At 65.5% G+C, this 56,881-nt stretch carries 57 protein-coding genes (1 of these 57 running past the window's edge); 41 read left to right on the top strand and 16 right to left on the bottom strand.

Going from position 1 to position 56,881, the window contains the following annotated elements:
- From whiA to E0E39_RS09495, 6 genes are all read left to right on the top strand, one after another.
- On the top strand, positions 1–55 hold the end of the coding sequence (whiA, locus tag E0E39_RS09520) for a DNA-binding protein WhiA (protein WP_130874522.1). 929 nt of this gene lie to the left of the window's left edge; the window shows 55 of its 984 coding nt (coding positions 930–984); the start codon falls outside the window, past its left edge; the stop codon is at positions 53–55.
- Between the two features lie 141 nt (positions 56–196).
- Positions 197–1,192, top strand: coding sequence for a type I glyceraldehyde-3-phosphate dehydrogenase (gene gap / locus E0E39_RS09515; protein ID WP_130874521.1), 996 nt, complete (start codon positions 197–199; stop codon positions 1,190–1,192).
- An 81-nt stretch (positions 1,193–1,273) separates the two neighbouring features.
- The gene (locus E0E39_RS09510) at positions 1,274–2,485 is read left to right on the top strand and encodes a phosphoglycerate kinase (protein ID WP_130874520.1); all 1,212 of its coding nucleotides are present in this window, start codon (positions 1,274–1,276) and stop codon (positions 2,483–2,485) included.
- 1 nt (position 2,486) lies between these two features.
- Positions 2,487–3,260: a triose-phosphate isomerase gene (gene tpiA, locus E0E39_RS09505; RefSeq protein ID WP_130874519.1), complete on the top strand. Its 774-nt coding sequence runs from the start codon at positions 2,487–2,489 to the stop codon at positions 3,258–3,260.
- A 129-nt stretch (positions 3,261–3,389) separates the two neighbouring features.
- Positions 3,390–3,650, top strand: a complete 261-nt coding sequence (gene secG, locus E0E39_RS09500; protein WP_245988269.1) for a preprotein translocase subunit SecG — start codon at positions 3,390–3,392, stop codon at positions 3,648–3,650.
- Positions 3,651–3,683: 33 nt separating this feature from the next.
- Positions 3,684–4,040 (top strand): RNA polymerase-binding protein RbpA, encoded by a 357-nt coding sequence (locus E0E39_RS09495; protein WP_014846133.1) that lies wholly within the window; start codon positions 3,684–3,686, stop codon positions 4,038–4,040.
- 85 nt (positions 4,041–4,125) lie between these two features.
- Here the strand turns inward: E0E39_RS09495 and E0E39_RS09490 are convergent, their stop codons facing one another.
- Together E0E39_RS09490 and E0E39_RS09485 are read right to left on the bottom strand one after the other, a co-directional pair.
- Positions 4,126–5,244 carry an SPFH domain-containing protein gene (locus tag E0E39_RS09490; RefSeq protein WP_244926143.1) on the bottom strand — a complete coding sequence of 373 codons (1,119 nt, stop codon included), beginning with the start codon at positions 5,242–5,244 and terminating at the stop codon, positions 4,126–4,128.
- A 73-nt stretch (positions 5,245–5,317) separates the two neighbouring features.
- Positions 5,318–5,782 carry an NfeD family protein gene (locus tag E0E39_RS09485; RefSeq protein ID WP_126377252.1) on the bottom strand — a complete coding sequence of 155 codons (465 nt, stop codon included), beginning with the start codon at positions 5,780–5,782 and terminating at the stop codon, positions 5,318–5,320.
- A gap of 153 nt (positions 5,783–5,935) precedes the next feature.
- On the opposite strand from E0E39_RS09485, the gene E0E39_RS09480 reads away from it, so the two are divergent.
- Positions 5,936–7,039, top strand: coding sequence for a GNAT family N-acetyltransferase (locus E0E39_RS09480; protein WP_130874518.1), 1,104 nt, complete (start codon positions 5,936–5,938; stop codon positions 7,037–7,039).
- Here the strand turns inward: E0E39_RS09480 and pgl are convergent.
- From pgl to zwf, 3 genes are read right to left on the bottom strand one after another with little or no spacing between them, the layout of a single operon-like run.
- Positions 7,021–7,752, bottom strand: coding sequence for a 6-phosphogluconolactonase (gene pgl, locus E0E39_RS09475; RefSeq protein WP_130875685.1), 732 nt, complete (start codon positions 7,750–7,752; stop codon positions 7,021–7,023). The genes E0E39_RS09480 and pgl overlap by 19 nt on opposite strands.
- Entirely contained in the window at positions 7,752–8,654 is a 903-nt protein-coding gene (locus E0E39_RS09470; protein WP_130874517.1) for a glucose-6-phosphate dehydrogenase assembly protein OpcA, read from the bottom strand. Before E0E39_RS09470 ends, pgl begins: the two co-directional genes overlap by 1 nt.
- Positions 8,655–8,665: 11 nt before the next feature.
- Positions 8,666–10,204, bottom strand: a complete 1,539-nt coding sequence (gene zwf, locus E0E39_RS09465) for a glucose-6-phosphate dehydrogenase (RefSeq protein WP_130874516.1) — start codon at positions 10,202–10,204, stop codon at positions 8,666–8,668.
- A 104-nt stretch (positions 10,205–10,308) separates the two neighbouring features.
- Here zwf and E0E39_RS09460 point away from each other — a divergent pair, with 104 nt between their 5' ends.
- The 11 genes from E0E39_RS09460 (at position 10,309) to E0E39_RS09410 (ending at position 20,091) form a co-directional block, all read left to right on the top strand.
- The gene (locus E0E39_RS09460; protein WP_207302466.1) at positions 10,309–11,673 is read left to right on the top strand and encodes a DUF4921 family protein; all 1,365 of its coding nucleotides are present in this window, start codon (positions 10,309–10,311) and stop codon (positions 11,671–11,673) included.
- A gap of 235 nt (positions 11,674–11,908) precedes the next feature.
- Positions 11,909–12,577 carry a helix-turn-helix transcriptional regulator gene (locus E0E39_RS09455; protein ID WP_130874515.1) on the top strand — a complete coding sequence of 223 codons (669 nt, stop codon included), beginning with the start codon at positions 11,909–11,911 and terminating at the stop codon, positions 12,575–12,577.
- 4 nt (positions 12,578–12,581) lie between these two features.
- A complete protein-coding gene (gene sufB, locus E0E39_RS09450; RefSeq protein ID WP_130874514.1) occupies positions 12,582–14,021 on the top strand; it encodes a Fe-S cluster assembly protein SufB in 1,440 nt (479 codons plus the stop codon).
- Positions 14,021–15,229 (top strand): SufB/SufD family protein, encoded by a 1,209-nt coding sequence (locus E0E39_RS09445; RefSeq protein ID WP_073969960.1) that lies wholly within the window; start codon positions 14,021–14,023, stop codon positions 15,227–15,229. Before sufB ends, E0E39_RS09445 begins: the two co-directional genes overlap by 1 nt.
- Positions 15,226–15,555, top strand: coding sequence for a non-heme iron oxygenase ferredoxin subunit (locus E0E39_RS09440; protein ID WP_130874513.1), 330 nt, complete (start codon positions 15,226–15,228; stop codon positions 15,553–15,555). Before E0E39_RS09445 ends, E0E39_RS09440 begins: the two co-directional genes overlap by 4 nt.
- Before the next feature lie 5 nt (positions 15,556–15,560).
- Entirely contained in the window at positions 15,561–16,328 is a 768-nt protein-coding gene (gene sufC / locus E0E39_RS09435) for a Fe-S cluster assembly ATPase SufC (protein WP_130874512.1), read from the top strand.
- 48 nt (positions 16,329–16,376) lie between these two features.
- Positions 16,377–17,612: a cysteine desulfurase gene (locus tag E0E39_RS09430; protein WP_130874511.1), complete on the top strand. Its 1,236-nt coding sequence runs from the start codon at positions 16,377–16,379 to the stop codon at positions 17,610–17,612.
- The gene (gene sufU / locus E0E39_RS09425) at positions 17,609–18,052 is read left to right on the top strand and encodes a Fe-S cluster assembly sulfur transfer protein SufU (RefSeq protein ID WP_130874510.1); all 444 of its coding nucleotides are present in this window, start codon (positions 17,609–17,611) and stop codon (positions 18,050–18,052) included. Before E0E39_RS09430 ends, sufU begins: the two co-directional genes overlap by 4 nt.
- Positions 18,052–18,432, top strand: a complete 381-nt coding sequence (locus E0E39_RS09420; RefSeq protein WP_014846148.1) for a metal-sulfur cluster assembly factor — start codon at positions 18,052–18,054, stop codon at positions 18,430–18,432. Before sufU ends, E0E39_RS09420 begins: the two co-directional genes overlap by 1 nt.
- 114 nt (positions 18,433–18,546) lie before the next feature.
- Positions 18,547–19,167, top strand: coding sequence for a DUF1269 domain-containing protein (locus tag E0E39_RS09415; protein WP_130874509.1), 621 nt, complete (start codon positions 18,547–18,549; stop codon positions 19,165–19,167).
- 102 nt (positions 19,168–19,269) lie between these two features.
- A complete protein-coding gene (locus E0E39_RS09410) occupies positions 19,270–20,091 on the top strand; it encodes an alpha/beta fold hydrolase (RefSeq protein ID WP_130874508.1) in 822 nt (273 codons plus the stop codon).
- A gap of 10 nt (positions 20,092–20,101) precedes the next feature.
- Here the strand turns inward: E0E39_RS09410 and E0E39_RS09405 are convergent, their stop codons facing one another.
- The 3 genes from E0E39_RS09405 to E0E39_RS09395 all read right to left on the bottom strand — a co-directional run bounded on the left by E0E39_RS09405 (position 20,102) and on the right by E0E39_RS09395 (position 23,064).
- Positions 20,102–20,383 (bottom strand): hypothetical protein, encoded by a 282-nt coding sequence (locus tag E0E39_RS09405; protein ID WP_130874507.1) that lies wholly within the window; start codon positions 20,381–20,383, stop codon positions 20,102–20,104.
- 11 nt (positions 20,384–20,394) lie between these two features.
- Entirely contained in the window at positions 20,395–21,606 is a 1,212-nt protein-coding gene (locus E0E39_RS09400; RefSeq protein WP_130874506.1) for a TFIIB-type zinc ribbon-containing protein, read from the bottom strand.
- Positions 21,607–21,876: 270 nt separating this feature from the next.
- Positions 21,877–23,064 carry an SHOCT domain-containing protein gene (locus E0E39_RS09395; protein ID WP_130874505.1) on the bottom strand — a complete coding sequence of 396 codons (1,188 nt, stop codon included), beginning with the start codon at positions 23,062–23,064 and terminating at the stop codon, positions 21,877–21,879.
- A gap of 134 nt (positions 23,065–23,198) precedes the next feature.
- Here E0E39_RS09395 and E0E39_RS09390 point away from each other — a divergent pair, with 134 nt between their 5' ends.
- From E0E39_RS09390 to E0E39_RS09380, 3 genes are all read left to right on the top strand, one after another.
- The gene (locus E0E39_RS09390) at positions 23,199–24,797 is read left to right on the top strand and encodes an ABC-F family ATP-binding cassette domain-containing protein (protein WP_130875683.1); all 1,599 of its coding nucleotides are present in this window, start codon (positions 23,199–23,201) and stop codon (positions 24,795–24,797) included.
- Positions 24,798–24,928: 131 nt separating this feature from the next.
- Entirely contained in the window at positions 24,929–26,356 is a 1,428-nt protein-coding gene (locus tag E0E39_RS09385) for a phosphoglucomutase/phosphomannomutase family protein (RefSeq protein WP_130875682.1), read from the top strand.
- 69 nt (positions 26,357–26,425) lie between these two features.
- Entirely contained in the window at positions 26,426–27,403 is a 978-nt protein-coding gene (locus E0E39_RS09380) for a YveK family protein (protein ID WP_130874504.1), read from the top strand.
- Here E0E39_RS09380 and E0E39_RS09375 read toward each other — a convergent pair.
- Both E0E39_RS09375 and E0E39_RS09370 read right to left on the bottom strand, forming a co-directional pair.
- Positions 27,384–28,790: an O-antigen ligase family protein gene (locus E0E39_RS09375; protein ID WP_165444718.1), complete on the bottom strand. Its 1,407-nt coding sequence runs from the start codon at positions 28,788–28,790 to the stop codon at positions 27,384–27,386. The two genes, E0E39_RS09380 and E0E39_RS09375, sit on opposite strands and share 20 nt — an antisense overlap.
- Positions 28,791–28,984: 194 nt before the next feature.
- A complete protein-coding gene (locus E0E39_RS09370; RefSeq protein ID WP_130874502.1) occupies positions 28,985–29,800 on the bottom strand; it encodes a putative RNA methyltransferase in 816 nt (271 codons plus the stop codon).
- Between the two features lie 28 nt (positions 29,801–29,828).
- Here E0E39_RS09370 and fabG point away from each other — a divergent pair, with 28 nt between their 5' ends.
- The 5 genes from fabG (at position 29,829) to E0E39_RS09345 (ending at position 34,620) form a co-directional block, all read left to right on the top strand.
- Positions 29,829–30,536, top strand: a complete 708-nt coding sequence (gene fabG / locus E0E39_RS09365) for a 3-oxoacyl-ACP reductase FabG (RefSeq protein WP_130874501.1) — start codon at positions 29,829–29,831, stop codon at positions 30,534–30,536.
- A 27-nt stretch (positions 30,537–30,563) separates the two neighbouring features.
- On the top strand, positions 30,564–31,337 hold the full coding sequence (fabI, locus tag E0E39_RS09360; protein WP_130874500.1) for an enoyl-ACP reductase FabI: 774 nt from the start codon (positions 30,564–30,566) through the stop codon (positions 31,335–31,337).
- Positions 31,338–31,410: 73 nt separating this feature from the next.
- Positions 31,411–32,211 (top strand): ABC transporter ATP-binding protein, encoded by an 801-nt coding sequence (locus E0E39_RS09355; RefSeq protein WP_130874499.1) that lies wholly within the window; start codon positions 31,411–31,413, stop codon positions 32,209–32,211.
- A 95-nt stretch (positions 32,212–32,306) separates the two neighbouring features.
- Complete coding sequence (fumC, locus tag E0E39_RS09350) at positions 32,307–33,719, top strand: class II fumarate hydratase (RefSeq protein WP_014846161.1); 1,413 nt, start codon at positions 32,307–32,309, stop codon at positions 33,717–33,719.
- 133 nt (positions 33,720–33,852) lie between these two features.
- The gene (locus E0E39_RS09345; protein ID WP_207302465.1) at positions 33,853–34,620 is read left to right on the top strand and encodes a DUF1345 domain-containing protein; all 768 of its coding nucleotides are present in this window, start codon (positions 33,853–33,855) and stop codon (positions 34,618–34,620) included.
- Here E0E39_RS09345 and E0E39_RS09340 read toward each other — a convergent pair.
- From E0E39_RS09340 to E0E39_RS09330, 3 genes are read right to left on the bottom strand one after another with little or no spacing between them, the layout of a single operon-like run.
- Positions 34,556–35,521: a bile acid:sodium symporter family protein gene (locus E0E39_RS09340; protein WP_130875681.1), complete on the bottom strand. Its 966-nt coding sequence runs from the start codon at positions 35,519–35,521 to the stop codon at positions 34,556–34,558. The two genes, E0E39_RS09345 and E0E39_RS09340, sit on opposite strands and share 65 nt — an antisense overlap.
- Before the next feature lie 23 nt (positions 35,522–35,544).
- On the bottom strand, positions 35,545–36,747 hold the full coding sequence (locus E0E39_RS09335; protein WP_130874498.1) for a hypothetical protein: 1,203 nt from the start codon (positions 36,745–36,747) through the stop codon (positions 35,545–35,547).
- 37 nt (positions 36,748–36,784) lie between these two features.
- A complete protein-coding gene (locus E0E39_RS09330) occupies positions 36,785–37,759 on the bottom strand; it encodes an IS630 family transposase (RefSeq protein WP_130873696.1) in 975 nt (324 codons plus the stop codon).
- Between the two features lie 505 nt (positions 37,760–38,264).
- Here E0E39_RS09330 and E0E39_RS09325 point away from each other — a divergent pair.
- The gene (locus E0E39_RS09325; RefSeq protein ID WP_130874497.1) at positions 38,265–38,537 is read left to right on the top strand and encodes a hypothetical protein; all 273 of its coding nucleotides are present in this window, start codon (positions 38,265–38,267) and stop codon (positions 38,535–38,537) included.
- A gap of 1,473 nt (positions 38,538–40,010) precedes the next feature.
- Entirely contained in the window at positions 40,011–40,802 is a 792-nt protein-coding gene (locus E0E39_RS09320; protein WP_130874496.1) for a TrmH family RNA methyltransferase, read from the top strand.
- Here E0E39_RS09320 and E0E39_RS09315 read toward each other — a convergent pair whose 3' ends face one another.
- A complete protein-coding gene (locus tag E0E39_RS09315; RefSeq protein ID WP_165444717.1) occupies positions 40,803–42,650 on the bottom strand; it encodes an ExeM/NucH family extracellular endonuclease in 1,848 nt (615 codons plus the stop codon).
- A 115-nt stretch (positions 42,651–42,765) separates the two neighbouring features.
- Positions 42,766–43,365: a peptide deformylase gene (gene def, locus E0E39_RS09310; RefSeq protein ID WP_130874494.1), complete on the bottom strand. Its 600-nt coding sequence runs from the start codon at positions 43,363–43,365 to the stop codon at positions 42,766–42,768.
- 64 nt (positions 43,366–43,429) lie between these two features.
- On the opposite strand from def, the gene E0E39_RS09305 reads away from it, so the two are divergent.
- Positions 43,430–44,320: a tyrosine recombinase XerC gene (locus tag E0E39_RS09305; RefSeq protein WP_165444716.1), complete on the top strand. Its 891-nt coding sequence runs from the start codon at positions 43,430–43,432 to the stop codon at positions 44,318–44,320.
- Positions 44,321–44,326: 6 nt separating this feature from the next.
- On the opposite strand, the gene E0E39_RS09300 is transcribed toward E0E39_RS09305, so the two are convergent.
- Positions 44,327–45,238: a peptidoglycan DD-metalloendopeptidase family protein gene (locus E0E39_RS09300; RefSeq protein ID WP_165444715.1), complete on the bottom strand. Its 912-nt coding sequence runs from the start codon at positions 45,236–45,238 to the stop codon at positions 44,327–44,329.
- A 302-nt stretch (positions 45,239–45,540) separates the two neighbouring features.
- On the opposite strand from E0E39_RS09300, the gene rpsB reads away from it, so the two are divergent.
- The 12 genes from rpsB to E0E39_RS09240 form a co-directional block, all read left to right on the top strand.
- Positions 45,541–46,365, top strand: a complete 825-nt coding sequence (gene rpsB / locus E0E39_RS09295) for a 30S ribosomal protein S2 (protein ID WP_130874491.1) — start codon at positions 45,541–45,543, stop codon at positions 46,363–46,365.
- Positions 46,366–46,392: 27 nt separating this feature from the next.
- Complete coding sequence (gene tsf, locus E0E39_RS09290; protein WP_130874490.1) at positions 46,393–47,202, top strand: translation elongation factor Ts; 810 nt, start codon at positions 46,393–46,395, stop codon at positions 47,200–47,202.
- A 102-nt stretch (positions 47,203–47,304) separates the two neighbouring features.
- Positions 47,305–48,018 carry a UMP kinase gene (gene pyrH, locus E0E39_RS09285; RefSeq protein WP_130874489.1) on the top strand — a complete coding sequence of 238 codons (714 nt, stop codon included), beginning with the start codon at positions 47,305–47,307 and terminating at the stop codon, positions 48,016–48,018.
- A 28-nt stretch (positions 48,019–48,046) separates the two neighbouring features.
- Positions 48,047–48,604: a ribosome recycling factor gene (gene frr / locus E0E39_RS09280; RefSeq protein ID WP_130874488.1), complete on the top strand. Its 558-nt coding sequence runs from the start codon at positions 48,047–48,049 to the stop codon at positions 48,602–48,604.
- The gene (locus E0E39_RS09275; protein ID WP_425470709.1) at positions 48,601–49,470 is read left to right on the top strand and encodes a phosphatidate cytidylyltransferase; all 870 of its coding nucleotides are present in this window, start codon (positions 48,601–48,603) and stop codon (positions 49,468–49,470) included. Before frr ends, E0E39_RS09275 begins: the two co-directional genes overlap by 4 nt.
- Position 49,471: 1 nt before the next feature.
- Entirely contained in the window at positions 49,472–50,596 is a 1,125-nt protein-coding gene (rlmN, locus tag E0E39_RS09270; RefSeq protein ID WP_130874486.1) for a dual-specificity RNA methyltransferase RlmN, read from the top strand.
- A 90-nt stretch (positions 50,597–50,686) separates the two neighbouring features.
- Positions 50,687–52,024, top strand: a complete 1,338-nt coding sequence (gene gdhA / locus E0E39_RS09265; RefSeq protein ID WP_130874485.1) for an NADP-specific glutamate dehydrogenase — start codon at positions 50,687–50,689, stop codon at positions 52,022–52,024.
- A 95-nt stretch (positions 52,025–52,119) separates the two neighbouring features.
- Positions 52,120–53,295 carry a 1-deoxy-D-xylulose-5-phosphate reductoisomerase gene (gene dxr / locus E0E39_RS09260; RefSeq protein WP_130874484.1) on the top strand — a complete coding sequence of 392 codons (1,176 nt, stop codon included), beginning with the start codon at positions 52,120–52,122 and terminating at the stop codon, positions 53,293–53,295.
- Entirely contained in the window at positions 53,292–54,578 is a 1,287-nt protein-coding gene (locus E0E39_RS09255; RefSeq protein WP_130874483.1) for a M50 family metallopeptidase, read from the top strand. The genes dxr and E0E39_RS09255 overlap by 4 nt, the downstream gene beginning before the upstream one ends.
- Before the next feature lie 89 nt (positions 54,579–54,667).
- On the top strand, positions 54,668–55,738 hold the full coding sequence (gene cobT / locus E0E39_RS09250; RefSeq protein ID WP_130874482.1) for a nicotinate-nucleotide--dimethylbenzimidazole phosphoribosyltransferase: 1,071 nt from the start codon (positions 54,668–54,670) through the stop codon (positions 55,736–55,738).
- The gene (cobU, locus tag E0E39_RS09245) at positions 55,735–56,271 is read left to right on the top strand and encodes a bifunctional adenosylcobinamide kinase/adenosylcobinamide-phosphate guanylyltransferase (RefSeq protein ID WP_130874481.1); all 537 of its coding nucleotides are present in this window, start codon (positions 55,735–55,737) and stop codon (positions 56,269–56,271) included. Before cobT ends, cobU begins: the two co-directional genes overlap by 4 nt.
- Positions 56,271–56,881 (top strand): adenosylcobinamide-GDP ribazoletransferase (locus E0E39_RS09240; protein WP_130875680.1); only part of this gene is annotated, 611 nt, incomplete at its 3' end. The genes cobU and E0E39_RS09240, both read left to right, overlap by 1 nt.

The raw sequence follows: 56,881 nt of genomic DNA, 5'->3' as shown, positions 1-56,881 counted from the left end.
TGGCATTCCCAACACCGAGGCCTCGCTGCCCTCCGACCTGGCTGAGACCCAGTGACGAAGTTCATGCGACTCCACGTGTGCCGAACCCTTCTGGGATCGGGTTTGAATGGCTAGGATGGGGCTGTCCGAAGGGCGTCGGTTGCGCCACCCAGGTGCGGCGGGCTCCCAGGTATCTCGCGAAGGGGATCTATTCGAAATGACCGTCAAGGTTGGAATCAACGGCTTCGGCCGCATTGGACGCAATTACTTCCGCGCGCTCGTCGCATCCGGCGCTGATCTCGAGGTGGTTGCCGTCAACGACCTCACTGACAACAAGACCCTTGCCCATCTCCTGAAGTACGACTCCATCCTCGGACGCTTCCCCGAAGAAGTCTCCTACGACGATGACGCCATCAAGGTCGGTGGCAAGGAGATCAAGGCATTCGCCGAGAAGGATCCGGCGAACCTTCCCTGGGGCGAGCTGGGGGTTGACATCGTCATCGAGTCCACCGGCTTCTTCACCGATGCCACCAAGGCCAAGGCCCACCTGGAAGCAGGCGCGAAGAAGGTCCTGATCTCTGCTCCCGCCAAGAACGAGGACATCACCATCGTCATGGGCGTCAATGACGACAAGTACGATCCGGCCGCCCACAACATCATCTCCAACGCATCCTGCACCACCAACTGCCTGGCTCCCATGGCCAAGGCCCTCAACGACGGCCTCGGCATCGTCAAGGGCTTGATGACCACCATCCACGCCTACACCCAGGACCAGAACCTGCAGGACGGTCCGCACAAGGACCTGCGCCGTGCCCGCGCCGCGGCTCTCAACATCGTGCCGACCACCACGGGTGCTGCGAAGGCGGTGGCTCTCGTGCTGCCCGAGCTGAAGGGCAAACTCGACGGATACGCGCTGCGTGTCCCCACTCCGACCGGTTCCGCAACCGACCTCACCTTCGAGGCCCCCCGCGAGACCAGCGTCGAGGAGATCAACGAGATCGTCAAGAAGGCCGCTGACGGCCGGATCCTCGTCTACACCGACGAGCCCCTCGTCAGCAAGGATATCGAGACCGACTCCGCGTCCTGCACCTTCGACTCCCAGCTGACCAAGGTCATCGGCAACCAGGTCAAGGTCGTCGGCTGGTACGACAACGAGTGGGGCTACTCGAACCGCCTCGTGGACCTCACGGCCCTTGTCGGCAGCAAGCTCTGATCTCACCCAAGAAGTGACGCCTCGGCCCCGTCTGCACTCGTGCTGGCGGGGCCGTCGCGTCCCCACCCGAAAGGATCTTCAATGAAGTCTGTCTCCCAGCTCGGAGACCTCGCCGGTAAGCGTGTGGTCGTCCGCTGCGATTTCAACGTACCCCTGGATGGTGCCAAGAACATCACCGATGACGGCCGGATCCGTGCCGCCCTGCCCACCCTGAACGAGCTGCGCGACGCGGGGGCCCGGATCGTCATCCTGGCCCATCTCGGCCGACCCAAGGGTGAGCCCGACCCCAAGTTCTCCCTCGCCCCCGTAGCGGCCCGCCTAGGCGAGCTGCTCGGCGCCCGGGTGAAGTTCGCCACCGACGTGGTGGGTCCGTCGGCGAAGGCCACCGTCGAATCCCTCGGCAACGGTGAGGTGGCCCTCCTGGAGAATGTCCGTTTCGAGGCCGGGGAGAAGTCCAAGGACGAGGCCGCCCGCAAGGAACTGGCGGAGAAGTATGCCGCCTTCGGGGATTTCTTCGTCTCCAACGGCTTCGGCGTGGTGCACCGCAAGGAGGCCTCCGTCTACGACATCGCGAAGCTGCTGCCGTCGGCGGCCGGTTCGCTCGTGAAGGCGGAGATCGACGTCCTGGAAGGGCTCACCGAGAACCCGAAGCGCCCGTTCGTCGTGGTGCTCGGTGGCGCGAAGGTGGCCGACAAACTGGCCGTCATCGACAATCTCCTCAAGGTGGCCGACACCCTCGTCATCGGCGGCGGCATGGCCTTCACCTTCCTCAAGGCCCAGGGGTTGGGGGTCGGGGAGTCGCTGGTCGATGATGCTTCCATCGAGGCCTGCACCGGTTACCTGAAGGCTGCCGAGGCGGCAGGCAAGCGTATCCTGCTGCCGGTCGACGTGCGTGTCGCATCCGAGGTCGACTTCGGTGCACGCACCGTCGGTCAGGTGGACGTGGTCCCGACCGACGCCATCCCTGCCGACAAGATGGGTCTCGACATCGGTCCCGCCACCGAGAAGCTGTTCGGTGACGCAGTACGCCAGGCCAGGTCGGTGTTCTGGAACGGCCCCATGGGGGTGTTCGAGATTCCCGGGCTGGAATCCGGCACCCGAGCGGTCGCGCAGGCCCTCACCGAGGTTGACGGCATCAGTGTCGTCGGCGGTGGTGATTCGGCCTCCGCGGTGCGGGCCCTCGGATTCGCGGAGGACGCCTTCGGACACATCTCCACTGGTGGCGGTGCATCGCTGGAGCTGATGGAGGGCAAGGTTCTTCCCGGCATCGCTGTTCTGAAGGAAGGCAACTGACATGGCACGCAAGCCCATCATGGCCGGCAACTGGAAGATGAACCTGAACCACGTCGAGGCGACGGGGCTGGTCCAGAAACTGGCCTGGACCCTGGCCGACAAGGAGTACGACGGTAGCTCCGTCGACTGCGTCGTCATTCCACCGTTCACCGACCTGCGCACCGTACAGACCCTCATCGAGGGGGATCGGTTCCCGATCCAGCTCGGTGCGCAGAACGTCTCCGAACACGACTCGGGCGCCTACACGGGCGAGATCAGCGCAGGGATGCTGGCGAAGCTGGGGGTCCGTTACGTGGTGGTCGGGCACTCGGAGCGCCGCGAGTACCACGGCGAGACCGACGCCCTGATCAACGCCAAGGCCCTGAAGGTCCTGGCCGCGGACATGACCCCCATCATCTGTTGCGGTGAAGGCCTGGACGTCCGCAAGGACGGCCGCCACGTGGCGTACACCCTCGAGCAGGTTCGTGGCTGCCTGAAGGGCATTCCCGCCGAGCAGGTGGCCTCGCTGGTCATCGCCTACGAACCGGTGTGGGCGATCGGCACGGGCGAGGTGGCCACACCCGAGGACGCCCAGGAGGTCTGCGGCGCGATCCGTGGCGAGGTCGCGAAACTGTACGACCGGGCCACTGCGGATGCGGTCCGGATCCAGTACGGGGGCTCCGTGAAGGCGTCCAACGTGGCCGAGATCATGGCCCAGCCGGATGTCGATGGCGCCCTCGTCGGCGGCGCCAGCCTGAAGGCCGAGGAGTTCGCCGCGATCGTGCTGTTCTCCTGAGCCGGAATTCCGTGGATGGGGTTGTCACCGGATTTTAACCGGCGGCAATCCCATTTTCGGGACGTGGCGTGAAACGCTTCGGGCCCCCACGATGTGGTGGATTTGAACCCCTCGGTTAAACTACTGCGCGTGATTGTCCCCCTCGTCAGCTGGCCCATAGCCACCCTGTCGGTCATCCTGATCATTCTGAGTGCGTTGCTGGCTCTGTCAGTACTCCTCCACAAGGGCCGCGGTGGCGGCATGTCCGACCTGTTCGGTGGCGGCATGTCCACTTCGATGGGCGGTGTGTCCACCGCTGAGCGGCGATTGGATCGCATCACCCTTGTGTTGACGCTGATCTGGGTGTTGACGATCGTCGGGCTGCTGGTGCTCTACCGCATCGGCGTCTGAGAAGAGAATGTTTCCGAATCCTGAGGAGTAGTTGTGGCAGGTGGCAACGCCATCCGAGGCAGCCGTGTTGGCGCCGGACCAATGGGTGAGGCCGAGAGGGGCGATGCGGCCCCAAGACTTCACGTCTCCTACTACTGTGCCAGCGGGCACGAAACCCGTCCCGCCTTCGCCGCCGACGCGGTGATCCCCGAATCCTGGGATTGTCCCCGCTGCGGGTTGCCCGCCAACACCGATGCGGAGAACCCGCCGCCACCGCCGAAGATCACCCCGTACAAGACCCACCTCGCCTACGTGAAGGAACGCCGCACCGACGCGGAGGCGGCCCAGATCCTGGAGGAAGCGGTGTCCTCGCTGAGGGCCCGCCGGGCAGCCGGCGAAATCCTCTACTGACGAGATGAACAACCCAGTTGTGAGCGAATCCCCGCCCGGACGGAACCGGACGGGGATTCGCTCTTTCTGTTTCCGGGGTTGTGTTTCACTGAGCGTCGTACGGACCGCCGGGGTGCGGCCCCCAGGCCCCCGGGGAATCGGGGTCCTGGTGTTGCGGTTGCGGGGAGGGCTGCCCCAACCGCCGGTTGCCTCCTGTGCCTTCCATGGCCTGGGCGTCGGCTATGGCCTGCTTCACCGTGGCGTCGCTCTGTTCGTGGTCCTTGCGTGCCTGTTCCGCGATCTCGGCGTGCACGTCGACCGGTTCCGGGGCGGAGAAACGCTGGGAGGCCCGCGAGACGTAATCCCGCACGTCGGTGGAGTTCGCCACCTGCCCCAAGCCCTTCAGGGCGTCGCTGAGTTCGCTGGGAACGATCCACATCTTGTTCGAGTCGCCATTGGCCAGGCGGGGCAGCATCTGCATGTACTGGTAGGCCAGCAGGGCCTGGTCCGGTTCCGCGGCGTGGATGGCGCTGAAAACCGTGGTGATGGCCTGGGCCTCACCCTCGGCGCGCAACATCTGGGCCTGCCGGTCGGCCTGGGCGCGGAGAACGGCCGCCTCGCGATCACCCTGGGCACGGAGGATCGCGGCCTCCCGGTCGCCGCCAGCGGAGAGGATCTGGGACTGGCGCTGGCCCTCGGCCAGAAGAATCGAGGCCCGCTTGTCGCGTTCCGCACGGGCACCTTTCTCCATGGCGTCGCGGATGGTCGGCGGCGGCTCGATGGCGCGCAACTCGACCCGGTTGACCTTGATCCCCCATTTGCCGGTCGCCTCGTCCAGCACCGCGCGCAGACGGTTGTTGATCTCCTCACGGGAGGTGAGGGTGGCCTCCAGATCCATGCCGCCGATGATGTTGCGCAGCGTGGTCATGGTCAGCTGCTCGATGGCGGCACGGTAGTTCTGTGCCTCGTAGGCGGCCCGGACCGGATCGACGATCTGGAAGTAGATCACCGAGTCGATCGAAACTATGAGGTTGTCCTCGGTGATGACGCCCTGGGGCGGGAACGGCACCACCTCCTCGCGCATGTCGAGGATGTAGCGGATCCGGTCGAGGAAGGGCACCATGAGGTGCGGCCCGGGATCGAGGACCCTGCGGAACTTGCCCAGGCGTTCGACTATGGCCACCTGCTGTTGGCGGATGATCTTCAGGGTCGCGGCCAGCACCATGACCACCAGAACGGCCAGGATGCAGAGAATCAGGGTGAATACGGGCGGCAATGTTTCTCCTTGCGGTTTCGGATCAGTTGGCGATGGGATAGACGATCAGGGTGATGCCGTCGAGTTTGTAGACCTCGATCCTCTCCCCGGCTTCGATCACGATGGCCTCGTCGTAGCTGCGGGCCTGCCAGATCTGCCCGTCGATCTTGACCTCACCTGAGTTCGAGGTGATCCGGGAGACGACCTCCCCGAACGAGCCGATCAACTTGTCGAGTGAGGAACGGTATCCCGGGGCACGACGGGCCTTCTCCAGAAGCGTGGGGCGCAGCAGGAAGAGCGTCGCCACCGCGGTGGCCAGGGCGACGATCACCTGGAGCCACAGCAGGTGGGGGAACAACAACGCGACCACGCCGCCGGCGAGGGCACCGGCCGCGAGCATCAGCAACGTCAGGTCCAGGGTGAGCAACTCGGCAACTGCCAGCAGCAACGCCAGCACGCCCCACGCCGCCCACGGGTTCTGGCCGAACCAGATCAGGAAATCAGTCATGGCGGCTCCCGGTTCGTCGTCCGAAAGTGAATTGCGGCCCACCAGGCCTCGGGTGCGCATTGAAACCAGTGGTTCTCCACACCGGTTTCATATCCTTCTGCATGAATCAACGCTACCGGAAACGTGGCCAGAACCGGAGGATAGGGTGAGGCCGTGAGCGATTTTGAGATCCGCGAATTCACGCTTCCCGGGAGCGCGAATGAGGAATGGGCTGCCTACTGTCGCATGAACACCGATGACAGCGTCGAGGCGCTCGGCCCCCAAGGGCCTCGGAACAGTCCGGAGGCCGACCTGAGAGCTGCGCATGCCGCCCTTACCGAGAGCCGGGTGCGACGCTGGCTGGCCTGGGTCAAGGACCGGCCCGTCGGTTTTGCCAGGCTGGTGGTGGATCTTGTGGACGAGCCTGAAGGTGCGATGGCGCACGTCTACGTCAGGCCCGGGTACAGGCGGCGGGGAATCGGGCAGGCGCTCGCGGAGGTGGTGCAGTCAGCCCTGGAACCCGGAACCCGTTACGTCAACCTCGAGGTTCCGACCCCGGTGCCGGGCCCGGGCGACGAAGTGTTGCCCAGTCCTGTTGGGGAGGGGGCGCTGTTGGCTTCCAGCCCACGAGCGCGGTTCGCCCTGCGTTACGGCTTCGTCCTGGGGCAGGTGATGTGGTACTCCCGTTACGAATTCGCCGCTCCGGCCGTCGCGCTGAGCGATGTTCTCGCCACGGCCGGGGTCGCGGCCGGGCCGGACTACGAGGTGCACTGCCTGGAGGGGGAGGTACCCCCGGGGTGGGCGGCCGGTGTTGCAGTGCTGAAACAAAGCATGAGCACCGATGCGCCACCCGGTGGGCTGATCATTCCCGAGACGTCCTGGGATGCGGACCGCGTGCACGCGGAGTACGCGCGATTCAGCTCGACGAACCGGCTTTTCCTCGGGATCGTGGTGCACGAACCAACAGGAAGGGTCGTGGCGTTGAATGAGCTGTCCGCATCGCGTGAGTGGCCTGACGGCATGATCCACCAGAGGGACACCATCGTGCTTTCCGAGTATCGCGGCCACCGGTTGGGAACGCTGGTCAAGGCAGCCAACCTGGAGGCGGCGCACGCCGCCCTGCCTAATGCCCCCGCGGTCCATACCTTCAATGCGGCCGAGAACCATCACATGCTGGCCGTCAACGAGAACCTCGGATTCCGCCGGGCCGCCGCGCTCGGAATGTTCCAAGCCGTCAGGGAACCCGTGGAATCTGCCGCTCAGAGCGGGCAGACGTAGCGGGGAGGCAGCTTCGAGGCGGCCGCGTCGTCGATGAACCAGTACGTGGCCTGCTGTCCGTGGGCGTGGGAAGCCGGCAGGGTCTTGTCGCCGCCGAGGGCCCGGAGCAGCGCGTCGGCCTTGCCGGTGCCCGTGACGATGAACCAGATCTCTCCGGATCTGTTGAGGGTCGGGATCGTCAACGAGATGCGTTCCGAGGGTGGTTTCGGGGAATCCGTCACCCCGATCACGCTGCGGGAGGTGGACTCGAAACTCGGATGCCCCGGGAAGATCGAGGCGACGTGACCATCCGGCCCCATGCCCAGGAAAGTCAGGTCGAAGCGGGTTTTCCCCAACTCGGCAGCGTATTCGGATGCGCTGTCGTGTGGGTCAGCGCGACCGTCGCGCGCCGCCATCATGTGGATCCGCGCCGACTGGATGGGCAGGGTGCGTCCCAATCGGCTGATGGCCTGGAGGGAGTTCCTGTCGGGATCCGTGGCGGCCACGAAACGCTCATCCCCCCACCACAGGTGAAGGCGTCCCAGGTCGAGTTTTGCCTCGGCGGACAGGTCCGCGAAACGCTCGTAGACCAGGTCCGCGGTGCCACCACCGGTCAGGCACACGTGCACCTCCTCGCGGCTGCCCAGCAGTTCCGTGGTCTTCTGCATGAACCGGCGGGCGACCACGTCCGCCACCTGCTGCGCCGATTCCAGGCGCACCACCCGGGTGAACATCACTCACCCACCCGCGTGGCGATGTGGCTCACTACCGACTCGAAGACGTCATCGGGATCCATACGTTGCAACTCCTCCGTGAGCAATTCGGTGAGAGGACGTCGTTTCAACGCCACTTTCCGCTCCGGCTGGCCCGGCACGGCGTAGCGGGCGATGGTCTCGGAGCGGCCCCTGTTGATGACGATGTCTCCCTGGTCGGTGGTCAGCCTCGCCTCCGAGATTCCCGGCTGGTCGCTGTCCTCGTGCAGCACCGGGACCCCCAACTGTTGCTCCAGCCATGCCACCAAAAGAGTGGAGCAGGCGTTGTCAGGAGTGGAACGCACCAGGGCGGAGGTGACGTGTTGGGGGAACTGGTCCAGGGCGGCGGCTAGTAGCGTACGCCAACGTGTGATCCGGGTCCAGCACAGGTCCGTGTCACCGGGAGCCAGGTTGCGGGCGCGGATCGCCAGGGCCAGTTGTGGATCTGGTGCCCCCATCGAGTCAGTGATCCGTCGTGTTGCTAGTCGCCCGATCGGATCTTGAGCGGGTGCGTCGGGTGCGTTATGGGGCCACCAGACGATCGTGGGGGAGTCGGGGAGCAATAGGGGCAGCACGACGGAGTCGCCGTGCAACGCCAGTTCGCCGTTCAGCTTGAGGGCGATCAGGTCTCCTGGGAGCCCCTCGCCGACCTGGATCTTCGCGTGAAGGCCCGTCTCCCCGCCGGCTTTGGAGATGACGATGACCCTTGACGGGTGTGCCATCGCCGAGGCGCGAGCAGCCTCGAGTACCTCATCACGGTGATTGTCGTCAGTGATCGCCAGCAGAGTCAGGACCATTCCACTGGTCGGCCCGACCTCTCGGTGGGCCCTGATCAGCGCGGACGTGATGTCCTGGGTCGTGGTGTTGTTGAGTTCGATGATCACGGCTTCCTCCTCTACGGCCTACGCCAGGTGTTGCCGTCACGGGCCAACATCTCGACTGCGCTGGCAGGGCCCCAAGTGCCCGCTGCGTAGGGGTCCGGCTGGGTTGGCAGCGAAGCCCAGTAGTCGAGAACCGGATCCAAGATCTTCCAACCAAGCTCCACCTCCTCGTGCTGCGGAAACAGCGGGGGATCACCCAGCAGCACATCCAGAATTAGGCGCTCGTAGGCCTCCGGGGAGGTCTCGGTGAAAGATCCTCCGTAGACGAAGTCCATGGAGACATCACGGATTTCCATCTGCGTTCCCGGCACCTTGGCGCCGAAACGGAGGGTGACGCCCTCATCGGGTTGAATACGCATCACGAGGGCATTCTGTCCCAGAGCTGCGGTTTCGGTTTTCGGGAAGGGCAGGTGAGGCGCCTGTTTCAACACGAGGGCGACCTCAGTGACCCGCCTCGGCATGCGTTTGGCGGCTCGAAGGTAGAAAGGCACTCCTGCCCAGCGGCGATTGTCCACGTCAACCCGTATTGCCGCGTATGTCTCGGTGCGGGAATCGGGGGAAACGCCATCCTCTTCCAGGTAGCCACGAACCAGGCGACCACCCTGCCACCCGGCGGCGTACTGGCCGCGGGCCGTGTGATCGGCGTAGTTGGGGGAAACCTGGGCGGCCGCCAGCACCTTGGTCTTCTCTGTGCGCAGCTGTGAGGCCTCGAAGCTGGTCGGTTCCTCCATCGCGGTCAGGGCGAGCAGCTGCAATAGATGATTCTGGATGACGTCGCGGGCTGCTCCGATGCCGTCGTAGTAGCCGGCACGGCCACCGATGCCGATGTCCTCGGCCATGGTGATCTCCACGTGGGAGACGTAGTTGCGGTTCCAGAATGGCTCGAACAGCTCGTTGGCAAAACGCATAGCGAGCATGTTTTGAACCGTCTCCTTGCCCAGATAATGATCGATTCGGAACACCTCGTGGGGGGAGAAGAGCTGGCTGACGACGTTGTTCAGTTCACGGGCCGAACGCAAGTCGTGGCCGAAAGGTTTCTCAATCACGACCCGGTTCCAGGTGCCGGTGTCATCACCGGTGATGGCGTTCCGTTTGAGCTGGGAGACCACCTGCTCGAAATACGACGGCGGGATGGACAGGTAGAAGGCGTGGTTGCCGCTGGTGCCGCGGGCCTGGTCGAGTTCCTCGAGGGTGGTGCGGAGCCGCTGGAAGGCCTCGTCGGAGTCGAACGTGCCCGGCACGAACCGGATACCTTCCAGAAGCTGCTCCCAGACCTCCTCCCGGAAACGGGTTCGGGCGTTCTCCTTGACCGCGTCGTGGACCACCTTCGCGAAATCCTGATCGGTCCAGTCGCGGCGGGCGAAACCCACCAGGCCGAAACCGGGGGGAAGCAGGCCACGGTTCGCCAGGTCGTAGACGGCCGGCATCAGTTTCTTCCTGGAAAGATCGCCCGTGACGCCGAAGATCACCAGGACGCAGGGACCCGCGATCCTCGGCAGTCGCCGGTCCCGGGGGTCGCGGAGCGGATTGCTGCTGGTCACAGTTCCGACCATACCGGTTGCCGCTGCACCGGGAGTCCCGTGGAACGGATGGCGACCAGGTTTTGCAGCGGCCCGGCCACCCGCGACCCCACTCGCAGGGTGGAACTTTCCCGGTCGTGGGACATCCGAACCCGGAGATGATCTACGGTGGCGCCATGCAGCCCTACGTCAGGCAACCCGAGTACCTGTCCACCATGGCCGACGGAACGGTGAAACAAGTCGGTCCGCTCACCGGAACCGAGGTGTGGACCGTACCGGGACGGGGCAACCGGCCCCTCGGTCTTCAACGCCCCGAACCCCACCCCATCGATGAGACGGCCCACGGTACCCACTGCGCCTTCTGCGAGCAGCGTTACCTGGAGACCCCGCCGGAAAAGGCCCGCGTGGTGCGCTCCGGAGACGAATGGGAAACGCTGATGGAGCTTCCCGCGGAGAAGCTGTTCACCACGACCGCCGAATTTCGTTGCGTTCCGAACTTGTTCGAGATCCTGAGCTTCGACTACTGGCGCGCCAATTACGGGTTCGAGCTTCCGGAGTCCGCGGCCCGGCATCAACGGGCCTACCTGGCATCCCCCGAGGGACTGGAACACGTGTTGCGGGTGGCCGAGACGAAACTGCGGGCCTCCGGGCACGGCACCGGCCAGGTCGCCGCGATGACCCGGGAACAGCGCCTGGATGCGGCTTCCGGTTTCTTTGGTGGCGGACATGACGTGATAATCGCCAGGCGGCACTTCGTCGACGGAGCGGTCGATGACACGCAGCTCGCCGGTTCCGGGACCCTGACCCCCGAGGAACACGAGAAATTCATCGCCTTCACGATCGACTCGGTGCGCCGCAGCTACGAGAACAACCGGTATGCCCGCTACGTGACCGTTTTTCAGAACTGGCTGAAACCTGCGGGCGCGTCCTTCGACCATCTCCACAAACAGCTCGTCGCCATCGACGAACGAGGCGTCCAGCACGAGGTGGCGCTCGCCCGGCTTCGGCAGGACCCGAACCTGTTCAACGAGGTGGGACCGAACTACGCGGGCTACCACAACCTGATCGTCGCCGAGAACGACCACGCGGTCGCTTTCGCGGGCTTCGGACACCGCTATCCCACCCTGGAGATCTACTCCTGCTCCGAGTTCTCCGATCCCTGGGAGCAGACCGCCGAGGAGGTACGGGGCATGTCGGACCTGATCCATGCAATGCACGCCGCCACCGGGGTCGACGTGGCCTGCAACGAGGAATGGCATTACCGGCCGATCGATGTCGCGCTCCCGATGCCTTGGCGGGTGATGCTCAAGTGGCGGGTCTCCACCCTCGCCGGTTTCGAGGGGGCCACCAAGATCTACCTGAACACCATCTCACCCGTGATGCTGCGCGACAGGGTGGTCGAGAAACTGCTCGCCCTTAGGGAAGCGGGCCGGCTGGCTCCCGGGATCCGGATCGCCACGGAAACCCGGTGCCGCCCCAATCCGCTGCGCTACTCCCGCTGAGGCCACGTGAACCGGGATTCCCGCGCGGGCCTTCGGGTTGCGCCGCGGCGGGCGATGAGTATTGTTGCGGAAAAGGCTTGGAATCCCGGGGACCGGTTTGACCTGGGAGAAGGGCGGAACCCCTCCGACCGCGCCGGGGGTGGCCGTGGGCCGTGATGGTTAGGCTGCCCTAGCTTGATACGCTTGGGAGATTCCGAAAGACTGGCGTGTGCAAATTCGCTGGGAGGAGGGTGTCATGAGCGCAGCCACGCAGGAAACCGACAACTCCACCCGAGAACGGGTGGTTCGCTCCATCCTGGAGCACGGGCCATCCACGGCACGAGAACTCGCCGAACGCTTGAACCTGACCCCCGCCGCCATCCGCCGCCACCTGTCGGCCCTCCTGGAGGAGGGAACCCTGGGTTCGCGTGAGCAGCGGGTCTACGGGGCGCGCGGCCGGGGCCGTCCGTCGAAGGTGTTCTTCCTCACGGACGCGGGACGTTCCGAGTTCCACCAGGCCTACGACGAGCTGGCCATAGTCGCCATCCGGAGGTTGATCGAGGCGGCCGGTCCGCAGGCCATGGTCGACCTGGCCTCGGAACGCGTGGACGAGATCGAGAGCCGCTTCAACGAATTGCGCGAGGCCCATCCCGAACGCACCCCCATCGAGCTGCTCACCGAGGCGCTGGGAGCCACCTACGCCCCCTCGGTCAAGCCGGTCCGTTCGGGCGACCAGCTGTGCCAGCACCACTGCCCGGTGGCGCACGTCGCCGCCGAGTTCCCCCAGCTCTGTGAGGTCGAGACCCAGCTGTTCTCGCGGCTGCTGGGCAGCCACGTCCAGCGGCTCGCAACCATTGCACACGGGGACGGGGTGTGCACCACCCACGTTCCCAACCCAGTCATACCAAGCAAGATCAGGAAGTAACCACATGACGACCACGCCACAGGCCCCCGGAGTGGGAGCCACGCAGGACGAGCACCTGGAAGCCCTCAGCGGCTACCAGTACGGCTGGCACGACTCCGATGCCGCCGGTTCCGCCGCCCAGCGAGGCCTCAACGAGGCCGTGGTCAGACACATCTCCGAGCTGAAGGGCGAACCCGAGTGGATGCGGGACCTGCGCCTGAAGGCCCTCAGGCTGTTCGGCAAGAAACCCATGCCAACCTGGGGCGCGGAACTCGACGAGATCGACTTCGACAACATCAAGTACTTCGTCCGGTCCACAGAGCGTCAGGCGCAGACCTGGGACGACCTGCCCGAGGACATCAAGAACACCTACGACAAACTCGGCATCCCCGAAGCGGAGAAGGCCCGTCTCGTGGCCGGTGTCGCGGCCCAGTACGAGTCCGAGGTGGTCTACCACAACATCAATCAGGAACTGGAACGGCAGGGCGTTATCTTCCTCGACACGGACACCGCCCTCAAGGAACATCCCGAGATCTTCAAGGAACACTTCGCCAGCATCATCCCGGCGGGCGACAACAAATTCGCGGCACTGAACACCGCCGTCTGGTCCGGCGGTTCCTTCGTGTACGTGCCCAAGGGAGTTCACGTCTCCATCCCGCTGCAGGCCTATTTCCGGATCAACACCGAGAACATGGGCCAGTTCGAGCGGACCCTGATCATCGTCGACGAGGACGCCTACGTGCACTACGTCGAGGGCTGCACCGCACCCATCTACTCCTCCGACTCGCTGCACTCGGCGGTGGTGGAAATCTTCATCAAGAAGGGCGCCCGCTGCCGCTACACGACGATCCAGAACTGGTCCAACAACGTCTACAACCTCGTCACCAAGCGCGCCGTCTGCGAGGAGGGCGCCACCATGGAGTGGATCGACGGCAACATCGGTTCCAAGGCGACAATGAAATACCCAGCCGTCTACCTCATGGGGGAACACGCCCGCGGCGAGACCCTGTCAATCGCCTTCGCCGGCGAGGGGCAGCACCAGGACGCGGGCTCCAAGATGGTGCACTGCGCTCCCCACACATCCTCGTCGATCATCTCGAAGTCGGTTGCCCGCGGCGGTGGTCGCGCCTCCTACCGCGGCCTGGTCAAAGTCGATGCGGGAGCTCACCACTCCGCGTCCTCGGTGAAATGCGACGCCCTTCTGGTGGACACCATCTCCCGTTCCGACACCTATCCCTACGTGGACGTTCGCGAGGACGACGTCTCCATGGCCCACGAGGCGACCGTCTCCAAAGTCTCCGATGACCAGCTGTTCTACCTCATGTCCCGGGGCATGGAGGAGGACGAAGCAATGGCCATGATCGTGCGCGGTTTCGTCGAGCCCATCGCCAAGGAACTCCCCATGGAATACGCCTTGGAACTCAACCGGCTCATCGAGCTGCAGATGGAAGGTGCGGTCGGCTGATGTCGGCCCCGGAACGAAACGGACAAGAGGAAAAAAAGTTGAGCACCACTGCTGCAGCGAATGGGATCGGAGCCGTCGAGACCGTCGCATCTCATCTTCATCCCACCCCGTCATGGAACGTCGCCGATCATCCGAAGCCGACAGGTATGGAGGAGATCTGGCGCTTCACCCCGCTGAAACGTCTTGCCGGGCTGTTGACCGAGGGCGACGTGCTTCCCGGACTCGACTGGGAGGGGGAAACTCCTGCTGGCGTGGAGTTCACCGTCATGCCCGTAAGCGCGCTGCGGGACCTCGCTGTCGAACCTCCGGTGGACCGTGTCGCGGCCCTGGCGGTGGCTCGCAGCGCGGAGCTGGCGCTCATGCGTGTCCCAGCAGACACCGAACTCGACCAGGCCAACGTCCACGTCGGGACCGGGAACGGCGTGGAGGCGGCAGAGGTTTTCGTGCTGGAGGTCGGAGCCAACTCCCGCGCCACCATCGTGTTCCACTACAAGGGCAGCGGATCCTACGCCGCGAAGTACGACATTCGGGTCGGTGATGGAGCCGAGGTGAACCTCGTGTACGTCAACGACTGGGATGCCGATGCCATCCACGGCGGCCAGATCAGCCTCGAGGTCGGACGTGACGCCCGGGTCCGCACCGTCCAGGCATCGCTCGGTGGCGCCGTGATCCGGCTCCAGGAGAACGCCCGCTTCGCAGGCCCCGGCGGTGAACTCGAGCAGTACGGTCTCTACTTCGTCGATGCCGGGCAACACATCCAGCACCGTCTCTTCGTCGACCACAACGCCCCGAAGACCAGATCCAACGTGGACTATCGCGGTGCGCTGCAGGGCGAAGGCGCTAACTCGGTGTGGATAGGTGACGTGCTGATCCGGAAGGTCGCCGAGGGCATCGAAACCTACGAGTCCAACAAGAACCTCGTCCTCACCGACGGCTGCCGGGCCGATTCCGTTCCCAACCTGGAAATCGAGACAGGCGAGATCGAAGGAGCCGGTCACAGCTCCACCACCGGCCGGTTCGATGACCTCCAGCTCTTCTACCTGCGCTCCCGCGGCATCCCGGAGGCCGAGGCCAGACGCCTCGTCGTGCACGGTTTCTTCAACGACATCATCCGGCGCATCGGCGTTCCCGAGATCGAGGAGAGGCTGCTGGTCCAGGTGGAGAAGGAACTCGACATGGCGGCCGAGGCCATGAGGGCCGCTCAGTGAGCTTCGTCGCCGTCGCCACCCTCGACGAGCTGATCCCCGAGATCCCGCTCGCCGTCGACGAACACGAGATCGCCATCGTGCTTCACCAGGGCGAGTACTTCGCCATCCACAATCTCTGCAGCCACGGGCACGTTCCCCTGAGCGACGGGGACGTCGAGGACGGTTCGATAGAGTGCTACCTTCACGGCTCCCGTTTTGACCTGCGAAGCGGCCGTGCCCTCTGCCTGCCAGCCACGGAACCCGTCAACGTCTACCCGGTCCAGATCGATGACCAGCAGGTGCTGGTCGATCTCGACCACCCCATCACCGAATTCCAGGAGTCCTGAAAACCATGTCCAATCTCGTCATCTCCGACCTCCACGTCGACGTCCTGACCGAGGAGGGGGCCAAACAGATCCTCAAGGGCGTGGACCTCACCGTGAACTCCGGTGAAGTGCACGCGATCATGGGTCCCAACGGCTCCGGGAAGTCCACTCTCGCCTACGCCATCGCGGGGCATCCCAAGTACGAGATCACGTCCGGTTCCGTGACCCTCGACGGCGTCGAGCTGACCGACCTCACCGTCGACGAACGTGCCAGGCAGGGACTGTTCCTGGCGATGCAGTACCCGGTCGAGGTGCCGGGAGTCTCCGTCGCGAATTTTCTTCGCACGGCCAAGACCGCTCTCGACGGCAAGGCCCCCAAGATCCGCACATGGGTCAAGGACGTCGAGAACGTCCTAAACCGTATGCACCTGGACAGCTCCTTCTCCGCGCGTTCCGTCAACGAGGGTTTCTCGGGTGGAGAGAAGAAACGTCACGAAATCGCCCAGCTGGAGCTGCTCAACCCCAGAGCGGCCATTCTCGACGAGACCGACTCCGGTCTCGACATCGACGCTCTGCGCATCGTCTCCGAAGGAGTCAACCGCTACTCCGCCCAAGGGGACAGGGCCGTGATGCTCATCACCCACTACACCCGCATCCTGCGCTACATCGATCCCACCTTCGTCCACGTCTTCGTCGACGGTCGCGTCGTCGACCAAGGGGGTCGGGAGCTGGCCGACAAACTCGAGGCCGAGGGCTACGAGGCCTACGTCAAGGCGGCGGCCGCCAAGGCCTGAGCGCGCCCGGACCAGGGAGAACGCCAGTCGAGAAGGAAGAGGACCGAAGTGACCTTTGACGTCGAAACGATTCGAAGGGATTTCCCCATCCTGGGGCGCAGGGTGGGGGAGCACCCCTTGGTCTACCTGGACTCGGCCAACACCTCCCAGAAACCCCGGGTGGTCGTTGACGCGATCGCCGAGCACTACCTGCGGCACAACGCCAACGTGGCGCGCGCGATGCACGTGCTCGGTGCCGAGGCCACCGAGGCATACGAGGGGGCCCGGCACCTGGTCGCTTCCTTCATCGGCGCCGCCGCCCCCGAGGAGGTGGTCTTCACCAAGAACGCATCCGAGGCGCTCAACCTGGCGGCCAACACCCTGTCGGCCCGACTGATCCCCGGCGACGAGGTGGTGATCTCCGTGATGGAGCACCACTCGAACATCGTTCCTTGGCAGCTGGTGTGTGAACGAACCGGGGCGGTGCTCCGCTGGTTCGACGTCACCGACGAGGGGCGGCTCGATCTCGAGGCCGCCGAACGTGACGGGCTGATCAACGAACGCACCAGGGTGGTGTCCGTCGCCCACGTGAGCAACGTGCTGGGTACCCGCAACCCGGTGGCCGAGATCGCCGCCAAGGCTCATGCGGTCGGCGCGGTGATGGTGGTCGACGCATCCCAGTCGGCACCCCACCAGAGCATCGACGTCACCGAGCTTGGAGCCGACCTGGTGGCCTTCACCGGACACAAGATGTGCGGCCCTACCGGCATCGGTGTGCTGTGGGGCAGGGGAGAGCTCCTGGAATCCTTGCCGCCCTTCCTCGGCGGGGGGGAGATGATCGAGGTGGTCGAGATGACCCACTCCACCTACGCGGAACCGCCGCATCGCTTCGAGGCCGGCACCCCGCCGATCGCCCAGGCGGCCGGGCTCGCCGCCGCCATCAGGTACCTGCAGGGGATCGGGATGGACGCCATCGCCGCTCACGAACACGAGCTGACCGAGTACATGCTCGCCAAGCTGACCAGCATCGACGGGCTGTTGCTGCTGGGCCCGGCGGAGGCCGTCGAACGCGGATCGGCGTGCTCGTTCAACCTGAAGGGTATCCACCCGCACGACGTCATGCAGGTGCTCGACTCCCGTGGCATCGCAATCCGGGGCGGGCACCACTGCGCCAGGCCGCTGCACAGGAGGCTCGGCCACCAGAGTTCCACCCGGGCATCGGCCCACCTGTACACGACCCGGGAGGAGATCGACGCACTGGCGGATGCGCTGGTGTTCACCCGCGACTACTTCGGAGCACGATGAACCTCGACGAGCTCTATCAGACGATCATCCTCGACCATTACCGCGAGAAGCATCACAGCGGACTGCGGGAACCGTACGAGGCCGAGGTGCATCACGTCAACCCGTCCTGCGGTGACGAGCTGACCCTGCGCGTCCACCTGGACGGCGACACGATCGCCGACATGTCCTACGACGGCGAGGGATGCTCCATCTCGCAGGCATCCACATCCGTCCTGGGCGACCTGGTGATCGGCCGGGACATCGACCACTTCTCCGGGCTCTACGACGACTTCCTGGAGATGATGCACTCCAAGGGGGAGATCACCCCCGACGAGGACCGCTTCGAGGACGCCATCGCTTTCGCCGGCGTCTCGAAATTCCCCGCGCGCGTCAAGTGCGCCCTGCTCGCCTGGTCGGCCCTCCGGGACGCCGTGACCCAGGCCTCAGCGAAGGAGAACTGATGTACACCCCCGACCCGCGCCCCTCGGATCTGGTCAAGGACGAACTGCCCGGCGACGACTCGGCCACACCGATCCCCACCGAGGAGGAGATCGAGGAGGCGATGAAGGACGTCGTCGATCCCGAGCTGATGGTCAACGTCGTCGACCTCGGCCTGCTCTACGGGGTCACCGTGGACGAGGAGGCCAACGTCACCCTCGACATGACCCTCACCTCACCAACCTGCCCGCTGACCGACCGCATCGAGTACGACACGAAATACGCGCTCGACGGCCTCGCGAACTCGGTGACCATCAACTGGGTGTGGTTGCCGCCGTGGACCCTGGAAATGATCACCGAGGACGGCCGCGAACAACTGCGGGCCATCGGCTACAACCTCTGAGGGTCGGCGCGTCCGGGGGGGAGAGGGGCCTTTCCCCGGGTAGCGTGGAAACACCCGTGCGTGGCCGAGATCCGGTTGTTTCGATTCGATCGCGGGTAGTGAACAGGAGGACGCATGTCCGAAAGCATCGTTGTTTTGACCGTTCCCACCCACAGTGGGACCTACGAGGCGTTCAGCAAGCTCAGGAGTGCTCCCGGATTCCAGCTGGGGGCGGCCGTCGTCGTCGAACGTGACGAGAACGGTCAGGTCCGGGTCGCTGACGGGGTGGATCGTGAGGCAGGCGCCGCCACCACCGGCGGATCGCTGGTCGGGATGCTCGTCGGTGTGCTCGGCGGGCCGTTGGGCATGCTTCTCGGCCTGGGAGCCGGGGCGCTGGCGGGTTCATTCGTCGACGCCAGCCGCCTTGAATTCGGCGACGACATCGTCTCCGACTTCGCCAGAACCGTTCCCCCGGGCGGCAACGCGATCCTGGCGCAGGTGACGGAGGACGGCACCGCTGCACTCGACGCGTTCGCGACCAGCGTGGATGGCACCTTGGTGAGGCGGCCCGTCGCCGAGGTGATCAGTGAAATCGAGGCCCAGCAGCAGGCCGCGGAGGCGGCGGCCGAGGCCGCACGGAAAGCCCTGCGGGATCAGAAACGCCAGGAGCGCCAGGAGAAGGTGCAGGAACGCCTCGACAAGGTGCAGGAACGTTTCAGTGCGCTGAGGGCGAAGTTCCGGGATGAGAAGAAGTGATGTCGTGGTGAACCCGCGCCGGCCCCGGTTCCAACCGGGGCCGGCGCCGTTCCGGGGACCCGTCGAGTAGTCTCGAGGGAAGCCGATGATTGGAGGGCGAAGATGCCGAAGCTGACCACCCCGGACCAGGTGAACCTGAACTACACCGACATCGGATCCGGGCGACCCATCGTGATGATCCACGGCTGGCCGCTGTCCGGGGCCGCGTTCGCCGACAACGCCAAGGTGCTCGCCGCCGCCGGATACCGGGTGATCACCTACGACCGGCGCGGGTTCGGGCAGTCCGGGAAACCCCGCGACGGCTACGACTACGACACCTTGGCAGCCGATCTGGACGCCCTGCTGACCGGCCTCGACCTGCACGACGTGGTCCTGCTCGGGTTCTCCATGGGTGGTGGTGAGGTGGCCCGCTACCTGGCGACGCGCGGATCGGAGCGTGTCGGTGCGGCGATCCTGTCCGGGTCCATCTGCCCGGCCCTGTGTATCACGAAGGACAATCCCGACGGCGCCATGCCCCGCGAAGGATTCCAGGAGCTGGCGGATGCCTGCGCCGCCGACCACGCCGGTTTCGTCGACCAGTTCTGCGGCTGGTTCTACAGCAACGACCAGGGGCTCACCGTTCCCGAGGAGGTCCGGCAGCAGGCGGTTGAGATCGCCCGGCAGTCGGCCCCGCACGCCGCGGTTGCAACCATTCTCTCCTGGACCGAGGACCTGCGCGAGGACTGTCGCCGCATCGACGTCCCGCTGCTGGTGATCCACGGCGACGGGGACCAGAACGTCCCGCTGGCCAGGTCCAGTGCCCGCATGCCCGAGTACGCGCCGCAGACGCAGCTGGTCGTGATCGAGGGTGGACCCCACGGGATCAACGTCTCCCACGCGGATCAGTGGAACAGAGCCATCCTCGATTTCCTGACCGACATCTGATGGGCTGTGGTCATTGGGGTCGCAGTCGGTTTCTCGGGTTGCTGGAGTACTCGTGGCCCCTCACGTGCTTGTCCTGGGTGCGGCTGATGGAATCGAAGTAGGTGTCCGACCCCTGGACGTTCTGGAGCTCGATGTGGGTGGTTCTCTCGAACTGGTATGACTTGTCGGCGTTTCTGTACCGCGACATGACATAGCCGTAGAAGGCGATGGCGGCGACCGGCCCCAGTGCCAACAGGGCAAGCCGGATGCTTCCCGAGGACGAGCGCTCCAACAGAACCAGCCAGAAAGACATGTCCGCTCCCATCACAAAGTTGCCACGAACAGCACCAGCCCGATTGCGGTGCCGATGACGAGGACCAGGAAGGTCATCAGGTACAGCATTGTCCGGTTGATGGGCACTGACCCCATCACGTTGCCGTTCTGGCCGTTGACCGCCACGAAATGTTTCAGCCTGCGATCGGGCTGGTAGTAGGAGTACAACCACACCGGCAGGTAGATCGTCACCCAGCGCGAGCCCTGGAGATCGACGTGTTCGGAATCCCAACGAACTCCGCGGTCGTACTTCTCCACCATGCTCTCTCCCTTCGCGCGGGCAATGCTCAGCAGGTGGTCCCGGACGGTGTGATCCATCTCGGTGACGTTCACGTCACGCCGCTCGCTCGTGAATCCACGAAGATAGTTCGGGTTGTAGCGCAGGGCGTCCTTGACGTTGAAGGGCAGGATCGCATTGATGATGTTGTTCGTCTGGGACGGGTCGACCATGTTTCCGCGTTCGCGATTGGACTCCAGCAGCAGGTCGTCGACGCTCATGTCGAAACCTCGCGTCACGTTGTAGACGTCGGCCGAGTAGTAGGTCTCCCAGGAGTCCCCGCGCTTTTCCGTCCAGCTTCTGGTCTGCACCTCGCCCTGCCCTGTCAGATCGGCATGCGCCTGCCCGTCGAAGACGAAATAGGGAAGATAGACGCCGACCACGTTCTCGGGGGCGAATTCCCGTTTGAACCTGGGGTGGGCGTAAAACTTCCGCTTCTCCACGAACCCACGGATGGTCTCGACGGCGTCGTGCTGAAGAATCAGAAACGGAGCCACGGCATCCGGAGCGGCGCCATTGCTGATCCTGGCATTGGGGGAGAGGTAGCTGCGACACCAGTGGCAGCGCACCTGCACGGTTTCGTGCACGTCGATGACCACCTCCGCTCCACAACCATCGCATTTCAACGTGACCATGCTCTGCTCGGCCAGGTTCTGGGAGGAATGTGTCACGGTGGTGCCCTGCAGGTCCCGGATCCCGCCGGTGAGGTCAACCTGATCCTCCAGACGTGGCTCGTTGTGGCGGGATCGGCAGTTTGCGCAGACCAGTGCATGGGCCTCGACGATGTAGCGGATGTCGGTGCCACCGCAGTTGGGGCACTTGATCATCACCCCGGTGCGTTCATTCTCCGGAATGTCGAGCACATGGGGCTCTGGCACGGTGGCCTGGGTCTCCTGCCGGGCCATGGCCTCCGGCTGCGGAGGCACCGGGGGAACCGGAGAGTTTCCCGGGGCGCCGGGGGAAACCGGCTGTGCCGAAAACCTTCCCGGGGCGGCATATGGGTTCTCGCTCAAGGGATTGGGCATCTGCTGTGGCGGGGAATGTCGTGGTGCGGGTTGCTGGGACTGGTGAACCGTGGGAGGACCTCCGGTGTTGCGTTGCTGCGGCTGTTGAGGGTACGGGGACCCGGGCGGCCAGGGGAGCTGAGGTCCTCCCTGGCCGCCGTTTCCGGGGGCTGTCATCGTATCGGTGTCCTCTTACAACCCGAGCAGTCGCTTCTTCAGCGTGTCGAACTCCTCCTGGGAAACCACTCCCGCGTCGAGCAGCTCTTTCATCTGCTTCAGCTTCGCGACGGGATCCTCCTGGGAACCTGCCTGGGAGGTCTGCTGCTCGGGCTGCGTGGGAGCAGGCTGTTGCGCGGGCTGCTGGAAGCCTCCCACCATTCCGCCCATCATCGGAACCCCGATTCCCATGCCAACCAGTCCCTGACCGCCTCCGGTCTCACCTGCGGACTGGATTCCGCGGGCCACGGACTGCTGCATGAAGGATGCGCCGCGGTCCCCGCGCAGCGCATCGGCCTTCTTCACGTCGGAGAGCAGCGCCCGGGTGTCGGCGTCGTACTCGATGGCCGCCAGGGCGACGCGCTCGATGGCCAGGCCTCGTCCGGAACGCCACTGGTAGTTCTCCTCGACGGCCTCGCTGAGGGATTTCGCGAATCCGATGGAATCCTGCTGTAGCCGCGTGATGCGGTTCTCCCGGCTGGGATCGTTGGTGTACTTCGAGAAGGCCGCGCCCAGGCTCGCCACCACCTCGGTGAAGAGCTGATCGGTGACGGGGTTGTCGAGATCGGCGAAATCGAAGACCTGGTTGTTCGCGATCGCGGCACCGGGGATGACCGTGGAGATGAACAGCAGGGGATCAACGATGCGCAGCGTGTAGGTGCCGCGGGTGATCGCTCCCACCTGCGCACCGAGGTAGGCGTCGTCCCAGTAGATCTCGGACTGGGTTCCGAAGCGGTTGTCCGGGATCTCCTTGAGATTGATGAAGAAGGCCTGCTGCATCGCGTTCGGTCGGCCACCGAACTTGATGCGCTCCCATGTGTTGCGGATCACCTGCCCGAACACCCCGTCGCCGGCGAAAACCGACTGGGAGGAGGGGTCCTGGCCGCGGAACTCGAACCCGCCGGGCTCAGCCACGAAGCCAGTGACCTGCCCATCCTGGAAGGTGACGAGTCCGTAGCCATCCGGGACCACGATCTTTGAGCCGTTGCTGATGAGGTTTTCCGAGCCCTTGGTGTTGGAGCCGCGTCCGGCGTTCCTTCCCTCGTGAACGGCGGGAAGGAACGCGGCTGTCGGGTTGATGCCGCGGGGAACCGTGAGGAAATCCAGCCACTGGTCGGCGAAGACACCGCCGAGCGCGCCTGTGAAGGCCTTGATGAAACCCATGTTCTGACTCCTGACTCATCTGGGACGGCCACTCACGATGGCCTCTATCCTTCATGGTGCCAGATTCCTGGTTCCACACGGGGGACGGGCCGTTGACGGGATCAAGGCTCGGGGTGGCGGGCAGAATCGCCGACGTGCTGCAGGTCAAGGAAGTGGAGGTACGCGCCGGGGCGCGACTCCTGTTGTCCCCGGTCAGTTTCCAGATCGCGGCGGGGGACCGCGTCGGGTTGGTCGGCCGCAATGGCGCCGGGAAGACAACCCTGACCCGCATACTCGCCGGGGAGGGACTGCCCGCAGCCGGGACCGTCACCCGCTCCGGACAACTCGGTTACCTGCCGCAGGATCCCCGCTCGGGGGAACCGGAGCAGCTCGCCCGCGACCGGATCCTGGGGGCCCGCGGGCTGGATCAGGTGATGGCGCGTCTCAGACGGGCCGAGCAGGAGATGAGTTCCTCGCAGGGAACCGAACGGGAGAAGGCCATGGCGGCCTACGCCCGCGCCGAGAACGCGCTGCTGTCGGCCGGGGGATACGCCGCCGAGGCCGAGGCGGCCCGGATCGCCGCCAACCTCGGGCTGCCGGACCGCGTCCTCGGGCAGCCGCTCTACACGCTCTCGGGTGGTCAGCGACGTCGGATCGAACTGGCCCGGATCCTGTTCTCCGACGCCGACACCCTCCTGCTGGACGAACCCACAAACCACCTCGACGCGGACTCCACAACGTGGCTGAGGGGCTATCTGCAGAGCTTCGGCGGCGGCCTGGTGGTGATCAGCCACGACGTCGGCCTGCTCGAGGCGGTGGTGAACAAGGTGTTTCACCTGGACGCCAACCGCGCCGAACTGGACCTCTACGCGATGGACTGGAAACGCTATCTGCAGCAGCGGGAGACCGACGAGAAACGCCGCAAACGGGAACGCCTGAACGCGGAACGCAAGGCTTCACAGCTGATGGCCCAGGCCGATCGGATGCGCGCCAAGGCCACCAAGGCCATCGCCGCCCAGAACATGGCCAAACGTGCCGAGAAACTGCTGTCCGGGATCGAGGGGGAACGGGAACACGACAAGGTGGCCCGGATCCGTTTTCCTGAACCGGCCCCCTGCGGCAAAACCCCGCTGATGGCCCGCGATCTCTCGAAGGCCTACGGTTCGCTGGAGGTTTTCACCGCCGTCGATCTCGCCATCGACAAGGGCTCCAAGGTCGTCATCCTTGGACTGAACGGTGCCGGAAAGACCACGATGCTGCGGCTCCTCGCCGGACTGGAGGAGCCGGACGTGGGGCAACGGGTTCTGGGGCACGGGGCCCGGATCGGTTATTACGCGCAGGAACACGAGACCCTCGATACCGGCAGATCGGTGCTGGAGAACATGGTCTCCGCTTCCCCGGACCTGGGTGACGCGGAGGTTCGCAGGTTGCTCGGCTCCTTCCTCTTCACCGGGGATGACGTGGACAAACCAGCGAAGGTTCTCTCCGGCGGAGAGAAAACCCGTCTGGCGCTGGCCATGCTGGTTGTCTCCGCCGCCAACGTGCTGCTGCTCGACGAACCGACGAACAACCTCGACCCGGCCTCCCGGGCGGAGGTGCTCTCCGCTCTGCGGTCCTACGCGGGGGCCGTTGTGCTCGTCACCCACGACCCGGGTGCGGTCCAGGCCCTGGAACCGGACCGGGTGCTGGTTCTGCCCGACGGGGTCGAGGATCTGTGGAGTGATGACTATGCCGAGCTCATCGCCTTGGCGTGAACGATCAATTTTTTGAGCATTTTTCATGATCATGCTGCGCGTTCTGCGCAGAAAATGCGCAAGTTTGAACAGTTTGCTGATCGGGAGTGTCTACTCTGAGTGCAGTCTAGGAGCAAGAAAGGGCCATGGCCATGGCGCGCATCAACTTCGGCACCGGCGGCTGGCGGGCAATCATCGGTGACGAATTCACTCGCAGCAACGTGAGGCTGCTGTGCGGGGCGCTCGCCCAGCGCATAAAGGAGGAGGGGAACCAGGATCAGGGTCTCGTGATCGGTTACGACCGGCGATTCCTGTCCGATGTCGCCGCCACGTGGGCGGCCGAGGTGTTCGCGGGGGAGGGAGTGGCGTGCCGGGTGATCAGGATCGCCCAGGCCCCCACTCCGCTGATCATGTGGACCGTCAAGAACCTGGGCCTGCCCTACGGGTTGGCCGTCACGGCATCCCACAACCCGGCCCTCTACAACGGGATCAAGGTCTTCACCGCGGGCGGCAGGGACGCCGATGAAGTCGTCACGCGTGACCTCGAGGAGCGCATGGCTGGACTTGAGGGTGCCCGTGAAGCCGCGATCGGGCAGGTTCCCTACGACAAGGCCGTCGCGCGGGGACTGATCCGTCAGATCAACCCCTTCAACGGGTACATCGACTCGATCATCGACCAGGTGGACATGGATGCCATTCGCCACGCCAACCTGAAGATCGCACTGGATCCGATGTTCGGGGTCTCCCGCACCTCGTTGCAGACCATCCTCATGACGGCTCGCTGTGAGGTGGACGTCATCCACGACCGCCACGACACCCTGTTCGGGGGACGCATGCCCTCGCCCAACAGTGCCTCCCTGGAATCGCTGAAACGCTACGTGGTGGACAACGGCTGCGCTCTCGGGATAGCGACCGATGGCGACGCCGACCGGCTCGGGGTCATCGACGACAGGGGGAACTTCCTGCACCCGAACCAGCTGCTGGTGATCCTCTACTACTACCTCCTGAAGTACAAGGGGTGGCGGGGTCCCGTGGTCCGCAACGTGGCCACCACGTCGCTGCTCGATGACGTGGCCCACCAGTTCGGGCAGGAATGCCACGAGGTCCCCGTCGGCTTCAAGTGGGTCTCGGGGAAGATGCTCGAAACCGACGCGATCATCGGTGGCGAGTCCTCCGGCGGTCTCACCGTCAGGGGGCACATCTCCGGCAAGGACGGGATCTACGCCGCGACCCTGCTCGTGGAGATGCTGGCAGTGGTGGGCAAGCCCATGAGCGAGATCTACGAGGAGATCACGGGCCAGTTCGCCCCCCACTACATGGCCGAGACCGACGTCACGTTCGATCCGGAACGCAAACCGGAGATCCTGAGGATCCTCATGGAGGACCGTCTGCTGCCGGAGTTCTCGGAGAACGTGCGCGAGGTCTCGTACCGGGATGGCTGCAAGGTCTACTTCGAGGACGGCTGGATCATCGCCAGGTTCTCCGGAACCGAGCCACTTCTGCGCATCTTCTGCGAGATGCCCACCCGGGAACGGGCCGAACGGGCGTGCGCGGAGTTCGGGAAGTTCCTCGGGCTGTAGTCGTCTCGACCGTTTATAACGATCGTCGTTATAATTGCGACGTCCAAACGTCGACGTCCCTGGAGTGACATGAACCTGCGCGATTTCGCGAGTGCCTTGACACGGTCATGGCTGGTGATCGCGGCCGCCACAGTGGTGGGTCTGGCGAGTGGTTGGGCCGTCGGCAACGTCGCCCGTACCGTTTACAGCACCACGTCACGGGTGGTTGTCCTGGCTGCCTCGGCCGCGGGAACCCCCGAGGATGCGCAACGCGTCACATCCATGATCCGTTCTGAGATGTCGCTCTATCAGGTACTCGCGCAGGGAAGCCGCGTCACCGGGAGAGTGGCCACCCTGACAGGAATGACGGCCGAGCAGGTTGCGGGCGCAACGACGGTTGTTGTCTCTGATCAGCTCATGAGCCTCACTGTCACCCTGCCGGATCAGGAGCAGTCGGCAACGGTCGCCAAGGTGTTCGCCGAGGAAATGGTGGCGGAGATCAGGGGGTTGCATCCAAGCGAACCACAGCTGCTCAGGGCAGAAGCGGTCGAAGCGCCCGTGAAAACTGTCACCACCGGCGTCAGCAGGGGGGCTTCGTTGGCCGCAGGTGGGGTTCTGGGGATCGTCGTGGGTTCGGTCATCGTCTGGGGGCTGGCCGCATTGCGACCTCTGGTTGCTTCCGGTGATGGGCTGGCCACCGATGGGCGGCTGGTGCTTCGCGCCGATGCGGACCCGAAGTCCTTCCAACAGTTGGCCGCGGTGCTGTCCCCGCACATGAGGGCTTCCGAGAACGGGGAGGTGGTCCTGGTCGGGACCGGGGAGAGAGTGAACCTGGGTCCGTGGTGCCACGGGCTTGGTGAGCAACTCGGAGCGGAGAGCATCGCGGTGACGGCGGCTCCCGACGGGGCCGATCCCGTGGCGCTTCGAGCCGTTGCAGGAGGTGGTACCACCGTGCTGTTGGCGGATCCGCGGGATTCACTCGGCAGCGTCCGGGAGACCTTGGGTCTCCTGGAGGCGGCAGGGGCGAACCTGGTGGCCTGCCTGGTGGTCAGTGAGCCCCGAGTCTGAGTGCGCGGGATCGTTCGCGCTCGGTCTCGTTCTTCACGCGACGGTGCTCCTCGTCATGGGACTGTTCCCGCGCGTCGAGCATCGTCAGCAATGCGGCAAGGACGGCCCACCAGACAAAGCTGACCGGAAAGTTCTTGATCAGGTAGGTGTCGAAGAAGAAGCTGGGGAGCGTGGCCACGAGTCCGGCAGCCATGGTGCGTTCCACAACCCCTCGGGCCCGCCACCATGCCCAACAGGTGGTGCCGAGGGTGATCAGCAGGAGGCCGAGGCCGATCAACCCCAGTTCGGAGAAAACCGCCACGTAGAGATTGTGCGCGTGGGAGAGCGTGACCCCGAAGGGCATCTGTTTGGTGCCGTGCGCACCGGGTTGTGGCAGTGCCTGTGCCTCGAAGGCGAACCAGGGCCAGAGCACCCCGTAGCCGGTTCCGAAGACCAGGGTTGGCAGTGAGGAGAAAAGCTGGTGCAGGCCGTAGCTCCACGTTTCGACACGTCCCCCGCCGGTGACGTCCACTCCTCGGTTGCCCAGAACATATTTGGCGGTGAACAGAAAACCCGTCAGGGCAACGAGGGCCGTTGCGGCGATGAAGGGCAGACGTGTGGGGCGCCGTTTCACTGAGTTGATGATGGGAGGGAGTGCCACCAGCAGCAGGAACACCCCCAGGGAGATCAGCCCGGCGCGAGCTCCAGAGGCTATGAACCACAGCAGATGAGCGAGCCCCGCCAAGGAGGAGAGGATCCTGCGATGGCCCTGCTGGACGGCGCCCAAGCACACGGAAATTCCCAGCAGGAACACCAAGTGGATGACTGCTGCTCCCCCCAGTCGGGTCTCCAGGCGGCCGAACAGATCCTCGTGAATGGCGTTCCAGATCAGTGCCACGGGAGTGGCTGCCGCACTGATCACGGCGAACCACCACAGGATGCGGAACAACTGGTCGGGAGGGGCCAGGTTCACGGCCAGGACGGCCAGCAGGCAGGTCAACCCGGCTGAGGCCAGAGGACTGGCCAGGTAGACCAGCGGCACGGGGATCGTGGCCGACGGGATGTCGTACTGAACGCTGGCAACATGATTCGTCAGGGGCAACGACAGGGCCGCGAGCAGGAGAAGCGCGAGAAAGGCAAGCGTCGCAACGACCAGCGAGCGGGGTGGACGGCAGCGTGCCGGGTCGCTGTGAATCCTGACGCCGGTGGCGAAGGCGAGAAACGCAACAGCCGGGACCAGGAAAAGCTGCAGGTGGCTGATTCCGGTTTTGCCCACTTCGAGTTCGGTCACCGCCGCCGATGTGAGGATCAGCAGGCAGGCGCACACGATCACGGCCGAGATGGCCCAACGGTCCAGTCGCAGGCGCGCCTTGTCGGCATGCGGGGAACCTGGGACGGGATGCAGCACGATGTCAGTCTAGAGGCTCCGCGGATGGTGGCTGGCTATCTCGGGTCCTTCGGTGGGAGGGCTGGACCGGGTTGCCCTGCCGACCACGCGCACTTCTCCGTGATCCTCGTCGCGCGACGACGTCGGCTCAGGTCATCATGGTGTTTCCTCCGCCATTGTGCGGAACGGTTGGGCATCACCCTGCGGTACATCACTCAGCATCCTTGAAATGTGCTGATCACGAAGGAAGCGGTTGTCCTTGTCGCTCCGGGAACGTCGTGGATGTGAAAGGCGTTCGGGCCCATCGCGACGAGGTCGGTCGCGGCATCGGTGGACAAGTCCAACGGGTGGGTGAGTTCCTGCCGGTCCACGAGGTCGAAACCGGTCATCGAACCGTCCAGCCGTTCCAGTTTCTCCGGATCGAGTCCCAGCAGGCCGAGAGATTCGCGCAGCTCCGTGAGATGATCCCGGCCCGGGGTCACCACCACGAGTCGTCCGCCCGGTTCGAGCACCCGGGCGAATTCGGCGGGGTTGCGGGGGGCGAACACGCAGAGCACGGCGTCCAGGCTTCCCGTGGCGACGGGCAGGCGACGCCAGACATCGGCGACGACGGATCCCAGGCGTGGGTTGCGTCTGGCCGCGCGACGGCATGCCGCGGGTGAGACGTCCACCGCCAGGCCTCTCGCCCCGGGGGTCGCGTCGAGGAAGGCCCCGATGTAGTGGCCGGTTCCTGCTCCTGCCTCGAGCACCCGGTCTGCGCCGGCCAAGGCGGCGACCACCTTCCGGGTCAGCGGTTCATACCAGCCCCCGGACAGGAAACGGTCGCGTGCGGCGAGCATCCTGGGGGTGTCGGCGTTCCTCGGTGCGGCTCTCAGCAACAGGTTGAGGTGTCCTTGGCGGGCTATGTCGAAGCAGTGGCGGTTCTCGCAGCTGAGCGTTCCACCGGTCAGCTGCAAGGGAACGGTGCAGACCGGACAGCTGAGCCAGGTGACCACGCCGAGGAGCCCCTCGGGAACGGGGCGGCTGGCCATCACGCCTCCCAACGATAGTGTGTGGTCCGTGCAAGACAAGCCTGTTGTTCTCGTTACCGGGGCGACGCGCGGCATCGGCCGTGTCATCGCCGAGAAGTTCCGTGACGCGGGGTATCGCGTCGCGGGCACTCACCGCACCGGAGGTGAGGTTCCCGAGGGAGTGCTGCCCGTCGAATGCGACATCACGGATCAGTCCGGGGTGGATGCAGCCTTCGAGAGGGTCGAGGCCGAGCTGGGGAGCGTGGGTGTGCTCGTCGCCAACGCCGGTGTGACGAAGGACACCCTACTGGCGCGGATGTCGGACGCGGACTGGGACGCGGTGATCGGCACCAACCTGACGGGTACCTTCCGTGTCGTGAGGCGGGCGGCTCGCCCCATGACCCGTGCCCGGTTCGGGAGGATCATTCTGATCTCATCGGTGGTCGGGTTGATCGGATCGCCCGGGCAGGTCAACTACGCGGCCTCGAAGTCGGCGCTGATCGGCATGGCTCGCAGCGTTGCCCGCGAACTGGGAAGCCGGAACGTCACCGCCAACGTGATCACCCCCGGATTCATCGACACCGACATGACCGCGGCGCTGGGGGAGAAGGTCGTCAAGGGATACCTGGAAAAGATCCCGGCCGCACGCTTCGGGCAGGCCGAGGACGTCGCGGGGGCGGCGTTGTTCCTGGCGGAGGCGGGATACGTCTCGGGCGCCGTCATCCCGGTTGACGGCGGCCTCGGAATGGGTCACTGAGATAAAAAGAAGACAAGGAGCATCTACATGGGAATCCTCGAAGGCAAGAACATCCTGGTCACCGGAGTGACCATGAACACCTCCATCGCCTACCGCGTCGCCGAGATCGCGCAGGAGGAGGGGGCAAAGGTGGTCGTCAGCAACCTCGGCCGGGCCGTTGGGCTGACGCGGCGCGTCGTCGGGCGGCTCGCGACCGTCCCGCCCGTGCTGGAACTCGACGTCACCGATCCCGAACACCTCGCGGCGCTGCCCGGGCAGCTCCGTGAACACTTCGGCGATCGTCTGGACGGCATCGTCCACTCCATCGCCTTCGCCAATCCTGAGCGGGCCCTCGGTGGGGCCTTCCTGAACACCGAGTGGAAGGACGTCGGGATCTCCCTGAACACCTCCACCTACTCCTACGTTTCTCTGGCGGTGGCCTGCCGGGAGATGCTGCACGCCGGTTCCTCCATCGTCGGGCTCACCTTCGATGCCCGGGTCACCTGGCCGCAGTACGACTGGATGGGGGTGGCCAAGGCCGGGCTCGAGTCGGCCAGCCGCTACCTGGCCCGTTACCTGGGGCCCGAGGGCATCCGGTCCAACCTGGTCGCCGCAGGGCCCATCGACACCATCGCGAAGAAGGCCATTCCCGGGGCGGACGAGTTCAACGACATCTGGGGACAGCGGGCCCCCCTCGGGTGGGATCCCGCCGACACGACGGCCACCGCGAGGGCCGTCGTGGCATTGCTCTCCGACTGGTTCCCCGCCACCACCGGTGAGGTGATCCACGTCGATGGTGGTCTCCACTCCACCGGGGCCTGACGAGGCCGGGAGGGTTTCGCGGGTGGAACAGGTCCTTGCCCGCGAAACTCCCGGTACGAGTAACGTTGACCCCATGGCAATGGTGGCAGCGCTCGAAGATGTGACGGTCAGACGTGGAACCTCGACTCTGTTGGACTCGGTGAACCTGGGCATCGGGGAGGACGAGCGCTGGGTGCTGCTGGGACCCAACGGGGCGGGTAAGACCACGCTGTTGTCCGTACTGTCGGCGAACATGTTCCCGACCTCGGGCACGGTTCGCCTGCTCGACGAGGTGCTGGGCCGGGTCGACGTGTTCGAGCTGCGACCCCGTATCGGATTGACCTCTTCCTCGCTGGCCGAACGTATCCCTGCGGGGGAGCGGGTCCTCGACGTGGTCATCTCGGCCGCCTGGGCGGTGATAGGGCGCTGGCGTGAGGAGTACGACAGTGGCGATGAGGGGCGTGCCCGCGGCCTGCTCTACTCCCTGTACGTGGACCATCTGGCGGACCGCACCTTCGGCACTCTCAGCGAGGGGGAGCGCAAACGTGTGCAGATCGCCCGCGCACTGATGACCGACCCGGAACTGCTGCTCCTCGATGAACCCGCCAGCGGACTCGACCTGGCGGGCCGTGAGGCTCTCGTCACAACCCTGACCGAGCTCTTCCAGGACCCCGGTTCCCCCGCCAGCGTCCTGGTGACCCACCACGTCGAGGAGATCCCCGACGGGGTCACCCACTGCCTGTTGCTCTCCGGGGGGCGGGTGACCGCCGCCGGGCCGTTGGAGGAAACGCTCACCGACGCCAATCTGAGTGCCGCGTTCGGCATGGACCTGGTGGTTTCCCGCACCGATGACGGCAGGTGGAGTGCCCGTTCCCGCCCCGCTCCACGGAGCTGAGAACGAAGGGTGGGACGCGCGCAACACCCGCTGACCCGGGGCCGGTTCGTTGACGATAATCTTGGAGGCGTTGGCGACAGAGCAAAGGAGTTCCAATGGCAACACCGAACACCCGCACCGAATCCGACTCGATGGGCACCATTGAGGTGGCCTCCGATCGGTACTGGGGTGCCCAGACCGAGAGGTCGCTTCACAATTTCGACATCGGGCGCGAGACCTTCGTGTGGGGCCGGCCGATGGTCAAGGCGCTCGGCATCCTGAAGAAGTCCGCGGCGTTGGCGAACGCGGAGCTCGGAGAGCTTCCGCGTGACATCGCCGATCTCATCGCCAAGGCCGGTGACGAGGTCATCGAGGGCAAGCTGGACGACCACTTCCCGCTGGTGGTTTTCCAGACCGGGTCCGGCACCCAGTCCAACATGAACGTCAACGAGGTCATCTCCAACCGCGCCATCGAACTGGCCGGAGGTGAACTCGGCACCAAGACCCCCGTCCACCCCAACGACCACGTCAACCGCGGCCAGTCCTCCAACGACACCTTCCCGACGGCCATGCACATCGCCGTGGTCAACGAACTGGCGGCCATGTACCCGCGGGTCCGGAAGCTGCGCGACACCCTGGATGCGAAGGCCAAGCAGTACGACGACGTGATCATGGTCGGTCGCACCCACCTGCAGGACGCCACCCCGATCCGCCTCGGCCAGGTGTTCTCCGGCTGGGTGGCCCAGATCGACTTCGCCCTGGAGGGCATCGAATACGCCGATTCGCGTGCCCGTGAACTGGCGATCGGCGGCACCGCCGTCGGCACCGGCCTGAACGCCCATCCCAGGTTCGGGGCGCTCACCGCCGAGAAGATCTCCGAGGAGACCGGAATCGAGTTCAAGCAGGCCGCCAACCTCTTCGCGGCGCTGGGCGCCCACGACGCGCTGGTGCTGGTCTCCGGTGCGCTGCGGGTCCTGGGCGACGCCCTGATGAAGATCGCCAATGACGTGCGCTGGTACGCGTCCGGGCCCCGCAACGGCATCGGCGAGCTGCTCATCCCGGAGAACGAACCCGGATCCTCCATCATGCCCGGCAAGGTGAACCCCACCCAGTGCGAGGCCATGACGATGGTGGCGACGAAGGTCTTCGGAAACGACGCCACCGTCGGTTTCGCGGGATCCCAGGGCAACTTCCAGCTCAACGTGTTCAAGCCGGTCATGGCCTGGTGCGTGCTCGAGTCCATCCAGCTGCTCGGCGACGCCTGCGTCTCCTTCGACTCCAACTGCGCCTACGGCATCGAACCGAACAAGGAACGGATCCAGGCCAACCTGGACACCAACCTGATGCAGGTGACCGCCCTCAACCGGCACATCGGTTACGACAAGGCATCGAAGATCGCCAAGAATGCCCACCACAAGGGCCTGTCGCTTCGCGAGTCGGCCCTGGAGCTCGGGTTCCTGACCGATGAGCAGTTCGACCAGTGGGTGGTTCCCGCTGACATGACCCATCCGAGCGCCGCCGACGAGTGAGGTCGTGACGCAGGGAGATCAGCGAGGCCCCTGGAAGGGAATCGATGAATGCGGCTCCCGCCCTCCGGGAACGGAGGGCGGGAGCCGCATTTTTGGGGTGTTCAGGGATTGCGATGTGGCAGACTTGCGCCCCGTGACGCGTTCGAGCACTGTTGGCCTCCTGGTGGAGTTGCTTCTGATTCTGTTGGGGCTGGGGACGATCCTGGGTGGGGACACCAATCTGGCCCTTTGGTTCATGGCGGCCTGGATTCTTCTGGCCTTGGGATACGTGGCTCTCATGCTGTGGGTCGCATGGCGCCACCGGCTGACTCCTGACAAGGAGATCAATCAGGACCCGGTGTTCGCGCTGCCGCCCTGGTTGGTTTTTCTCCTGGGCTGGACCCCAGTGGTCGCCGCTTTCATGGGTCTGCTCGGCGGGCTCATAGGGCTGACAACACCGCAGGATGTCATCGACCAGGTACCTGAACAGCTTGAGATCGATGAACAAACGATGCTGAGGTCTATTCAGATCGTTTTTGGCGTTATGACGGTCCTCATGGCCGTCCTCGGCTGGCTCCTGCTGCACCTCAGCTACGCCCGTCACTACGAGCGTTTGGACCACATGTACGGACCGGCCATCAGGTTTCCGGGAACTGCAGATCCCGTGACCACCGATTACGTCTACTTCGCCCTGACCCTGGGAACCACTTTCGCGACTTCTGATGCGACCGTGACATCACGTCGGCTGCGCTGGACGACGACGGTGCACTCGGTGCTGTCCTTACTTCTACAACGCCATCGTCATGGCCATCGCATTCAAGAATCGTCACGGGCTGACCGATGCCGCCACCGCCCGGTCAGGAATTGTGATCTTGTGACTGGTCTGGTGGGCTATCGGTTGCCGCGTAGCGCTGCGCGATGATGGTGCAGGCGATGAGCTGGAGGGTGTGGAAGATCATCAGTGGAAAGACGATCAGCCCTACGGCCTGGCCCGCGAACAGCACCGTCGCCATCGGTACCCCTGTCGCCAGGGATTTCTTCGTGCCGCAGAAGACGATGGCGATCTCGTCGGCGCGGCCGAATCCGAGGAGCCGGGCGAGCTGCCGGGTGAAGCACAGCATGAACGCCAGGATGACCAGGCACAGCACCAGCATGATCAGCAGCTCCGTGCCGGTGGCGGTGATGCCGTTGCGGCGGAAGTCCCCGAAAGCGCCGTAGACCACCAGGCAGATCACACCTTGGTCCAGCCATTTGAGGTTCTTCCGGTTGCGGGCCATGAAATCCGCGGTCCAGCGGCGTGAGAACTGCCCGAGGAGGAAGGGCAGCAGCAGCTGGACCATCACGGCGCCGAAGGAACCCCACCCGACGGGGGCGGCGCCAGTGGTGGGCAGCAGGGCCATGACGAGCAGCGGTGTCAGGAGCACCCCGAGCAGGTTCGACGTGGTGGCCGAGACGATGGCGCCCGCGATGTTGCCGCCGGCGATGGAGGTGAACGTGATTGACGACTGCACCGTCGACGGCACCAGCGTCAGGAAGGCCAGCCCCAGCGCCAGGCCGGGGGAGTACCAGGGCAGGTGAAGCAGCCCCAGGCCGATGAGTGGGAACACCACGAAGGTGCAGGCGAAGATCGTCAGGTGCAGCCGCCAGTGTTTCAGGCCGGCCCACGCCTCGGCCGTCGACAGGCGCGCCCCGTAGCCGAGGAACAGCAGGAAGATCGCGACCTTCGTCACCCAGTCGAGGGCATCGGTGGTCGTTCCGGAGGTCGGCAGCAGGAACCCGATCAAAGCGGAGAGCAAGATGTAGAGCAGGAACGGGTCCTTCATCTTCGACCACACGAAACCCGAGCCTACAGTTCTTTTGCGGGAAGACCTGCGGATCGTGGCGGGGGTGGTTCGCCGCGGGATTTTCTTCTCCCGAACCACAGAGCTCCGCCTGCGGCGCCGGGAAGGAGCGCCGTCAGCCACATGAGCCACCACCACGGCTGAGGCGCGGGATCGCTGAGTGCGTCCCCGACCGGAACTGACCGCGCCCATGCCACGAAGGCGTCCCCGACGGGTAGGAGACCGAATGCGAAGGCCGTGCCGGAGCCAGTGGGCAGCGGCAGGCCGAGCAGGTCGGCCTCCCGGTCCAGGACCGTGGCGAGTTCGACATCTCCGTGGCGGCGGGCGGCCGCGAGCGTCACCGCGGAGGCGCTGGCCGAGACCCCGTTGATGAGCGGCCCGGAATCGACGTCCCCGGGGGCGTCGATTCCGTGCGCGTGCTCGCGGACCCCTACCAGCCCCAGCGTCGGGGCCAGGAATGCCTGCTTGTAGATCCTCCATTCGTGGGCGGCCCGGTCCGGGTCGATGTCGGGAAGAAAGACCTGGATGAGCGACTGTGACGCACCGCGCGCTCTGGAGGTCCCGCGTTGGTGGACCAGCAGCCCGTTGTCCGGATCCCGGTGCGCCTCCATCGCATCGAACCACCGTTTCGTGACGTCGGCCAGCCCGGGAACCTCGACGAGCCGGTCGGCCCGGTGCGCGGCGGCGAGCGCCACGACGACGTCGCAGGGCCACGCCGCACCGGGATAGGACGACGGCAGGGGATTCTCATCCAGTGCCGCCGCGATGGCCCGGGCCTCGGAGGACACCTCGGCCAGGTGCGTCGCATCCCCGGTCAGGGCGGCACGGTCCACCAGCAGGAGCAGCCGCCACCCGTGGTAGAAGGCCCCGTGTGGCAGCAGATCGTTGGCGCCGAAACGATCGGCTACCACCGGGTTCCCGGTCTCGGCGATCGCCCTTTCCAGGAGCGGGAGGTGGCTCCGGGGATCGTGGCCCGAACGGGCCAGGTTCCCGGCCGCCAGGCCGGTCAACGCCCAGGTGAAGAACTCGCCCTCGGGGAACAAAGCCTGCATCTCGGATGCGGCTGACGGCGCCTTCCCCGCCAACCAGGAGAGCTGGGAGGCGACCACATCCGGGCCGCGCAGCCCGGTCAGGGTGGCGCGGCCCAGGTGGACCAGCGACAGCAGGGACACCAGCGCCAACGCCGCTGCCAGGATTTTTCGCATCACGCACCGAGGGTATAGCAGTCTTGAAACAGGATGTCGTTTATAGGCGGTACGGGAATTTCTTCTTTCGTATGTAGGTTTCGAATGCGTTTCGGGTGTCGGTGAAGTGGGGGCGTTGGGGGTTGCTGATGTGGGTTTTTGCTTCGCCCCAAACATGCTCGATGGGGTTGTGGTCAGGGCAGTAGGGTGGCAGCCACAGGAGGGTGATGTCTGCAAACCTGTTTCCTTTACCGAGGTGTTGTTTCAGTTCCCGGGATTTGTGCCATCCGGCGTTGTCCCACACGATCGTGATCTTCTGGCCGGGATGTTTGTCGACGAGTTGGGTGAGGGCATCGATGATGGTGTGACTGTTCTGCCAGTCCAGCGCTGTGAGTTCCACACTCCCGTCAGCCTGGTTGAGGAACCCGATGTAGGACTGGCAGCGGCGTTGCCGGTCCACTTCCAGCACGGTGGGTACCCCTCGGCGGCACCAGGCTCGTCGGGTGAGTGCTTCGTGTTCGATGCGCACCTCGTCAGCTGCGAACACGAGATACCCTTGCGCACGTGCGTGATCGACCAGGTCGCGGATCTGTTCCACACGGGCTGCCACGACCTCCTCGGCGGGGCGGCGCTGGTCCCGGGCGGCGGGCTGCTTGAACGACAGTCCAGCATGGTGGAGCAGCACCTGGTAGGAGGAGTCCGACGCGAGGACGACCTCGAACTCGGTGGCAATGTAGTCCTTCAACCTTGGCAGACTCCAGAACCCCACCGGCAGCCCGTCAGGGTCGGTGGGAGGGGTTTGCAGTACCCGCATCACCTCGTCATGCTGTGCTTGGGACAGTTTCGCTGCATTCCGGTTCCCGATGTGCCCGGTGTACAAGGAGGCCATCCGTTCATCACGCCATTCAGCGACCCAGCGCTGCAACGACCTCTCGGACTTCCCGACCACCCTGGAAACCTGTTCCACCGGGATCCCGACATGCAGCATCAACAGCCCCATCGCTCGTTTCCGCATCGACGGATACACAGCATTCACCTGATAATCCTGCAAAAGTTCTTCATATCCGGCAGCGAATCCTTCCACAACTCTTATTCAAGCGCTCCGGTAAAAATGATGCAACACGACATGCCGCCCCCGCAGCAAAATCTTGGGTAATACCCCAGAAAACACCAAACACAACGACATCTTGTTAAATGGGAGCTATAGCCCGCTGGAGGGTCGGATGTCCGTGGCCCTCGAAAAGCCGGTTCTCAACTGTGAAACCGGGAATTCGTGCGACCCCTCCGATAGGGCCAGCAGCTTTCAGTATCGGAAGCGGTCAACAGGGAATGAACCGTAGAGTGATAAAGGCTTATTCACAGCCTCTCCGAAGCTGGTTGAGCCGGACCGCGACGAAGCAGCAGTTCCACCTCGAAACCACCAGAGCCAGCAGCAGTTCCCAAGACACGATCACCAGAGGATTGCTCTGGCCGGCACCCCACCTGTGAACAAGCCTCAATATCGGGGCGATCTGTTGATTGCATACGCAGGCTGCGGGATCATGAGCCACAAGAAAGACCAGCCCTACGGATACGACGATGGGATCAAGATGGCGGCTCCCCTCGATGGCTCTTTCTCTGACGGGATCCGATCCCACGGGAGAGGATTCTTCCTCGCCCCCGGATCTCCACCACTTGACACCAAGGTCCCCTATGGCGCCGCCGTTTACTACGAGAAGTATGTGTGCGCTTCCGAGGAGAACGGACTGACCTGCTGGAACACCGAAACCGGCCACGGCGCCTTCATGAATCGTGACGGGGTCACCACTTTCTGACCCGAGCCACCGCGCAGCCGACGGGCGCCACGACAGATCGAAGGAGGACCCTCCCCGACCCCTGTGCGGCATCCGCGCGGGGGAAGGCTACCGGGATGGTTCCGCCCCGACGGGCGCCGTTATGCTTGGGGGTGCCGGGTAGGTTGCCCGACGAGGGGTCCGTGGTGGTGTGAGCCGCTGCGAGACCTCCGGTCGTGTCGTCTCCCCTAGGGAGCGCTCGCAGGGGTTTGACTAGGTGTTTTACTCCCTGACAACTCAAGAGTGGTGTGTTGTGGAGCCCCGCGAGGCGGAGCGCTCGCAGGGGCTGGTAAAGTTCCTTGTCAGGACCGCCTTCCGAGGCGAGCCATTGTTCCGGTCTTCCAGACCGGACTTCATTGAGACCCGGAACCAGGGTCTCGGCCAACGTGGTCACCTATTGTTCCGGTCTTCCAGACCGGACTTCATTGAGACGGTTCTCCGACCCCGAAGAGCGGTGCACTCAACGACGATGCATTGTTCCGGTCTTCCAGACCGGACTTCATTGAGACGCCTTCGTGGCAGGTTCCAACTTCACGCCGGCCGCGGATTGTTCCGGTCTTCCAGACCGGACTTCATTGAGGATTATTCACAGGGTGCGGGCTGGGTCGAGTTGGCCCCGCTTCAGTGGTTTGCTGGCCTTGCCAATGTTTTGCTGGGCTTGTTCACGTTTGCCTGTGCTGTGAGGCCAGCAAACGTGAACAAGCCCAGCAAAACAGGATTAGAGCCAGCAAAACAGCGATAAGGAGGCTTATTCACAGGCGGGGCGCCGGCCAGCGGAGTTCTCTGGTGGTCGTGTCCTGGAATCGCGGCGGGCTCTGGTGGTTTTGACGCGAACTGCTCCTTCGTGGCGGTCCGGTTCAACCAGCTTCAGAAAGGCTGCGAATCAGTCTCGCTGAGACTATTGGACTGGTGATGTAAAACCCCCGCTCATCGGGTGTTGTTCCGGCCTTCCGAACCGGACTTCATTTAGGCTTATTCGCAGGCGACGTGTCGATCACTGAAGCTGCTGGTCAGAGCACGCTTGAGGATGACTGTAAATAAGCCTCATCGGTTCAGTGGTTTGCTGGCCTTCCGGTGTTCTGTCGGCCTACATGACGGGCATGCGTGCCGTGTTGTCGTTGGTTCATGTTCGCATCGCTGGCATGTGACTGCAAGGGCGGTAAGCCATCAGGGAAGAAGGCGAGAAGCGAGGATGTCGGCGCAACCGGGTAAGCGGGTTTGACGGGTCAATCTCCGAGAGATAAGGCAAAGAATTGCGCGCACGACAAGTCCTGTCATAGGTCATTCGTGACATGTCCTGAATGGTTTTCTCGTTTGCTGATGGGCGACCTGCGAATAACTCTCATGGTCTGGTGTGGACAGAAGATCATCCATCATCCAGTGCCGGGCCATGGCGTCAGCTTTTCATCGTGGAATTCGATCTTGGCCAATGAATTTTCCGCTACTCTTGCGCGCATGCGCCTCGACGTTACTGGTCCCGAAGACCCTCGGCTGGGTGACTACGTCTCGTTGCGGGACTCGCAGCTTCGACGCAGCCTTGAGGGGGAGCGGGGAATCTTCATCGCGGAGGGCGACAAGATCATCAGACGGGCTGCCGAGGCCGGGTGCCGCCCCAGATCCTTCCTGCTGGCGGCGAAATGGCTGCCCGGTCTCAGAGATGTGCTTGCGGCCTGGCCTGACGCTCCGTGCCTGGTGGCGGATGACCGGGTGATCGAGCATGTGAGCGGCTTCCACGTGCACCGCGGCGCCCTCGCCAGTTTCGAGCGCCCCGACGAAACACCGTGGGAGGTCATCCTCGGGGCCCATCGCGTCCTGGTCTGCGAGGACCTCGTCGACCACGCGAACGTCGGATCCATCATCCGCGTCGCCGCGGCTCTCGGCTGGGATGCCGTGGTGATCTCCCCGGGCGGGGCCGATCCCCTCTACCGGCGGGCCGTCAAGGCATCCATGGGAACCTGTTTCCAGGTCGGGTGGCGACGCATGACCGACTCCGCCGCGGATCTGGCCCGGCTCCGGGAAGCCGGGTTCGAGCTCGCCGCCACCACCCTCCCACCGGGGGCCAGGCCACTGACCGGCTACCGGGCCCCGGAGAAACTGGCCCTGCTGCTCGGCTCCGAGGGCCACGGGCTCAGCACCGACTGGTTGGACGCCTCGGATGTTCGCCTCGGGATTGAAATGGCGGCGGGAGTCGACTCGCTGAACGTGGCCACCGCCGCGGCCATCTTCGCCCACTGGTTGCGGCGGTGATCACCCACTGGTCTTCGGCAGGCCGGGATGAAGGACGGCTCTCGACGACGTCGGCCCGGCAGGCGGCGGCGATGAAGGCGCCGGGGTCTGGGGTTCCCCGAGCCGGAAGCTCACCACCACCGGGTCGTGGTCGGATGAACGGTACGGGTCGGGGCTGTAGAGCTCCTGCTCAGCCGCTTTCTTGTAGGTCATGTCGTAGTCGAGGATGTCCGCCTCGTCCGCGTTGATGTGCCAGGCCCGGGCATCGACGATGCTGGTTTCCGCGGCCTGGTTCGCGAGCGCGTGATCCAGGTAACCGGACATGCCGTCGAAGACGTAGGAATAGGCCTGCTCGCCGGTGAACTTCTTCTCCACGTCGGCGTAACCACCGTCGACGAGGGTTGTCACCGGATCCTCGTGGTCGTAGGAGTTGAGGTCGCCGATGATCACGGTGCGGGCGGCGCCCTGGCCGGTCGGATCGCCCCGGAGCCAGGAGACGAGCTCCTCCGCCGCCTTCCGGCGGGTCTGGTTGCAGTTGCCCTGACCGTCGCCCGTGTCGGGGTCGCCCTTGCAGGCCGAGCCCTTCGACTTGAAATGGTTGACCGACACGTTGACCAGCTCACTGGAGGCCTTGTGGCGGAAGGTCTGGAGCAGCGAGGGACGGTTCCCGGTGTTGCCGAAACCCAGGGTTTGGAAGGAGCCGGCCGGCTCCACCGTGGCCGGTTTGTAGACGAAGGCCTGGAAGATGGCGTCACCCCCGACCTTCCCCGTCGTCACCGCGGCGTAGGTGCCGTCCCCGGCCCTGGCGTTGAGGGCCGCCACCAGATTCTCGACGGCGGTGCCGTTGTTCTCGATCTCCATCAGCCCGAAGACGTCGGCGTCGAGAGCGGTCATGGCCGCGACGATCTTCGCCTGCTGCCGTTGGAACTCCTCCGGGGTGTCGGCACCCCGGGCCCGCGAGTCATCCGTGGTGAGGGTGGTGAAGTAGTTCAACACGTTGAACGACGCGACCCGCAGGTTCCCCTGTTTCTCCGGAACCGGGGGGCGGGGATTGTCGGCGGTGTGATCGGCTCCCGCGGTCGGCTGCAACCGGTAGGAGCCGAAGTTGTAACCCAGCACACCCGTCAGATTCGCGACCCGGTCGCCGCTGCGGAAGTAGTTGTCTGTGGACATCGGTTTCCCATTCGGGTGGATGGCGGGAGTGGGATTCTGGGAACTGCGCCCGTCGTCGACCGTCAAGCGGTCCGCCTTGTTGCTTGCCAGCAGATCGATGGCGGGTTGTCCAGGATCGACGACGCCGGTCGGGGTCCACTGCCGCTGCGTGCCGTAGGTGAGTTCCCCGTAGCGGTCGAAGTCGTGAGAGTCGAGGATGGTCAGGGCCTGAGGAAACCTGAGCAGCATGCCCTCATGACGTTCCCAGTCGGTAACCGGCAGGTTCAGCTCCAGTGGGGCCACTGAATCACCGCTGCTCAGCTTTGTCACCGCGGTGGGGGTGATCTGGGTCTGGTCCTTGTACTCGCCCACCTTCCCCCTGACCTGCACCCGGTCCCCGACGGCAAGATCGTTCGCGCCCTTGTCGTGGACGAAAATGCCGTCGCTGGTGGTCTCGTCCCCGTCACCCGCGTCCTGGATGAACACACCGCCCAGCTGACCCTCACCCTGGAAATCGCCGGTCACCACTCCCTCGACGACAACGGTGCGCCCCACGTAGGAGCTCGAATCGCCGGGGCCCTGCACCGCGCCGATCGTCAACCGGGGCGGCTCGTTGCGCTCAGGAACCGCCCAGGAGCTCGGGGTGGCGGCCCCGAGGAACGCGGGAAGGAAGATCGTGGTCGAGGCCAGGGCCAGCAGACGGGTTCGGATTCTCATGATTCGCTTTCGACGTTGGGCGGCGCCATCGTGGCTCACCATCAGCGATGATTCTCTCAGCTGATCAGGATGCAACACACGTCGCGTCCCGCATGATGGGTCCCGGCGGTCCGGCTCATTCCTCGCCGGGGCGCGGGGCGGAGTCCCGTTTGGGGGAGACCGGCCAGTCCTCGGGGTAGCGCCACGCCAGATCAGCCACCTGATCATCGAGTTTCCGACGGGAGCGGGCCGAGATGCGATCCCCGAACACCGTGCCGTTCAGATGGTCGGTCTCGTGCTGGAAACAGCGGGACAGTAGCCCGGTGCCGGTCAACTCGATCTCCTTGCCGTAGGCGTCCTGGCCCCGGCAGATGACCTTGTCGGGGCGGGGAACCCCGGAGTAGCCACCGGGCCAGGACAAGCACCCCTCCTCGGTGACGTCGAGATTGCGGTCCTTGCCCGTGGGAAGCTCCACCACCGGATTGCAGACCACTCCGCGCTGGAGGCGGTCATCGGCATCCGGGCACTCGTAGATGAAAACGGCAACCCCGACCCCCACCTGGGTGGCGGCCAGGCCAACCCCTTCGGCCGCCCGCATCGTGGCGAACATGTCGCGAATCAACTCGTGCAGCTCATCCCCGAACTCGGTGACGGGCGTGGTGTGTGCGTGCATCACAGGGGTGCCCCAGCGGGTGATGGGACGGATGCTGCCGCCGGTGGTGAGGTCCTCGGGCATCGATCTTCCTGTTCTCCGGTTCGTCGTCCAGAGCAACAGTATGCCCACTGTCACACTTGATGCCATGAAAGGGCCCTGGGGCACGTTGACCGCCGAATACCGGAGGCATCTGGAGACCGAACGTGGTCTGTCACCGAACACCATCCGTGCCTATCGGGCAGACCTGGCGGGCATGGCTGCATCAGTCCCGGTCCCGCCGGGTCGGGTCACCCTCGCGCACCTGCGCTCCTGGCTGGCCGACCAGGTCGACTCCGGAGCCGAACCCGCGACCCTGCAACGTCGCGTCTCCTGCGCCCGGGGATTCTTCGCATGGGCGCACGGGGAAGGCCTCATCCCCTCGGATCCGGCGACCCGACTGCGTGCTCCCCGGCGGCCACGCACCCTGCCCGAGGTGCCCACCGAGGCGCAGGTGAGCGACGCCATCGCATCCCTGGCCGCGGCCGCCGCCGCTGGTGATCCGATCGCGCTGCGCGACGTGGCCCTGGTGGAACTGCTCTACGCCAGCGGGCTGCGCATCTCGGAGGCTTGTGGGCTGGGGCTGCGCGACGTGAACTTCGAGAACTCGACGGTGCGGGTGCTGGGCAAGGGCGACAAGGAACGCACCGTCCCCATGGGTGCCCCGGCCAGGCGCGCCCTCGGCGCGTGGCTGGCGGTCCGGGACCGCGTGGCGGGGCCGGACAGCCCGCCCCGGCTGTTCCTCGGAGCCCGGGGCGGCGGCCTCGACCCCCGGGTCGCCCGCCGCGTGGTCCACGCCGCCACCTCGGCGGGCGGCGCATCCGTCGGCCCCCACGCGCTGCGGCACGCCATGGCCACCCACATGCTGGCCGGGGGAGCGGACCTGCGCAGCGTCCAGGAACTGCTGGGACACGCCTCCGTGGCAACCACCCAGCGTTACACCCATGTCACGAACGAGCGACTCAGGGCGGCCTTCCAACAGGCTCATCCCCGGGCCTGAGGGGGATCAACGCACCAGGGTGAGGGGGTCGATGACCTGGCCGTTGCGCCAGGCCATCCAGTGCAGATGACAGCCCGTGGAATAACCCGTGCTGCCGACGTGCCCCACCACGGCCCCGGCTTCCAAGGCCCGGCCCGCCGTGACCTCGATCCCCGGCATGTGGGCGTATCCGGTGCGGATCCCGGAGTGCTCCACCACCACCCGGTAGCCGTAGCCGCCGTCATAACCGGCGGAGACCACCGTCCCGGCCCAGGGCAGGTGGATCGCGGTGCCGCAGGCCGCCCCGATGTCCGCCCCGTCGTGGAGCTTCAGAACCCCGGTGACCGGATGCACCCGCATCCCGAACGGGCTGGTGATGGGGCCGGCCACCGGCAGGGAACCGGGTTCGGGTGCCGGACCCGGGACCTGGGCGGGTGGAAGCCAGGCGACGGGCGGTGGAGTCGTGCCGTGAGGCAGCAACCGGATGGGCGGGGACTTCAGGTAGAGCATCGGGTCGTAGTAGGTGGTGCCGTCCGTCAAACCCCAGTGCAGGCAGTACCGGGGATCACAGTGCGGTGGCCCCGCCAGATGCCCGATCACCTCACCCGCTTCGACCCGGGTCCCCTCGGGCAGGGACCCGGCGACGGGGGTGTAGGTGGTGCGCAACCCGTTGCCGTGTTCCACGGAAACCGAGGGGCGACCCGCCACATTCCCGCTGAAATAGATCGTTCCGACTGCCGCGGCACGCACCTCCGCGCCCTGGTCGGCCGCCAGGTCCACACCGCGGTGCCCGGCGGAATAAGGAGAGGTGCCGCCGTCGAAGGGACGCAACAGCGCGCCCGGCACGGGGGCCGAGAGAACCAACCCCGCATCCGCGTGCGCCGCCGTGGGGAACAGAGCCGACGCCAGAAGGGTCAGCGTGAGCAGTGCCTTCCTCATGCTCTTCACTGTGGAAGAAGAAACGCAGCGACCTCCACGGCAGGTGAAGGTCGTGTCCCGTGTTGAAAACCTCGTCTGGCCGGGCATAGGATTGGCCGCGCAATCGGCTCGCCCGATTGACATCGCATGCGCCGCAACGGGAACCGTCGGCGGTGGTGTGGTCCCGGGATTTCGCGTCGTGGGTGCCGCCGCCGGGCGCATCAGGAAGACCCCGGTGGGGTCCGTAGAACAACCACCCGTGCGAGTTCCACTCGCCCTTGACAAGGATGGGCGCGGCAGCGCCCATCGCGAAAGGAACGGCCATGGCCGTCGTGACCGCCCGTCAGCTCCTCGAGTCCGGAGTTCACTTCGGGCATCAGACCCGTCGCTGGAACCCGAAGATGAAGCGTTTCATCTTCGCCGAACGCAACGGGATCTACATCATCGACCTCCAGCTGTCACTCAGCTACATCGACAGCGCCTTCTCGTTCGTCAAGTCCACCGTCGCCCGCGGCGGTCAGGTGCTCTTCGTCGGCACCAAGAAGCAGGCCCAGGAAACCATCGCCGAGCAGGCCACCAGGGTTGGCATGCCGTACGTCAATCAGCGCTGGCTGGGCGGTATGCTCACCAACTTCCACACCGTCACCAAACGGATCCAGCGCCTCAAGGAACTCGAAGGCATGGATCTGACCGATTCCGCCAGCAGCGGCCTGACCAAGAAGGAATTGCTGCACCTCGAACGCGAGAAGAACAAGTTGAGCAAGACCCTCGGCGGCATCCGCGACATGATTCGCACCCCCCAGGCCGTCTGGGTGGTCGACACCAAGAAGGAACACCTCGCCGTCGACGAGGCCCGCAAACTGCGCATTCCCATCGTCGGGATCCTCGACACCAACTGCGACCCCGACGAGGTCGACTACCCGGTCCCCGGCAATGACGACGCCATCCGGTCGGTCGCCCTGCTGACCCGCGTCATCGCCGACGCCGTCGCCGAGGGCCTGATCCAGCGCTCCTCCGGTCGCAGCGGCGAGGAGACCGAGGCCGAACCGATGCCCGACTGGGAGCGCGAGCTCCTGGCCCAGGGCGACAACGCCGCCGTGGAGACGCCAGAAACCGCCGAGGCCCCTGCCGCGACCGAGTCCGAGTAATTTCACACGACAAGACGGGAAACTGACATGGCAATCACTGCTGCTGACGTCAAAAAGCTGCGCGACGCCACCGGCGCGGGCATGATGGACGCCAAGAAGGCCCTCACCGAGGCCGAGGGCGACCAGGAGAAGGCCATCGAACTGCTCCGCATCTCCGGGCTCGCGAAAGCCGCCAAACGCACCGACCGCGAGGCCACCAACGGCATCGTCGCGGGCCGGGACGGAATCCTCATCCAGCTCGCCGCCGAGACCGACTTCGTGGCCAAGAACGCCGAGTTCGTCGGGCTGGCCGAGCAGATCGTCGAGGCCGTCGCCGCCTCCGGCGCCAAGGACCTCGAGGCCGCCAAGGCCGCTCCGCTGGGTTCCGGGACCGTTCAGGAGGCCGTGCAGTCGCTGGCCGCCACGATCGGTGAGAACCTGTCGCTGGTCAACGTCGCGGCCTACGGTGGTGACACCCATCTGTACCTGCACCGCCGCGCCTCCGACCTGCCGCCCCAGGTCGGCGTCCTGGTGGAGTACACCGGTGGCGACGAGGCCCTCGTCCACCAGGTCGCGATGCACATCGCCGCCATGAGCCCGGTCTACGTCTCCCGCGACGACGTGCCGGCCGAGGTGGTGGACAACGAACGTCGCATCGCAGAGGCCACCGCGCGCGAGGAAGGCAAACCCGAGGGCGCGATTCCGCGCATCATCGAGGGTCGCCTCGGCGGGTTCTACAAGGACGTCGCGCTGCTGGACCAGCCCGCCGTCTGGGAGGACAAGAAGTCCGTCGGCGACGTCCTGAAGGCCGCCGGGGTCGAGATCAAGCGCTTCGCGCGCCTGGCCGTGGGCGCCTGAACCGGGCCGGATGAAACGAGCGCGTCCCTTCAGGGGCGCGCTCGTTTCGTTCGGGACGATATTGTGTGCCGTGACGCGTCACCCACCAGGAAGGCAGACCCCATGAACAAGCCATACCAGCGCGTGCTGCTGAAACTTTCGGGAGAGGTCTTCGGCGGCGGGAAACTGGGGGTCGATCCCATCGTCATATCGAGCATTGCCAAGGAGATAGCCGCAGTGGTCTCCGGGGGCACCCAGGTGGCCGTGGTGGTGGGCGGCGGAAACTACTTCCGTGGGGCCGAGCTGAGCAACAACGGCATGGCCCGGGACCGGGCCGACTACATGGGAATGCTCGGCACCGTCATGAATGCCATCGCCCTGCAGGACTTCCTGGAGAAGGAGGGAATCCACACCCGGGTCCAGTCGGCCATCAACATGGCCCAGGTGGCCGAGCCCTACATCCCACGACGTGCGGAACGCCACCTCGAGAAGGGGCGCCTGGTCATCTTCGGAGCCGGCTCGGGAATGCCCTATTTCTCCACCGACACCGTCGCCGCCCAGCGGGCCCTGGAAATCGGGGCCGAGGTGCTGCTCATGGGCAAGCAGGGGGTTGACGGGGTGTACGACTCGGATCCACGCACCAACCCGGAGGCAAAACGTTACGAGCACCTCACCCACGACGAGTTCCTGTCCCGGGACCTCAAGGTCGCCGACGCCACCGCCATCGCGCTGGCCCGCGACAACGCCCTCAACATCATCTTCTTCAACCTGTCCGAGCGGGGCAACATCGGCCGCGTCGTACAGGGAGAACCCATCGGGACGTTCGTTTCCCGCTGACAACCCCATTAGGTAAAGGAGAGCGGCAATGATCGCCGACGTCGAAAAGGAAACCCAGTCCAAGATGCAACAGGCGGTGGACCACGCCCGCGAGGACCTGTCGACCATCCGCACGGGCCGGGCCCATCCTGCCATGTTCAACCGGCTCAACGCGGACTACTACGGGGCGCCGACACCGCTGCAGCAGCTTGCGACGTTCAACTCGCCCGATCCCCGCACCATGCTGATCACCCCCTTCGATCGAAGTGCGATCGCAGCAATCGAGAAGGTCATCCGGGAAGCGGATCTCGGGGTCAATCCGAGCAATGACGGAAACGCCATCCGGGTCGTCATGCCGCAGCTCACGGAGGAGCGCCGCAAGGAGTACATCAAACTCGCCAAGGCCAAGGCCGAGGACGCCCGCATCGCCGTGCGAAACATCCGTCGCCACGCCATCGACGCGCTGAAGAAGCTCGAGAAGAACTCCGAGATCAGCGAGGACGAGCTGATCCGGGCGGAGAAGGCCATGGACGTGACCACCAAGAAATATGTGGATGCGGTCGATGAGCTGCTCAAGAGCAAGGAAGCCGAACTCAGTGAGGTCTGATGTCTTCCCAGGAGCCAGCCCAGGCAATGCCGACGCCGAAGGCCGGTCGGGATCTCCCGATGGCCATCGGCGTCGGACTCATCCTTCTCGCTGCGCTGGCGGTCGGGTTGCTCTGGGCACCGTGGTTCTTCGTCCTGATCTCCGCCGTCTCCCTGAGCCTGGCGGTCGTCGAGATTCATCGGGCGCTGCTGCGCAAAGGGATGCACGCCCAGGTGAAGACCATAGTCGCGGGCACGCTCGTCAGCGTCCTCGGTGCCTACGCGATGTTCCGGTGGAACCTGGGCCTGGCCCCCACCACCTTCGCCGTGATCTGCGTCTGCGGGACGGTGGTGGCCTGCCTGGTGGCGCGGTTGTTGTTGCCCCGGGACGGTTTCATCCGTGACATCGCAGCCAGCGCGCTGATCATCGCCTACATCCCGCTGATGGGTGTTTTCATCCCGCTGATGATGACGGAACCAGGTGGCACTCGGCGGATCATCGCGGTTGTCGTGTGCGTGGTGGCCTCCGACACCGGCGCCTACGCCATCGGTAGCCTGCTGGGGCGTCACAAGATGGCGCCGCACATCTCACCCTCCAAGACATGGGAAGGGTTCGCGGGATCCATCGCCACCTCCGCGGTCATCGGGGTGGCGGCGGCTCTCTGGTGTCTCGGTACGTCCTGGGAGCTTGGCCTGGTCCTTGGGCTGTGCATCGCCCCCGCCGCGACGCTCGGCGATCTCGTCGAATCCCTGATCAAACGGGACGCAGGCTTGAAGGACATGTCCAATTTCCTGCCGGGACACGGGGGATTCATGGATCGCCTGGACTCGATGCTGGTGGCGATGCCGGTGGGCTGGCTCGTCCTGAAGTTGAGCATGGGGGGCTGACGTGCCGATTCATCTTCCGTTGGTTTTTGACGCGCCTGCCCGTGGCAGGGCTCCGAAGCACTGGCTCGATCTCGACGTGCCCGAGCGGCGCGCCGCCATGGAGGCGTTCGGCCTGCCCACGTTCCGGGCCGACCAGATCTCCCGCCACGTCTTCGACGGTCTGAGCGACGAGGTCACGACCTGGACCGATTTGCCCGCGGCGATCCGGGGGGACCTCGGTGAGCAGCTCTTCCCGCCCCTGCTCACCCAGGTGCGCAGGCTGACCGCGGACCGGGGCCGCACCGTCAAGACGCTGTGGCGGTTGCACGATGGTTCCCTCCTGGAATCCGTGCTCATGCGTTACCCGAACCGCTCCACCCTGTGCATCAGCTCCCAGGCGGGCTGCGGTATGGCCTGCCCCTTCTGCGCCACCGGGCAGGGCGGGCTGAAACGCAACCTGTCGCGGGCCGAGATCACCATCCAGGCCTTCGCCGCCAACCGGATGTTGGCCGCGGGTGAGGTTCCGGGGGCCACCGGCCGGCTCAACAACATCGTCTTCATGGGGATGGGGGAACCGCTGGCAAACTACAAGGCGGTGCTGGGGGCCATCCGCACCCTCACCGCTCCTGTTCCCAAGGGTTTCGGGATGAGCGCCAGGGGAATCACCGTGTCCACCGTCGGTCTGGTGCCGCAGATCGGGCGCCTCGCGGGGGAGGGGCTTCCCGTGACCCTCGCGGTTTCCCTGCACTCCCCCGACGACGACCTGCGCAACGAGATCGTCCCGGTGAACAACCGGTGGAGCGTCGCCGAGGTGGTCGATGCAGCGTGGGAATACGCCCGGGTCACCAGACGCCGCGTCAGCATCGAGTACGCCCTGATGCGCGACATCAACGACTCCGTCGCGCGGGCGAACCTGCTCGCGGACGTTCTGAAACGGCGTGGCGACTGGGGGTGGGTGCACGTCAACCTGATTCCCCTCAACCCGACCCCGGGGTCGCGGTGGACGGCCTCCAGGCCCGAGGACGAGGCGGCCTTCGTGGCCACGCTTCACGCACGAGGGGTTCCTGTCACCCTGCGTGACACCCGCGGCTCCGAGATCGACGGGGCCTGCGGGCAGCTGGCCGCCCGTGAGATCTTCGAGGTGTGAGAACGTTTCTGGGCTGAAACGTACTGTTCACAAATCGTGACTAGGCTTCCGCAGGTCGAAAGCTGAAAACCGAACTAGCGAGGAGTCCGAATGGATCAGCAGCTGCAATCCATCTTCGAGTCCGTGGTTGCCCGTAACCCCGGTGAGGCCGAGTTCCATCAGGCCGTCCGGGAGGTCTTCGAGAGCCTCGAGCCCGTCATCAAGAAGAACCCGAGCTACCTCGAGGACAAGATCCTGGAGCGCATCTGCGAGCCCGAGCGCCAGATCATCTTCCGTGTCCCGTGGGTGGACGACCGGGGAACGGTGCAGGTCAACCGAGGTTTCCGCGTCGAGTTCAATTCGGCTCTCGGCCCCTACAAGGGGGGTTTGCGGTTCCATCCCTCGGTCTACCTGGGCATCATCAAGTTCCTGGGTTTCGAGCAGATCTTCAAGAACTCCCTGACCGGTCTGCCCATCGGTGGGGGCAAGGGGGGTTCCGACTTCAATCCGCACGGCAGGTCCGACGCCGAGGTGATGCGTTTCTGCCAGTCCTTCATGACCGAGCTGTACCGCCACCTCGGTGAGTACACCGACGTGCCCGCCGGTGACATCGGCGTCGGCGGACGCGAGATCGGTTACATGTTCGGTCAGTACAAGCGGATCACCAACCGCTACGAGTCCGGTGTGCTGACCGGCAAGGGCCTCGACTGGGGCGGTTCGCTGGTCCGCACCGAGGCCACCGGCTATGGCGCCGTCGCCTTCGCGGAGGAGATGCTGAAGACCCGCGGTGAGACCTTCGACGGCAAACGCGTCACGGTCTCCGGCTCCGGGAACGTGGCCATCTACGCCATCGAGAAGGTGCAGCAGCTCGGCGGCAGGGTCGTCGCATGTTCCGACTCCTCCGGCTACGTCGTGGACGAGGCGGGCATCGACGTCGAGCTGCTGAAGCAGGTCAAGGAGGTGGAACGTGGTCGCATCGCCGATTACGCGTCCCGCCGTGACGGCGCCGAACTGGGCAGCGCCGGCTCGATCTGGGACGTGACCGTGGACGTCGCCCTGCCCTGCGCCACCCAGAATGAGCTGAACGGGGAGCACGCGGCCACCCTGATCCGCAACGGCGTCAAGGCCGTGGTCGAGGGCGCCAACATGCCCACCACGCCCGAGGGCATTCACGCCTTCCAGAGCGCCGGGGTGCTGTACGCACCGGGCAAGGCGGCGAACGCCGGCGGTGTGGCCACCTCGGGCCTGGAGATGCAGCAGAACGCCATGCGCGACTCGTGGAGTTTCGAGTACACCGAGGAACGCCTGACCGGCATCATGCGCAACATCCACGACATGTGCGCCGCCACCGCCGAGGAGTACGGCGCCCCCGGGGACTACGTCGTCGGCGCCAACATCACCGGTTTCATCAAGGTCGCGAACGCCATGCAGGCGTTCGGACTCGTCTGAGGACACGCAACGTCGCCGGGCCGCCTCCCCAATGGGGAGGCGGCCCGGCGACGTTGCGTCGGGACACGGTTGGGGCGTCGTGACACACTGTCCTGGTGCGACGAATCGTTCTGCTCGGCTCCACCGGGTCCATAGGCACCCAGACGCTCGACGTGATCGCTTCCCGGCGCGACCGCTTCGACGTGGTGGCGCTGGCGGCCTCGGGCGGCAGCATCGACCTGCTGGCCGGGCAGGTGGCGAGGTTCCGGCCCGCATGCGTGGCCCTGGCCAGACAGGAGAAGACCGCGGACCTGGAACGGGAACTCGCGGCGCGTGGGGTCGAGGTGCCCCGCCTGCTGACCGGTCCCGAGGCCGCTACCGAGTTGGCCACCCTGGACTGCGACGTGGTGGTGAACGCCATCACGGGGGCGGCGGGGCTGGAACCCACCCTCGCGGCCCTCGGGGCAGGTCGCACCCTGGCCCTGGCGAACAAGGAATCCCTCGTGATCGGTGGAAAACTGGTCACCGGCCTGGCAGCCCCGGGACAGTTGATCGCAGTCGACTCCGAGCACTCCGCCTTCGCCCAGGCCTTGCGCGGAGGACGTGCCGACGAGGTGGCCCGGCTCATTCTCACCGCATCCGGGGGGCCATTCCGGGGTCGTGTCCGCGAGGAACTCGCGGACGTGACACCTGAGGAGGCCATGGCCCATCCCACATGGAACATGGGGCGGGTCATCACCATCAACTCCTCCACCCTCGTGAACAAGGGGCTCGAACTGATCGAGGCCGCCCTGCTCTACGGGGTCGACCTCGACGACATCGTCGTGACGGTGCATCCCCAGTCGGTTGTCCACTCGATGGTGGAGTTCACCGACGGATCGACCCTGGCCCAGGCCTCACCACCGGACATGCGACTACCCATCGGATTGGCGCTCACCTGGCCTGACAGACTTCCGGGGTCCGCGGCTCCCTGCGACTGGACAAGACCTGCGACCTGGACCTTCGAACCCCTGGACGACGAAACCTTTCCGGCCGTCGAGCTGGCCCGCCGCGCAGGAAGGGCCGCAGGAACCGCCCCGGCCGTCTACAACGCGGCCAACGAGGTGCTGGTGGATGCCTTCTGTGATCGCAGGATCGGATTCCTGGGGATCACGGACCTGATCGCCCGGTGCCTGGCCGAACATCTCGGAACCGGGCACGTCCCGGATGCCGAACTGACCCTGGAAGCGGTGCGGGCCGCGGACGCCGCGGCCCGCGAACGTGCCCGTGAACTCGTGGAGGAACTTTCTTGAACACTCTCGTACTGATCGGCCTGGCGCTGCTGTTCTTCGCCCTGATCATGGCCTCGATCGCCCTGCACGAGATCGGGCACCTCGTGCCGGCCAAGATCTTCGGGGTCAAGGTGACCCAGTACTTCGTCGGATTCGGCCGAACCATCTGGTCCAGGAAACGAGGCGAGACCGAGTACGGGTTCAAGATGTTCCTGCTCGGCGGCTACGTCCGGTTGATCGGGATGTACCCTCCCGAAAAGAAGTCGGACAAGCCCAAGGGCTGGCTGACCCGGCTCGCCGACCAGGCCCGGGGCTACGAGTACGAGGAGATCACCCCTGCCGACGACGGGCGTCTGTTCCACCAGAAACCGGTGTGGCAGAAGGTCATCGTCATGCTCGGCGGGCCCGCCATGAACCTTCTGCTGGCCTTCCTCATTTTCCTGGGGGTCAACCTCTTCCACGGCACCTGGCAGTCGACGCTGGAGGTGACGGTCGTCAATGACTGCGTCATTCCCGCCGGCCGCACCCCGGCCACCTGCCAGGACGGCGATCCCCAGACCCCGGCGAAACGGGCTGGCCTCATGGTGGGGGACAAAGTGGTGGCCTTCAACGGCCACAGGGTGAGCAGCTGGGACGAACTGACCGACCTGATCCGTGCGAACCGCGACGGTGCCGCCGCCATCACGGTCGAACGCGACGGGAGGACCATCGAGCTGCCCACTGTGAACACCATCATCCAGTCGGTGCCGGACAAGCTCGACCCGGCCTCCGAGGTGGAGGCCGGTTTCCTCGGTGTCTCACCCGGCCGGGAACTGGTCCGTGGTGGCGTGATCGAAACAGTGGGGCAGATGTGGGACACCACGCGCATGTCGCTGGTGGCGCTGGCCTCCTTCCCCGTGCGGGTCTGGAATGTCGGGTTCGGTCTCGTGACAGGGGCGGAACGTGACATCAACAGCCCGATCTCGGTGGTCGGTGCCAGCCGCGTGGCGGGGGAGATCGCGGTGGCGGATTCGGTTCCGATCCAGGACCGCGCGGCCTCCTGGCTGTCGCTGCTCGGCAGCGTCAACCTGTTCGTCGCGCTGCTGAACCTGGTACCGCTGCTCCCCCTCGACGGTGGCCACATCGCCGGGGCGCTCTACGAGGCCCTGCGGCGCGGCCTGGCGCGGCTTCGCGGCAGGGGCGATCCGGGACCCGTCGACACCGCGAAGATGCTTCCGGTGGCCTACGTGGTCGGTGGTTTCCTGCTGATCGGCGGCGTGGTGCTGATCCTGGCCGACATCATCAGCCCCATCAAGCTGTTCTGACCGGGGATGCTAGCCTCGGCGGTGCGCCCGGTCGGCCCGTGTGACCCGGACCGGCCGACAACACCGGCAAACAAGCTAAGGACGTGAACATGGCCTTCACCCCAGCCGAGCTGTCCGAGCTCGCCGCCCGCATCGTCCCCGTCGAGGATGTCTGGCTCCAGGCGGGCCGCGCCCGGCAGGACGACCTGACCAAACCCCCGGGTTCCCTCGGGGAGCTCGAATCCATCGGGGTACGGCTCTGCGGAATCGCTGCCCAGTGCCCGCCGCCGGTACCATCGCAGCCGAAGGTGATCGTCTTCGCAGCCGATCACGGTGTCTACGCTCAGGGAGTCACCCCCTGGCCCCAGGAGGTCAGCGTCCAGATGGCCGCTGGAATCGCCATCGGGTTCGCCGGGGTGAGCGTGATCTCCCGGGCCTTCGGGGCCGGGACCGAGGTGTTCGACGTCGGCCTGCTGCAGCACGCCGAGGGCACCGTGGACCGCCGCATCGCGGCCGGCACCGCCGATTTCACCCGGGGCCCGGCCATGACCGTGGAGCAGGCCCTGGACGCGATCGGCGTCGGCATCGAGGCCGCCAACGCCGCCATCGACGCCGGGGCCGACGTGCTGGTGCCCGGTGAGGTCGGGCTCGCCAACACCACGCCCGCCGCGGCCCTGACGGCGGCGTTCACCGGGAAGCCCGTATCCGAGGTCACGGGCAGGGGAGCCGGGGCCGATGACGCGATGCTCGCCCACAAGGTGGCGGTCATCGAGAAGGGACTCGAGGTCGGCGGGGTCGCGGAGCTGCTCGCAGGAGGGGACGCGGTCGGTGCGCTGGCCGCCGTCGGTGGTTTCGAACACGCTGCCATGACCGGCCTCATGCTGGCCGCCGCGGCCAGGCGCGTCCCCGTGGTTCTCGACGGGGTGGTTTCCTGCTCCGCGGCCCTCGTCGCCCGCTCCATCTGCCCGGACGTCGTCGGCTACCTGATCGCCGGGCACGCCGGTGTGGAACCCGCCATCACCGCCGCCCACGAGGTCCTCGGGCTGCGCGGACTGGTGGACCTCGGCCTGCGGCTCGGGGAGGGGTCCGGCGGCGCCCTGGCGCTGCCGCTGGTCCGGGCGGCCGCTCTGGTCATGAACGAGATGGGCACCTTCAGCGGTCAGGGAGTGTCGAAGGCGTGAAGGGTTCCGCGTTGATCCTGGGCGGAACCCGTTCCGGGAAATCGACCTTCGCGGAGTCGCTGCTCGCCGACGAACCAAGGGTTTCCTACGTGGCCACCTCCGAGGTGCGTCCCGACGATCCCGAATGGGTGGAGCGGCTCCGGATCCACCGGGACCGCCGCCCTGCCCACTGGGAGACGGTCGAGACCATCGACCTGGCCGCCGAGCTCCGCCGCGACGACGCCACCCCCATGCTGGTCGACTGCCTGGGGGTGTGGCTGACGAGGCTGCTCGACGACGGCTGCTGGGACCGGGACCCCGATGCGTTGGAACGTCTGGAGGGCCGGGTGGAGGAGTTCCTGGCCGCGCTGCGCGCCACCCGCCGGTCGGTGGTGTTCGTCAGCAACGAGGTGGGGCTCGGGGTGGTTCCGGCCACCAGCTCCGGCAGGCTGTTCACCGACCAGCTGGGGCGCCTCAACATGCGGGTCGCGGCGCTCGCCGACCGGGTCTGGCTGTGCGTGGCCGGCATCCCCGTGCCGGTCAAGGGGGCCTGATGCGCCCACTGCGCGCCCTCCACAGCGCAGTGGCCATGTACACCTGGCTGCCGGTGCGCAAACACGACTGGGCCGACCGGGACTTCCCCGACGGGCTCCTCGCCTTTCCCTGGCTGGGGGCGGTGCTCGGGGCTGCCGCGGGTCTGCTGGGCTGGGGGGCCGCAGCCGCGTCCGGGTCGTGGTTCCTCGGTGCCTCGCTCGCCGTCGGGGCGGTGGCCTACGCCACCGGCGCCATGCACCTGGACGGCACCGCGGACGTCGCGGACGCGCTGGGCTCCCGGAAACCCGCGGAGCAGGCGCGGGCGATCATGAAGCAGTCCGACATCGGCCCGATGGGGGTGGCCTCGCTGCTGGTGGTGCTGCTGCTGGAGGTGACATCCCTCGGCGCGGCGCATCCCGGCGCCTGGCCGGTGCTGATGGCCCTCGGCATGGCCGCGGGACGGGGGGTCCCGCTGGCCGCCGCGCTGCCGGGCCGGGGTGAGGAACCGGCCCCGGGCACCTTGTCCTCGCTGGCGGCCGCCTCTTATTTATACACATCTCCGAGCCCACGAGACCCGAGAGGATTATGCCGTCTTCCGCTTGCAACAAACAGACTTATTATACCGATTTT

The sequence above is a fragment of the [Pseudopropionibacterium] massiliense genome, from assembly GCF_900607225.1.
In the GTDB taxonomy this organism is placed as follows: domain Bacteria; phylum Actinomycetota; class Actinomycetes; order Propionibacteriales; family Propionibacteriaceae; genus Arachnia; species Arachnia massiliensis.
The sequence above is the reverse complement of the archived record's forward strand: the minus strand, read 5'-3'. Positions and strand labels throughout refer to the sequence as shown.

Bases quoted from the DNA above. Each gene is read 5' to 3' on its own strand.
- E0E39_RS09305 (WP_165444716.1), top strand. From the start codon at position 43,430: ATGAAAGGGCCCTGGGGCACGTTGACCGCCGAATACCGGAGGCATCTG.
- E0E39_RS09420 (WP_014846148.1), top strand. From the start codon at position 18,052: ATGTACACCCCCGACCCGCGCCCCTCGGATCTGGTCAAGGACGAACTG.
- def (WP_130874494.1), bottom strand. From the start codon at position 43,365: ATGCCCGAGGACCTCACCACCGGCGGCAGCATCCGTCCCATCACCCGC.
- sufU (WP_130874510.1), top strand. From the start codon at position 17,609: ATGAACCTCGACGAGCTCTATCAGACGATCATCCTCGACCATTACCGC.
- sufB (WP_130874514.1), top strand. From the start codon at position 12,582: ATGACGACCACGCCACAGGCCCCCGGAGTGGGAGCCACGCAGGACGAG.
- E0E39_RS09415 (WP_130874509.1), top strand. From the start codon at position 18,547: ATGTCCGAAAGCATCGTTGTTTTGACCGTTCCCACCCACAGTGGGACC.
- E0E39_RS09380 (WP_130874504.1), top strand. From the start codon at position 26,426: ATGAACCTGCGCGATTTCGCGAGTGCCTTGACACGGTCATGGCTGGTG.
- tpiA (WP_130874519.1), top strand. From the start codon at position 2,487: ATGGCACGCAAGCCCATCATGGCCGGCAACTGGAAGATGAACCTGAAC.
- E0E39_RS09355 (WP_130874499.1), top strand. From the start codon at position 31,411: ATGGCAATGGTGGCAGCGCTCGAAGATGTGACGGTCAGACGTGGAACC.
- gdhA (WP_130874485.1), top strand. From the start codon at position 50,687: ATGGATCAGCAGCTGCAATCCATCTTCGAGTCCGTGGTTGCCCGTAAC.
- E0E39_RS09455 (WP_130874515.1), top strand. From the start codon at position 11,909: ATGAGCGCAGCCACGCAGGAAACCGACAACTCCACCCGAGAACGGGTG.
- pgl (WP_130875685.1), bottom strand. From the start codon at position 7,752: ATGTTCACCCGGGTGGTGCGCCTGGAATCGGCGCAGCAGGTGGCGGAC.
- E0E39_RS09315 (WP_165444717.1), bottom strand. From the start codon at position 42,650: ATGAGAATCCGAACCCGTCTGCTGGCCCTGGCCTCGACCACGATCTTC.
- E0E39_RS09370 (WP_130874502.1), bottom strand. From the start codon at position 29,800: ATGGCCAGCCGCCCCGTTCCCGAGGGGCTCCTCGGCGTGGTCACCTGG.
- zwf (WP_130874516.1), bottom strand. From the start codon at position 10,204: ATGGTCGGAACTGTGACCAGCAGCAATCCGCTCCGCGACCCCCGGGAC.
- E0E39_RS09405 (WP_130874507.1), bottom strand. From the start codon at position 20,383: ATGTCTTTCTGGCTGGTTCTGTTGGAGCGCTCGTCCTCGGGAAGCATC.
- E0E39_RS09410 (WP_130874508.1), top strand. From the start codon at position 19,270: ATGCCGAAGCTGACCACCCCGGACCAGGTGAACCTGAACTACACCGAC.
- frr (WP_130874488.1), top strand. From the start codon at position 48,047: ATGATCGCCGACGTCGAAAAGGAAACCCAGTCCAAGATGCAACAGGCG.
- pyrH (WP_130874489.1), top strand. From the start codon at position 47,305: ATGAACAAGCCATACCAGCGCGTGCTGCTGAAACTTTCGGGAGAGGTC.
- E0E39_RS09510 (WP_130874520.1), top strand. From the start codon at position 1,274: ATGAAGTCTGTCTCCCAGCTCGGAGACCTCGCCGGTAAGCGTGTGGTC.
- gap (WP_130874521.1), top strand. From the start codon at position 197: ATGACCGTCAAGGTTGGAATCAACGGCTTCGGCCGCATTGGACGCAAT.
- tsf (WP_130874490.1), top strand. From the start codon at position 46,393: ATGGCAATCACTGCTGCTGACGTCAAAAAGCTGCGCGACGCCACCGGC.
- fabI (WP_130874500.1), top strand. From the start codon at position 30,564: ATGGGAATCCTCGAAGGCAAGAACATCCTGGTCACCGGAGTGACCATG.
- rpsB (WP_130874491.1), top strand. From the start codon at position 45,541: ATGGCCGTCGTGACCGCCCGTCAGCTCCTCGAGTCCGGAGTTCACTTC.
- E0E39_RS09445 (WP_073969960.1), top strand. From the start codon at position 14,021: ATGTCGGCCCCGGAACGAAACGGACAAGAGGAAAAAAAGTTGAGCACC.
- fumC (WP_014846161.1), top strand. From the start codon at position 32,307: ATGGCAACACCGAACACCCGCACCGAATCCGACTCGATGGGCACCATT.
- E0E39_RS09385 (WP_130875682.1), top strand. From the start codon at position 24,929: ATGGCGCGCATCAACTTCGGCACCGGCGGCTGGCGGGCAATCATCGGT.
- E0E39_RS09490 (WP_244926143.1), bottom strand. From the start codon at position 5,244: ATGGTGCTGGCCGCGACCCTGAAGATCATCCGCCAACAGCAGGTGGCC.
- E0E39_RS09325 (WP_130874497.1), top strand. From the start codon at position 38,265: ATGAGCCACAAGAAAGACCAGCCCTACGGATACGACGATGGGATCAAG.
- E0E39_RS09300 (WP_165444715.1), bottom strand. From the start codon at position 45,238: ATGAGGAAGGCACTGCTCACGCTGACCCTTCTGGCGTCGGCTCTGTTC.
- sufC (WP_130874512.1), top strand. From the start codon at position 15,561: ATGTCCAATCTCGTCATCTCCGACCTCCACGTCGACGTCCTGACCGAG.
- E0E39_RS09485 (WP_126377252.1), bottom strand. From the start codon at position 5,782: ATGACTGATTTCCTGATCTGGTTCGGCCAGAACCCGTGGGCGGCGTGG.
- cobT (WP_130874482.1), top strand. From the start codon at position 54,668: ATGGCCTTCACCCCAGCCGAGCTGTCCGAGCTCGCCGCCCGCATCGTC.
- E0E39_RS09340 (WP_130875681.1), bottom strand. From the start codon at position 35,521: ATGAAGGACCCGTTCCTGCTCTACATCTTGCTCTCCGCTTTGATCGGG.
- E0E39_RS09395 (WP_130874505.1), bottom strand. From the start codon at position 23,064: ATGGGTTTCATCAAGGCCTTCACAGGCGCGCTCGGCGGTGTCTTCGCC.
- E0E39_RS09320 (WP_130874496.1), top strand. From the start codon at position 40,011: ATGCGCCTCGACGTTACTGGTCCCGAAGACCCTCGGCTGGGTGACTAC.